51 protein-coding genes (1 of these 51 only partly in view) are annotated in these 57,671 nt (G+C 52.3%); 17 read left to right on the top strand and 34 right to left on the bottom strand.

Features of this window, described 5'->3' with window-relative positions:
* The 5 genes from F5984_RS24620 to F5984_RS24600 all read right to left on the bottom strand — a co-directional run.
* On the bottom strand, positions 1-2,238 hold the start of the coding sequence (locus tag F5984_RS24620; RefSeq protein ID WP_152126815.1) for an Ig-like domain-containing protein. It extends 3,039 nt beyond the left edge of the window; the window shows 2,238 of its 5,277 coding nt (coding positions 1-2,238); it begins with the start codon at positions 2,236-2,238; the stop codon falls past the left edge of the window.
* Positions 2,239-2,348: 110 nt separating this feature from the next.
* Positions 2,349-3,095 (bottom strand): complement C1q domain-containing protein, encoded by a 747-nt coding sequence (locus tag F5984_RS24615; RefSeq protein WP_152126814.1) that lies wholly within the window; start codon positions 3,093-3,095, stop codon positions 2,349-2,351.
* 40 nt (positions 3,096-3,135) lie between these two features.
* Positions 3,136-5,019 carry a hypothetical protein gene (locus F5984_RS24610; RefSeq protein WP_152126813.1) on the bottom strand — a complete coding sequence of 628 codons (1,884 nt, stop codon included), beginning with the start codon at positions 5,017-5,019 and terminating at the stop codon, positions 3,136-3,138.
* A gap of 237 nt (positions 5,020-5,256) precedes the next feature.
* Positions 5,257-6,015: a hypothetical protein gene (locus F5984_RS24605; protein ID WP_152126812.1), complete on the bottom strand. Its 759-nt coding sequence runs from the start codon at positions 6,013-6,015 to the stop codon at positions 5,257-5,259.
* A 44-nt stretch (positions 6,016-6,059) separates the two neighbouring features.
* Positions 6,060-8,087 (bottom strand): hypothetical protein, encoded by a 2,028-nt coding sequence (locus tag F5984_RS24600; protein ID WP_152126811.1) that lies wholly within the window; start codon positions 8,085-8,087, stop codon positions 6,060-6,062.
* Positions 8,088-8,436: 349 nt separating this feature from the next.
* On the opposite strand from F5984_RS24600, the gene F5984_RS24595 reads away from it, so the two are divergent.
* Positions 8,437-8,622 (top strand): hypothetical protein, encoded by a 186-nt coding sequence (locus F5984_RS24595; RefSeq protein WP_152126810.1) that lies wholly within the window; start codon positions 8,437-8,439, stop codon positions 8,620-8,622.
* 24 nt (positions 8,623-8,646) lie between these two features.
* Here the strand turns inward: F5984_RS24595 and F5984_RS24590 are convergent, their stop codons facing one another.
* The 3 genes from F5984_RS24590 to F5984_RS24580 all read right to left on the bottom strand — a co-directional run bounded on the left by F5984_RS24590 (position 8,647) and on the right by F5984_RS24580 (position 10,733).
* A complete protein-coding gene (locus F5984_RS24590) occupies positions 8,647-9,426 on the bottom strand; it encodes a hypothetical protein (RefSeq protein WP_152126809.1) in 780 nt (259 codons plus the stop codon).
* 73 nt (positions 9,427-9,499) lie between these two features.
* The gene (locus F5984_RS24585) at positions 9,500-9,967 is read right to left on the bottom strand and encodes a hypothetical protein (RefSeq protein ID WP_152126808.1); all 468 of its coding nucleotides are present in this window, start codon (positions 9,965-9,967) and stop codon (positions 9,500-9,502) included.
* 19 nt (positions 9,968-9,986) lie between these two features.
* Positions 9,987-10,733, bottom strand: a complete 747-nt coding sequence (locus tag F5984_RS24580) for a hypothetical protein (protein ID WP_152126807.1) — start codon at positions 10,731-10,733, stop codon at positions 9,987-9,989.
* A 752-nt stretch (positions 10,734-11,485) separates the two neighbouring features.
* On the opposite strand from F5984_RS24580, the gene F5984_RS24575 reads away from it, so the two are divergent.
* Positions 11,486-12,193 carry a LytR/AlgR family response regulator transcription factor gene (locus tag F5984_RS24575; protein ID WP_152126806.1) on the top strand — a complete coding sequence of 236 codons (708 nt, stop codon included), beginning with the start codon at positions 11,486-11,488 and terminating at the stop codon, positions 12,191-12,193.
* A 23-nt stretch (positions 12,194-12,216) separates the two neighbouring features.
* Positions 12,217-14,313, top strand: a complete 2,097-nt coding sequence (locus F5984_RS24570) for a sensor histidine kinase (RefSeq protein ID WP_152126805.1) — start codon at positions 12,217-12,219, stop codon at positions 14,311-14,313.
* Here F5984_RS24570 and F5984_RS24565 read toward each other — a convergent pair.
* The gene (locus tag F5984_RS24565) at positions 14,246-14,815 is read right to left on the bottom strand and encodes an RNA polymerase sigma factor (RefSeq protein WP_152126804.1); all 570 of its coding nucleotides are present in this window, start codon (positions 14,813-14,815) and stop codon (positions 14,246-14,248) included. The two genes, F5984_RS24570 and F5984_RS24565, sit on opposite strands and share 68 nt — an antisense overlap.
* Positions 14,816-15,029: 214 nt before the next feature.
* On the opposite strand from F5984_RS24565, the gene F5984_RS26960 reads away from it, so the two are divergent.
* Positions 15,030-15,164, top strand: a complete 135-nt coding sequence (locus F5984_RS26960) for a hypothetical protein (RefSeq protein WP_262884521.1) — start codon at positions 15,030-15,032, stop codon at positions 15,162-15,164.
* A 1,891-nt stretch (positions 15,165-17,055) separates the two neighbouring features.
* Here F5984_RS26960 and F5984_RS24560 read toward each other — a convergent pair.
* Entirely contained in the window at positions 17,056-18,027 is a 972-nt protein-coding gene (locus tag F5984_RS24560) for a site-specific integrase (RefSeq protein ID WP_152126803.1), read from the bottom strand.
* Between the two features lie 177 nt (positions 18,028-18,204).
* Here F5984_RS24560 and F5984_RS24555 point away from each other — a divergent pair, with 177 nt between their 5' ends.
* On the top strand, positions 18,205-18,558 hold the full coding sequence (locus F5984_RS24555) for a hypothetical protein (RefSeq protein ID WP_019990955.1): 354 nt from the start codon (positions 18,205-18,207) through the stop codon (positions 18,556-18,558).
* A gap of 18 nt (positions 18,559-18,576) precedes the next feature.
* Here the strand turns inward: F5984_RS24555 and F5984_RS24550 are convergent, their stop codons facing one another.
* The gene (locus F5984_RS24550) at positions 18,577-19,560 is read right to left on the bottom strand and encodes a replication initiation protein (RefSeq protein ID WP_019990954.1); all 984 of its coding nucleotides are present in this window, start codon (positions 19,558-19,560) and stop codon (positions 18,577-18,579) included.
* A gap of 638 nt (positions 19,561-20,198) precedes the next feature.
* On the opposite strand from F5984_RS24550, the gene F5984_RS24545 reads away from it, so the two are divergent.
* From F5984_RS24545 to F5984_RS24525, 5 genes are all read left to right on the top strand, one after another.
* Positions 20,199-21,080, top strand: a complete 882-nt coding sequence (locus F5984_RS24545; RefSeq protein WP_019990953.1) for a hypothetical protein — start codon at positions 20,199-20,201, stop codon at positions 21,078-21,080.
* A gap of 146 nt (positions 21,081-21,226) precedes the next feature.
* Positions 21,227-21,688 (top strand): hypothetical protein, encoded by a 462-nt coding sequence (locus tag F5984_RS24540; protein ID WP_019990952.1) that lies wholly within the window; start codon positions 21,227-21,229, stop codon positions 21,686-21,688.
* A 27-nt stretch (positions 21,689-21,715) separates the two neighbouring features.
* Complete coding sequence (locus F5984_RS24535; protein WP_019990951.1) at positions 21,716-22,972, top strand: sensor histidine kinase; 1,257 nt, start codon at positions 21,716-21,718, stop codon at positions 22,970-22,972.
* Positions 22,941-23,678 carry a LytR/AlgR family response regulator transcription factor gene (locus F5984_RS24530; RefSeq protein ID WP_152126802.1) on the top strand — a complete coding sequence of 246 codons (738 nt, stop codon included), beginning with the start codon at positions 22,941-22,943 and terminating at the stop codon, positions 23,676-23,678. The genes F5984_RS24535 and F5984_RS24530 overlap by 32 nt, the downstream gene beginning before the upstream one ends.
* Positions 23,679-23,902: 224 nt before the next feature.
* Entirely contained in the window at positions 23,903-26,989 is a 3,087-nt protein-coding gene (locus F5984_RS24525; RefSeq protein ID WP_152126801.1) for a lantibiotic dehydratase, read from the top strand.
* A 179-nt stretch (positions 26,990-27,168) separates the two neighbouring features.
* On the opposite strand, the gene F5984_RS24520 is transcribed toward F5984_RS24525, so the two are convergent.
* On the bottom strand, positions 27,169-28,758 hold the full coding sequence (locus tag F5984_RS24520) for a DUF6035 family protein (protein WP_152126800.1): 1,590 nt from the start codon (positions 28,756-28,758) through the stop codon (positions 27,169-27,171).
* 81 nt (positions 28,759-28,839) lie between these two features.
* Here F5984_RS24520 and F5984_RS24515 point away from each other — a divergent pair, with 81 nt between their 5' ends.
* Positions 28,840-29,703, top strand: a complete 864-nt coding sequence (locus F5984_RS24515; protein ID WP_152126799.1) for a DUF2726 domain-containing protein — start codon at positions 28,840-28,842, stop codon at positions 29,701-29,703.
* 26 nt (positions 29,704-29,729) lie between these two features.
* On the opposite strand, the gene F5984_RS24510 is transcribed toward F5984_RS24515, so the two are convergent.
* Both F5984_RS24510 and F5984_RS24505 read right to left on the bottom strand, forming a co-directional pair.
* Positions 29,730-29,996, bottom strand: a complete 267-nt coding sequence (locus F5984_RS24510; RefSeq protein ID WP_152126798.1) for a hypothetical protein — start codon at positions 29,994-29,996, stop codon at positions 29,730-29,732.
* A gap of 25 nt (positions 29,997-30,021) precedes the next feature.
* Positions 30,022-31,272, bottom strand: coding sequence for a hypothetical protein (locus F5984_RS24505; RefSeq protein WP_152126797.1), 1,251 nt, complete (start codon positions 31,270-31,272; stop codon positions 30,022-30,024).
* 177 nt (positions 31,273-31,449) lie between these two features.
* Between F5984_RS24505 and F5984_RS26830 the strand changes: the two genes are divergently transcribed.
* Genes F5984_RS26830 through F5984_RS24495 form a run of 3 tightly spaced genes read left to right on the top strand, consistent with a single transcriptional unit; the run spans position 31,450 to position 32,713 of the window.
* The gene (locus tag F5984_RS26830) at positions 31,450-31,713 is read left to right on the top strand and encodes a DUF305 domain-containing protein (protein ID WP_246169352.1); all 264 of its coding nucleotides are present in this window, start codon (positions 31,450-31,452) and stop codon (positions 31,711-31,713) included.
* Positions 31,710-32,072, top strand: coding sequence for a DUF305 domain-containing protein (locus tag F5984_RS26825; protein WP_246169351.1), 363 nt, complete (start codon positions 31,710-31,712; stop codon positions 32,070-32,072). The genes F5984_RS26830 and F5984_RS26825 overlap by 4 nt, the downstream gene beginning before the upstream one ends.
* A gap of 47 nt (positions 32,073-32,119) precedes the next feature.
* Positions 32,120-32,713 (top strand): DUF305 domain-containing protein, encoded by a 594-nt coding sequence (locus F5984_RS24495; RefSeq protein WP_246169350.1) that lies wholly within the window; start codon positions 32,120-32,122, stop codon positions 32,711-32,713.
* Between the two features lie 43 nt (positions 32,714-32,756).
* On the opposite strand, the gene F5984_RS24490 is transcribed toward F5984_RS24495, so the two are convergent.
* Both F5984_RS24490 and F5984_RS24485 read right to left on the bottom strand, forming a co-directional pair.
* Positions 32,757-33,914, bottom strand: coding sequence for a glycosyltransferase family 61 protein (locus tag F5984_RS24490; protein ID WP_152126795.1), 1,158 nt, complete (start codon positions 33,912-33,914; stop codon positions 32,757-32,759).
* 123 nt (positions 33,915-34,037) lie between these two features.
* Positions 34,038-36,335, bottom strand: a complete 2,298-nt coding sequence (locus F5984_RS24485; RefSeq protein ID WP_152126794.1) for a heavy metal translocating P-type ATPase — start codon at positions 36,333-36,335, stop codon at positions 34,038-34,040.
* 118 nt (positions 36,336-36,453) lie between these two features.
* On the opposite strand from F5984_RS24485, the gene F5984_RS24480 reads away from it, so the two are divergent.
* Positions 36,454-37,557, top strand: coding sequence for a hypothetical protein (locus F5984_RS24480; protein ID WP_019990937.1), 1,104 nt, complete (start codon positions 36,454-36,456; stop codon positions 37,555-37,557).
* A gap of 4 nt (positions 37,558-37,561) precedes the next feature.
* On the opposite strand, the gene F5984_RS24475 is transcribed toward F5984_RS24480, so the two are convergent.
* Positions 37,562-38,200, bottom strand: a complete 639-nt coding sequence (locus F5984_RS24475; RefSeq protein WP_245581710.1) for a helix-turn-helix domain-containing protein — start codon at positions 38,198-38,200, stop codon at positions 37,562-37,564.
* Between the two features lie 236 nt (positions 38,201-38,436).
* Here F5984_RS24475 and F5984_RS24470 point away from each other — a divergent pair, with 236 nt between their 5' ends.
* Positions 38,437-40,569, top strand: coding sequence for a heavy metal translocating P-type ATPase (locus F5984_RS24470; protein WP_027303341.1), 2,133 nt, complete (start codon positions 38,437-38,439; stop codon positions 40,567-40,569).
* Between the two features lie 9 nt (positions 40,570-40,578).
* On the opposite strand, the gene F5984_RS24465 is transcribed toward F5984_RS24470, so the two are convergent.
* The 17 genes from F5984_RS24465 to F5984_RS24385 all read right to left on the bottom strand — a co-directional run bounded on the left by F5984_RS24465 (position 40,579) and on the right by F5984_RS24385 (position 57,119).
* Entirely contained in the window at positions 40,579-41,121 is a 543-nt protein-coding gene (locus F5984_RS24465) for a Pycsar system effector family protein (RefSeq protein WP_019990933.1), read from the bottom strand.
* A gap of 14 nt (positions 41,122-41,135) precedes the next feature.
* Positions 41,136-42,134 (bottom strand): adenylate/guanylate cyclase domain-containing protein, encoded by a 999-nt coding sequence (locus F5984_RS24460; RefSeq protein WP_019990932.1) that lies wholly within the window; start codon positions 42,132-42,134, stop codon positions 41,136-41,138.
* Entirely contained in the window at positions 42,131-42,901 is a 771-nt protein-coding gene (locus tag F5984_RS24455) for an adenylate/guanylate cyclase domain-containing protein (protein ID WP_019990931.1), read from the bottom strand. Before F5984_RS24455 ends, F5984_RS24460 begins: the two co-directional genes overlap by 4 nt.
* A 247-nt stretch (positions 42,902-43,148) precedes the next feature.
* Positions 43,149-44,963 carry an efflux RND transporter periplasmic adaptor subunit gene (locus tag F5984_RS24450; RefSeq protein ID WP_083940631.1) on the bottom strand — a complete coding sequence of 605 codons (1,815 nt, stop codon included), beginning with the start codon at positions 44,961-44,963 and terminating at the stop codon, positions 43,149-43,151.
* Complete coding sequence (locus F5984_RS24445) at positions 44,953-46,377, bottom strand: efflux RND transporter periplasmic adaptor subunit (protein WP_027303339.1); 1,425 nt, start codon at positions 46,375-46,377, stop codon at positions 44,953-44,955. Before F5984_RS24445 ends, F5984_RS24450 begins: the two co-directional genes overlap by 11 nt.
* Positions 46,355-47,665, bottom strand: a complete 1,311-nt coding sequence (locus tag F5984_RS24440) for a TolC family protein (protein ID WP_019990928.1) — start codon at positions 47,663-47,665, stop codon at positions 46,355-46,357. Before F5984_RS24440 ends, F5984_RS24445 begins: the two co-directional genes overlap by 23 nt.
* Entirely contained in the window at positions 47,616-49,559 is a 1,944-nt protein-coding gene (locus F5984_RS24435) for an efflux RND transporter permease subunit (RefSeq protein WP_019990927.1), read from the bottom strand. The genes F5984_RS24440 and F5984_RS24435 overlap by 50 nt, the downstream gene beginning before the upstream one ends.
* 10 nt (positions 49,560-49,569) lie before the next feature.
* Positions 49,570-50,199, bottom strand: coding sequence for a class I SAM-dependent methyltransferase (locus F5984_RS24430; RefSeq protein ID WP_019990926.1), 630 nt, complete (start codon positions 50,197-50,199; stop codon positions 49,570-49,572).
* On the bottom strand, positions 50,180-51,523 hold the full coding sequence (locus tag F5984_RS24425) for an efflux RND transporter permease subunit (protein WP_019990925.1): 1,344 nt from the start codon (positions 51,521-51,523) through the stop codon (positions 50,180-50,182). Before F5984_RS24425 ends, F5984_RS24430 begins: the two co-directional genes overlap by 20 nt.
* A gap of 77 nt (positions 51,524-51,600) precedes the next feature.
* Positions 51,601-51,813 (bottom strand): heavy-metal-associated domain-containing protein, encoded by a 213-nt coding sequence (locus F5984_RS24420; RefSeq protein ID WP_019990924.1) that lies wholly within the window; start codon positions 51,811-51,813, stop codon positions 51,601-51,603.
* 91 nt (positions 51,814-51,904) lie between these two features.
* Positions 51,905-52,432: a Spy/CpxP family protein refolding chaperone gene (locus F5984_RS24415; protein WP_019990923.1), complete on the bottom strand. Its 528-nt coding sequence runs from the start codon at positions 52,430-52,432 to the stop codon at positions 51,905-51,907.
* Positions 52,433-52,470: 38 nt separating this feature from the next.
* On the bottom strand, positions 52,471-53,052 hold the full coding sequence (locus tag F5984_RS24410) for a helix-turn-helix domain-containing protein (protein ID WP_019990922.1): 582 nt from the start codon (positions 53,050-53,052) through the stop codon (positions 52,471-52,473).
* Between the two features lie 57 nt (positions 53,053-53,109).
* Positions 53,110-53,586, bottom strand: coding sequence for a DUF3347 domain-containing protein (locus F5984_RS24405; protein ID WP_019990921.1), 477 nt, complete (start codon positions 53,584-53,586; stop codon positions 53,110-53,112).
* 53 nt (positions 53,587-53,639) lie between these two features.
* A complete protein-coding gene (locus F5984_RS24400; RefSeq protein WP_019990920.1) occupies positions 53,640-55,118 on the bottom strand; it encodes a multicopper oxidase family protein in 1,479 nt (492 codons plus the stop codon).
* Positions 55,119-55,131: 13 nt separating this feature from the next.
* A complete protein-coding gene (locus tag F5984_RS24395; protein ID WP_019990919.1) occupies positions 55,132-55,575 on the bottom strand; it encodes a 5-fold beta-flower protein in 444 nt (147 codons plus the stop codon).
* A gap of 22 nt (positions 55,576-55,597) precedes the next feature.
* A complete protein-coding gene (locus F5984_RS24390; RefSeq protein WP_019990918.1) occupies positions 55,598-56,458 on the bottom strand; it encodes a DUF2911 domain-containing protein in 861 nt (286 codons plus the stop codon).
* Positions 56,459-56,672: 214 nt separating this feature from the next.
* Positions 56,673-57,119, bottom strand: coding sequence for an HYC_CC_PP family protein (locus tag F5984_RS24385; RefSeq protein ID WP_019990917.1), 447 nt, complete (start codon positions 57,117-57,119; stop codon positions 56,673-56,675).
* A gap of 175 nt (positions 57,120-57,294) precedes the next feature.
* Between F5984_RS24385 and F5984_RS24380 the strand changes: the two genes are divergently transcribed.
* A complete protein-coding gene (locus F5984_RS24380) occupies positions 57,295-57,651 on the top strand; it encodes a four-helix bundle copper-binding protein (RefSeq protein WP_019990916.1) in 357 nt (118 codons plus the stop codon).
* Positions 57,652-57,671: the final 20 nt, after the last annotated feature.

Here is a 57,671-nt window from a genome sequence, read left to right as displayed (position 1 = left end):
ACCTGTGTGCGGATTGACAATACGGAATATCTGCCCGTTGGCATTGTTACCGAGGTACAAACTTCCGTCGAGATCCATGTAGGCGGCTCCAAAACCACTATCTGTAGCACGAATCGCCGTGCCTGTTACGGCACCAACTACGGTGCGCGCCCCCGTCGTAGGGTTGAAACGCAACAGCTGGAATGTATTATCGACCGAATACATATTACCATCGACCGGGCTGAATGACCAGTCGGCTATACCCGAAGCAGTGGTCGTCAGGCTGGGCAATAGCGTCAGAAACGTGGGCGACGTTGGGTTTACATCCACCCGGTAGATCTGCGTAGTGCTGGTGGCATACAGATACAGTACCCCATCCGGCCCCACATCGCCCACATTGAAGTTGAGGGTCGTCGGCAGGCCGGGAATGGTCACGACCTGGGTACCCCAGCCGGCTCCAATCCGTACAATCTGATTCGTACCCAGTCGATAGCCCCAGATAAAGTTATCCAACGTGTTGTACCCTAGGGCGTTCATCTCGCGATTAGGGGCCGCTACAATGTCCTGCGCTACTACCGTACCAACACCCGATTGCAGGTTCACGCTGATGACATCGGTTGGAGAACCGCTTGGGTTCTGGAACAGATACGCGCTCGTGCCGCACACAAAGGAGGTCTGTTCCGCCAGCGTGACAAACGGGGTGGTGGCTATCGGACTCCGCCCCGCTGAGTTGCCTGCAACGGCCGACACACTATTACGGCCAGACGTAAAGGTCAGGCTTGTGCAGGTCCAGCTTCCGGTATTGGAAGCCGTCACGATGCACGGCCCGCCTGTTGCGCCGGGGCCACCTGTCACCGTTACGCTGCTACCTGGCGTGGCCGTACCCGTAATGGGCGGGGTCAGACTGCTTAACAGCGTATTGGGGGCCGGGCTGGTGATAGCCACGGTGGGCAGGGACGGGCATACACCGAACAGCAGCCCGTTAGACCACTGCACACAGCTACCGTCCACCACTGATAATGCCGTGCCGACCGACAGGGTAGGCAGGGGCGTCTGGGTGTTATCGAAGGTGACGTGATACACCTGATACGTTCCCGGAGCTAGGCCCGCCACCCCGTTACCGCCCGGTGCTGAAACGGCCTGAATCACGCCCGCCAAATCGACGGCCACGACCTGCGCCGTGATGTTGGACCCATTCGACTGACTTACCACATTGATGCTCAGGCTACCCGTGCGGCTGTCGCACAGGGCCGTCTGGCAGGCTGTGTTGCTGGTGATAAGGGTTGCAGACGTAGCCGAAACGTCGGCGCAGCCGGTGCCGTTGTTCACCACGGCGCGGTATTGCTGGCTATTTTGCGCATTGACGAAGTTGTACGACGCCTTACCCGCGCTGCCCGCAATGGGCTGCCAGGTGAGGCCGTTGTTCGTGCTGGATTCCCAGCGAACCACGTCTCCGGTTTGGCCGGTGAGTGTCAGGCTCCCTACGTTGCTCTGGTCGCAGAGGGGCAGACTGCCCGCAAAGCTCACCAGACCGCCCACCGTGGGCGTGGCGCAGGTGCTGGCCGTACCAAAGGTGTAGGCTGTGTAGGTGTTTGGCACTACGGGTGTAGTGGTCGTGATGGTGCCCGTGCCGCTAAGTGTACCCGTAGCCGTACCACCGAGGTTCACCCACTTACTACCGTCCCAGCCTGCAACAATCAGGCTGCTCAGGTTGCCGCCCGTCAGGGTGCTGAGGTTGCTGTTGGCGTCCCAGCTTAGGGTGAGGTTCACGGCACCGGGACCATTGATGTCCCAATATTCCACCGGACTAATGCCTGTTACGCCCGACCCCAAAGCCGAGGTGCTGAACGGCCCGCCCGTGGGTAGGGTACCGCTCGATGGATTAGTACTAAAATAAGCCACCGAATACGTCCCCGATATTGGGGGAGCCGACATGCCTGCTGGCCGTAGTACCGCGCCATTCCCCACGGGAAACGTAAAGGCAGTGTTACCTACTACCTCGGCGTAGCCGTTTACGTGGCTGGCATCTGAGGTGCCGCTGTGCGACGCGCCGGGTTGCCAGCTAATGTTGGCCGTGGGTTCGGGTCGGGGCGTCACCACGTAGCCCGATACGGCCGTTAGGTTGCCATAGACGCCCATGTGGCCGCCCGAATGCACCCCTACGTTACCGAACACCCCGCTGCCCGTTTGGGCTTGGGCTACCGGAACGAGCAGGAGCATAGGCAACGCCAGCCAAAGTATGTGTAGCAGTCGTTTCATGCGTTTAGATGAACTGTGAAAGAAGATATTGGCTGACAGAGCAGCGATAGACAGTCAAGTAAGCTGTGCAAGCCTGAGTTGATCAACCCTAACTCACATGGCCTAACCGATTAATCACTCATCTTGTAGATGCTAACCTTTGGTAAGTAATTGCTTGTGATGCCAAGGTTTGAAGAGGTAGACAACCGTAGTGATAAGATGTCGTTCGCACCGAATTTATATAGGCCAGTAAGGACAGCGGTAGTACCAACATAATCTTGTGAACGTGAACATGAAACCTCAACTAATGCACCATTTTTCACCAGAAAAGCACAGACATCATTTTGAGTAGCCGCAGTGCTCAGATTGGAAGGAAGAATTGAAAAGGTGATAAAATAAACTCCGGGAGAAGTTATTGTTATATCACCAGTCGAACTATTGTAATTGATTAAGTTGCTAAACGTAGTAGATAGCCCTTTAATCGTTCCCGTACTTGATAATGAGCCATTATAGCCTATATTTGTCTGGTAGGGAAATGTACCCTCAAGGCGTATGTAAGGAGCTACAGGTAGGGTTCCCGTTGCTGAAACCGAGCTAATAACCGTCGTCCGGTCCACCGTTACCACCTTACCGGCACCGTCAACCGCCAATAGCTTATCCGAAGCAGAAGTGGAGGTAGGGGTTGTTTCGATCACCATACTACCATCGGCCTTATTCACAATTACCTTCTTGCCATTTGTGGCTTCCACCTCCAGGTTGCTGTTGCTACCGATGGTGGTGTAATTGTTGCCGATTTTGACCTGAGCGCGGCTTGCTTCCGGCAACAGCAACAGACCGGCAAGCAGTAAAAAAACGTAAAAGAGTTGATTGATTTTCATTGGAATTGATCGCCCAGCCGGGCGGGTTAATGGTTGGTTTCTATTTCGTAATCACACTGGCCTGTACGGTACAATTCACCGGGCAGGCCCCGGCACTCGTCGTGAGCGTGACGGGCGCGGACGCTGCTGCCGTGCAACCGGCCCCGTTCTGCACCACCGCCCGGTACTGCTGCCCATTCTGGGCGTTGGTAAACGCCAGGCTCGTTGTAGTATTGGCGATGGGCGTAAAGCTGGTGCCGCCATCGGTTGAGGTTTCCCACCGCACTACGTTACCCGTTTGCCCGCTGAGGGTTATAGTGCCCCCGTTGGCAACGCTACAGAGCGTGCCACCCGTGAACGAGGCTGTACCGGCCACCGTGGGGTTGGAACAGGCATTGACCGAGAAGTTCGTGGTGGCCGACGCGCATCCCACGCTCGTACAAACCACCGCCGTAACGGTCTGCGGCCCAGCCGTAAAGGTTAGACTCGTACACGTATAGGAACCATCGTTAGCCGCTGTTGCCACGCACTGCTGACCACCCGGCCCCGTTAGCGTGACGCTCGTACCCGGTGTGGCTGTGCCCGTAATGGGCGGGGTAGTGGTGGTGACTACGGCACCGGGCGCGGGACCGCTGATGCGCACCGTGGGCGGTGCGCAAACGTTCAGCGTTAACTGATTGGAGAATTTGATGCAAACCCCCACACCCATCGCCGTGAGGCTGGTTCCCGGCGTTAGGGTGGGCAGGGGCGTTTGCGTGTTGTCGAACGTAACCTGATAAACCAGATAGCTGCCCGCTGCCACATTCGACAGCGTCCCGCTGCCCGCCGGTGATACGTACTGAATCACCCCCGACGCATCCGTCAGAATCACCTGATTGACCAGATTAGAACCGGTAGCCTCCGATGTCGTATTGATGGCCACCGTACCGGCCGGGCGGTCGCAGCCTGTGGCGGTGCAGGCCGTGCTACTGGTGGCAATGCTCACCGCCGTGGCCGACAGGCTCTGGCACCCGGCCCCGTTACTGACGATGGCCCGGTACTGCTGCCCGTTTTGGGCGTTGATGAACGTATAGAATGCGTTGCCCGCCGTGCCCGTGATGGCCTGCCACGTAGTGCCCCCATCGGTACTGGTTTCCCAGCCCGTTACGGTGCCGGTTTGGCCGGTGAGCGTGAGGCTACCGGCGTTGCTGCTGGCGCAGAGCACCTGCCCGCCCGGATAGCTAACGGCCCCCGCTACGGTGGGCGTAGCGCAGGTAACCGTACTCACCGACCCAAACGTATAGGCTGTATAAGTGTTCGGAATCACGGGCGTGGTGGTCGTAATGGTGCCCGTGCCGGAGAGGGTGCCCGTAGCCGTGCCGCCCAGATTCACCCAATTCGTGCCGTCCCAACCCACAATAACTAAGCTGCTGAGGGTGCCGCCCGTGAGCGTATTGAGGTTGCTGTTGGCATCCCAGCTTAGGGTGAGGTTCACCGCCGAGGGGCCGTTGATGTCCCAATACTCCACCGGACTCACCCCCGTCACGCCCGTCCCCAGACTGGCCGTGCTGAACGGCCCGCCCGTGGGCAACGTAGCCGCTCCGGGGTTGGTGCCGAAATAAGCCGCCGAGAACGTACCGCTGCCGGGGGCCGAGATACCGGCCGGGCGGAGCGTAGTGCCGTTACCGATGGGGAACGTAAAAGCCGTATTGCCCCAGGTTTCGGCGTAGCCGTTGACGTGGCTGCCGTTGGCTGCGCCAGCCGGGGCCGATGCCGGTGCCCAGGCCACGTTGGACGGCGGAGCCTGCCGGGGCGTACTGATGTAGCCGCTGTTGAAGGTCATGGAGTTATATACCCCGACCTTCCCACCCGGATGCACCTCCATATTGCCGTACAGGCTACTTTGGGCAAAGCCCGCCGTGGTTAGGAGCAGCCAGCACACGGTAAAGTGTAGCAGTCGTTTCATGGGATTGGATGAACAATCTTGTTATATTTTTTCGTACTGGCTCGAAAGCCTTGCTTTATAGTAGCCGTTGATGTGTTACCTCCTGTCTCCCAGAAGCTACCTCCAACGACCTTACTGACCTTTGATGCATTCTACCCGTCGACTCGACTCACTCGAAGCCTTTTGCCAGTTTATAGTTGATCCTATGGGTTATTAGAAATGCAGTCTCCAACAGAAGCCTATAACGAGGTATAGCCCTTAACGCAATTCAACAACCTGAAGATTAGAGCCAGTAACTGTCTGGGCCTGCGTACCAACGTTGACAAGCATGGCTGAGACACTATCGCCAGCAACCAGCTTCAAAACTGTAACAGCTGAGCTTGCCTGACGTTGTGGCTGTGTGTTCCTAAAGCAAGCTTCAAATCCACTGATTATGACATTATTCTTTTTGTAGTAAATACAGAAACTTTGGTTACCCCCGGTACCTACATCGTAGAAGTGAATGTTGGATATAACTTGGTAATACCCATCTCTTGGAACCTTAATGGTCGAACTGGTTGTATTGGCACTTCCAGGATAGGTGTCAAAATCTACATTATGAAATTTGACATCCTGAGTGCTACCAGTCGGATATACCTGTCCTGTAGTAGATAAAGAAGCTAGAAAGCGTACCAACGGCGTGGCTTCCGCTACCGCTTTCTTAACAACCCCATCAGCAGTAACTACCAATCCAACATCACCATTTACTCCCGTCTGTAGCCCTTCTATTTTGAGCGGGTCAGCAGAATCAGTTACGTGTAATTTGTTGGAAGGAGTGGCTGTGCCAATGCCCACACTTCCGGTAGCTTTGTCAACCACGGTCTTATTCCCATTGGCCGCTTCCACCTCCAGGTTGGAGTTCTGGCCAATAGTCTGGTGGTTGTTGCCAATTTTAACCTGCGCCAGGGTTACATCGGATAGGCCCAGCAGGGCCGTGAGTACAAGGAAGAAAGCGAGTGAAATTCGGTTCGTTTTCATTGGTTATTGGTTGCCCAAACGGGCGGGTTTATTGTTGGAGAACATCACTTCGTAATCACAGCCGCCGGGTAATCGCACGTAACTAGCCCTGAACCTCCACCACAGGCTCCCGCACTCGTGGTGAGCGTTATAGGTGCCGACACGGCATCGGCGCAGCTACCGCCCGCATTTACCACGGCCCGGTATTGCCCATTATTCTGCACGTTGCTGAAACTGAGCGTGGTGGTTGTATTGGCTACCGTACTCCAGGTGCTGCCCCCGTTGGTGCTGGTTTCCCAGCGCAAAACGTTGCCCGTTTGTCCGCTCAAGGTCAGCGTGCCGGTGTTCGCCGTGCTGCACAACGGCAACATGCCCGCAAAGCTCACCATGCCACCCACCGAGGGGTTGGGGCAGGTGGCCGGCACCACAAAGCTGCTGGTGGCGGTGTTGCTGGTGCCGGCTGAATTGCTCGCAATAGCCGTAATGGTATGCCCCAGGCCCGTCGTAAAGGTCAGGCTGGTGCAGGTCCAGCTTCCGTCGCTGGCGGCCGTTACTATACACGGCCCGCCTATGCTGTTGCCTCCACCATTGACGGTCACGCTCGCTCCTGCCGTTGCTGATCCCACAATGGGCGGACTAACGGAAGCCTGCGAACCATTGGCCGGGGTGAAAATGGCCACCACAGGCGGCTGCGCTACAACGGTCTTGCTGCCAAACGTATAGGCGGTGTAGGTATTGGGCGTAATGCCCGGCACCGATAGCGTACCGGTGCTGCTCAGCGTTCCGGTGGTGGTGGGGGTGCCGAGGTTCACCCACTTACTACCGTCCCAACCCACCATAATCAGGTCGTTCAGGTTGCCGCCCGTCAGGGTGCTAAGGTTGCTATTGGCATCCCACGTAAAGGTTAGGTCAACCGGGCTGCTGCCGTTCACATCCCAATACTCCACCGGACTCACCCCCGACACGCCCGCACCGAGGCTGCTGGTGCTGAAGGGCGCGCCGGTGGGGAGCGTAGCGGAGGTGGGATTGGTACTGAAATAAGCCGCCTGATACGTAGATGTAACAGACCCGGGAGCCGACATACCCACGGGACGTAGCGCGGTGCCATCGCCCACGGGGAACACAAAGGCCGTGTTACCCACCTTTTCCACGTAGCCGTTCACGTGGCTATCGTCCGACGCATCGAAATACGTGGTGCCGGGCATGAATACAATGTTGTCGTTCGGCGTGGGGCGGGGCGTGTTCACGTACCCGTCTATAAACGTTACGTCGCAATACACGGCCATTGTACCGCCGGGGTGGACCTCCACGTTCGTTGGCCCATGAATCACAATGCCGCAGGCCGTGCTGCCCGTTGGGGGCGTTATGGTGCTGCCCACCTTACCAAAGGTATAGGCCGTGTAGGTGTCGGGCACTACGGGTGTGGTGGTCGTGATGGTGCCGCTGCCGCCCAGCGTACCCGTGGCCACTCCACCCAGGCTCACCCACTGCGAGCCGTTCCAACCCACCATAATCAGGTCCGACAGATTAGTGCCAACCAGACTGCTGAGGGAACTGGCAGCATTCCAGCTCAAGGTCAGGTTCACGGCTGATGGGCCATTAATGTCCCAATATTCTGTATTGCTCACGGCCGACACGCCCGTACCGAGAGCCGCTGTACTAAATGGCCCGCCGGTAGGCAGGCTGGCTACCCCCGGATTAGTACCGAAATAAGCAGCCTGAAAGGTGCCACTCGTAGGCGCGCTGATCCCCGCCGGTCGTAGCGTTGTGCCATTGCCAATGGGGAAGGTAAACGCACCCGTGCCCACCACTTCGGCGTAACCGTTTACGTGGCTCGCGTCCGACGCGCCCGTGTAGCCGCTGCCGGGCCGGAAACTGATATTGTCGGCGGGTGAGGACCGGGGCGTAATCACGTAGCCGTTCACAAACGTGAGCGACTGGTAGATCGCGAGCTTGCCGCCATTGGGGTGAACCTGCACCGTGCCGAACACCGCGCTTTGGGTCTGCTGCGCCTGAACCAGCACGGCCGTAGCCGACAACAGGAGCCACAGCAAACTGCACAATCGGCGAAGCGAGTATAGACTTTTTTTCATGTAAAGTCGGTTTTAAAAAATGGTTCATAAGTCTCTGCTTCTCCGGACTGTTGCCGTTGCAGGGACCGAATCAGCAGGCAGGTCAGCCACCGTTTGGTTGTGGCAGCGTAGTGTTCTTTGGATAACGGATATCGAATGCCCCGCGCGCCTAATGCTAAAGTCCTTCGTTTCCGGTGCCCCATCCCACGCCGACCCACCAGCCGGGCACGGCAATGCCGACGAGCTGACCCAACATTTGTTTGGGGCGAGTTATAGACAGCGTACCTCATACAGAAATAATTGGTAAGTGGAGTAGTGTACAGCCTTGTTCGTAGATGTGTGTAAATCAAATCTCTGAGCGAGATGTAACTTGTATTCCTCGCCCGACCTGCCTGTGTATGGCTGCTACGTGGTGGGTAGCCTTTGGCAGTTTATGACGCTCGAAGACCGCCAGTATGCTATCAGCCCCGGCTACTCAGCCACCTCCGACGACCTCCTTGACATCTTTCGCATCCTCAAGGTACTCAAGCAGATTGTAGCCGAACGGGTGGGGTAGAGGTTTACACAGGTGGTGTTACGACTATTGCAATTTTTCAATAGCTACACTTGAGTTAGCCAACCCGCCAAATAACTCAAAAGTCCCCGCCGATTGAACATTGTTTACAAAAGTCACTGTGCTTTGAGCTGACAACCTGAACGAAACTACGCCCGAATAAGCACCACCGTTTGCTCCAGCCGGGGAATAACTACTAATACCTTGAAGCCCGGTGCCATTTATATACAAATAGGCTGTGGAAATGTTAGAGATATCAGCAGAACGGAATTGAGCTGAGAACGTAAAGTTGGCTCTGTACAAACCTGGGGGTAAAACCACCTGATTTCCCGAGACAGACGCTCCAGGGATCGTATTAAATTCCGGCGTCGACAAACCAAGCGTGTTTGAACTCTGAGGTACACTTACTGAGTATCCATTAATAGCAGCTTTAAGAGTGGGGACGTAAATGGGAACTGCACTGGCCTCCACAGTGACTACATCACCACTACTATTTACTCCCAAAGCTTTCGCGCCACTCGTGGCTCCTGTTGTTGAATTATTAAGATTAGTAAATCTCAAGCCAGATTTACCACTTGTTCCTGAGTTAACCTCTAAGTTGTTGCCAGGTGTTGTAGTACCTATGCCTACGTTTCCTGTTCCCTTATCCACAATCGTTTTATTCCCATTAGCCGCTTCTACTTCGAGGTTGCTGTTTTGGCCGATGGTCTTGGCGTTGGCTCCGATTTTTACCTGAGCCTGGGCCGCTCCGGGCAGCAAAAGCCAGCCGCCCAGCAGGAGCGTGAATACGTAAATCAGTTGTTTCATTGGTTTTGTGTGCCTGGTAGCAGGCTGATTTGTGCTTGTTTAAGAATTCTTATTTTAGCTTGTCGTAGTCTTTTTAGGCAGTTGTTTGAGGCAGATCGCAGAAAAAGAAATTAGTCCAGCGCGATTCGTCGCTGTAGAGCCTGCTATCACCGGTTCGCGGCTCATCCACGCGCCAGTAGCGCAGCAACGTCCCGCGCAGGCTGGGCCGCGCCATAGGCGAGCCGTTGGTCCAGAGCCACCACGCGTTCAGCAATTGTTGCCGAATACGCAGACTCACCAACATTCCGGCCTGTCCGCAGGCGCCAAGGGTGGTGGTACAAACTGCCCCCGCCCAAAAGCTCAGTTCTACCCGGTCTTCCAGCACATTGTTGTAGTACAGGCAGAGGTGATAGACCGTGCCCGGTGGCCCGCCCGGATCGCTGATCTGCAACCTAAAGGCGTACATTCCATCGGTGGGGAGCCGTATTTCGCCAAAGTCGGCGATATAGGTCACCTCGGCCCGGAGCCGCTGTAACGGGTGAATGTGTTGAGGGTATGACATGAGGCTGTTGATTGATAGGTTACAACATCTTTGTGATAGTCAGATTGGTCAAATCTGGAGTTATTGTGTACGTCTGAGGACATGCCGTACTGTTTGGGCCGCAAGATTGCGTGGCTAAGTAGAGTATATCCCCCGCATTTAGTGGTATCGTTACCGATCCCGACATAACAGCCTTACCCGGACCGTTGGCATAACTTGCACCACCCACGTCGTTTATTTTAATAGATGTATTATTGACAACCACATATGCAGTGATAGCGACGGTATTATTCTGAGTAGTGTAGTTGAATGAAATCACCCCTGATATCATGTAGATACCATTGGTGGCAATGGTATAGCTGTTGGTGTTTGTTGAGAAACCTCCATCATTGAGTGACATGGTGTTAATGGGTGTCTTTCGTAGAGAACCAAGCGATGTGGCATCGAAGTTAGCCGAAGTACCCCCTGAAGCCCGCACGGTTGGAATGCTGATGGTTGTTCCCTGTTTTTTCACCACTCCGTTACCGTCAATTAAAAGGGCCGTTTCCGAACCCGTTGCTGGTTGTAAGCCAACCAATTTTAGGGGATCGGCGGTAGCCGTTATGCTTACTGCGCCGGTGGCTTTATCAACTACAGTCTTGTTACCATTAGTCGCTTCGACTTCGAGGTTGCTTAATGAGCCAATAATGCCGGGGTTTGCCCCGATTTTCATCTGCGCGTGGGCGAGTGTACCACCAAGCCAAATCAGAGCAATCAGACTGGTCAGAAAGTAAATGTGCTTTTTCATAGATATACGATGCCCCTGACCCCTGTTGAGGGCTTTTTTGGATGGGCCAGATTTAGGTGAAAAACCAGTTAATAAAATGCGGACACTTCGATAACGCTTACGTATATACGTAAACATATTTATGAAAGTAGCTTTGGATAATCAGATTAGGGGGGCGTGGAGCGGTGGCCTCAGGGGCTGGCCAGAAACTGACCCAGACGGTACAAACTGATATTGACATAGCGGGCTGCTTAAGGTGTCAGCTTGCTATAAGTATGACACATTTGGATAGTTACAAAAACCATGACACTTTGTTTGTTTGTAGGTATCCAGCACGAGCCATTGATGCAAAAAGTCTATTTATTATCGCCAATTTGTGTTTTGATACCCTCAATTGAAGAGTCGGCCCATAGGGCTCGGACGGGCTCTTTTTTGAAGAATAAAATAGTATCTAACCTGTGCTCAATAAGCATTTTATTGCCCTAAACTCGATATTTACTATCCTAAACGATGAGTTTCATGATCTGTATTAGCGCCTAAGCACCTCTATACGACAAAAAATGGCAAGAAAAATGTAGCTATCTTTGGTCAGCAACCGCAGGTATCTGTTCGGTTTAGCTTCACCGTTCGGTTACTCTCCACCATTACATCCGTGCTAAAATAGTCTGGTTCATTATAAAGCCGTCATCGTCTAATGAAGCATATTGAGAAGTTTTTCTATGGATTTTATTCATTTTGACAATACAGTTGACACCTCTCATCCATTGTGCTAAATGATTAAGCAGTACCTGATTGTTGATGACAACGTCGACGACGCCCGGCAGCTTGTTTCGATGCTCGACGCCCTGGGCTTGTATCAATGCCTGGGTATAGTGCCCACTCTGGAAGAAGCCATTGAGCAAATCGGGAGCCAAATTCCTGATATGATCTTTCTGGATATCCGGCTGGAGCACACCTCTGGTTTAACCCTACTGAAGACCAATACGCAGCTCCCGCCCGTCATTATCGTCAGTGCTTATCCTGAATATGCCGTTGACAGTTACGAGATTGGCCGGGCGGTCGATTTTTTGCTCAAACCCTTTACCCTCGAACGGCTACACATGGCCATCAGCAGGGCTTTACAACGCACCCGTCACCCGCAGCATCTGATTGAGACGGATGTCGCCTACCTTAAAATGGGACGAAAAGTACAGCGGTTTGAGTACAGTAGTATTTTTTATGTTGAAGCGTTCGGTATTTATTCCAAAGTGTTTACCGGCGATTCTATCTACACGGTCAATGAGCGAATCTCAACGCTCGAAAATCTGCTTCCACCCCGTTTATTCATGCGCGTGCATAAATCCTACTTAATCAACACAAGCAAAATCACCAGTTTCGACCGCAGCACCATCTGGCTTGGTCGGATTCAGGTGCCTATTGGGGTATCATTCAGGCCACGTTTAGAAAAACTGCTTGGCCTGTTTGAGGGGCATGACGAATAACTACCTGTAATGAAAGCACTTCTATGCGCTTGATTCTACCGTTCATCCTGGTTTGGCTACCTTTTCTGAGTCAGGCTCAGGCCACCAACTCGTCACCGATAGTAAAATGGAAGCATGATATGGCTACTGCTGCGCATGATAGCATCCGGTTGCGCGTCTGCACCCAGATTGTGAGGCAGTATCAGATCGAAAATCAATACGATAGTCTGTATAGGTATGTGCAGCGGGGTCTGGGGTTTCACAAGGCAAGCCCTTCCGATTTTTACGTCTGCGAATTGTATTATTACCTCGGTCGCTACTACCGGCACAAAGGGCTTTATCGCCGGGGTATTGGTCCGCTACAACAGGCCATTAGTCATGCCGACCGGGCAGGCAGTGAGGCCAAATCGGCCCGGTATCAGTATGTGCTCGCCGTTATATTTTCTGATGCGGGCCAGTTGGAAAAAGCCGTAGAGCAGATAGGCAGCAACCTGAAATACCTGCTCACACACCAGAACGAGCCTATGCTTGCCGCCAACTATCTGCTAATTATTGAGTTGTACGGCAACATGGGTAATACGAGTCTACAGGCTCAGTATCAGCAAAAATACCTTTCACTCGTTAAAGATAGCTGGCCACCCGACCACAGGATGTATGCCCACATTATGAAAGGACAGATATTGGAAAAAAAGAATAGGTGGCAAGGTGCAGCCAATGAATATCGAGCCGGGTTACGTTGTGCTCAGCGAACCGGGGACTCGCTCAAGGTGATAGAAATGCTGCATTACCTTGGGGTAAACGGACGGCACCGGCGTCAATACTTATCCGCACTTAGTTTGTTCAACAACATGGAGGTAATGGCTCGCCGATTGCACGACCTGTCGTTTCAGGCAACGGCTAAGCGTGAACAGGCCATAACATATCTGCTGATGCAACAGCCCAAAACTGCGCTGCAGAAGGCCCGACAGGCCGCCAACTACTCGCGCCAGAACAAGCAAGAAGAAGAGTTGATAATCACTCTGCAAACGCTGGTTACTGCGCTCGAAGCCAACGGAGAGTTCCGCAATGCACTGATCGTTAGCCGTGAAGCTCAGCAAATTAAAGATCGGCGGTTTGCTGAACAAAGTGCCCAGAAAGTAGCGCAGATGCAGGCCGAGTTCGACAGCGAAACGAGTGAGCATACGATTCGGGTGCTCCAGAAGAACGCGCAGATTGCCCAACTTCAGGCAAGTCGGCAGCAACAGCAAATTCAATTGGCTCAACGAACACAGCTTGCAGCAGCTGTAGTGATCGGGCTGTTGGGTCTTCTATGTGGGGTTGTCATCTATTTTCTTCGAAAAACGCAACGTACTAACATCCAGTTAAATGAACACCAGCAACTGTTGCAGCAAACGGCCGATGCACTGGCAGAATCCAATGCCACTAAAGATAAGCTATTCTCGCTAATTAGCCACGATCTGCGTAGCCCCGTTGCCAGCATGAAGAATAGCATCCGTCAGTTACGGTCCTCAGACACAGAGTTCCATCTGAAACCCCTGATGAACCGTTTAGACCAACAGGTCGATAGTGTGCTGGACCTGTTAACAAACCTACTCGATTGGTCAATGGTACAGCTAAAAGGGTTTCAGCTTAATTTTGAATCGCTTGTTTTACAAGAGTTGGTGGCCGAAGTACTCAGTCAGACCAGCGAGTTAATCCAGCAGAAACAACTGACGGTTATTAATCAGGTCGATAAACATCAGCTTGTGGTCGCGGATCGGCATCAACTTATGGCTGTAATAAGGAATGTATTGACTAATGCCATTAAGTTTACGCCGACGGATGGGTTCATTCGTTTGCACACGGTAGCAAAATCGGCAATGGTTGAACTGCACATTCGGGACACAGGCGTGGGCATGACAGCTGAACAGATCAGTAACCTCTTCAAGAGCCCCGACGTACGCAGCGGTACGTCGGGAGAGAAAGGGGTTGGACTGGGGTTGCGGATCTGCCGGGAAATGATGGACCGCCAAGGTGGAACATTATGGGTAGAACAACTACCTAAAAGCGGCACACTGGTTCGTATTGGGATAGCTACACCTGTACAAACTGCACATAATTCTGTCGCAAACGACCACGTGCCCTCATCAGCCGCATTTTGACTGCACTTTCAGAGAGTTGATTTTGTTGTGCTATATCACGAATCGACAGCTGATCAAAATAATGTTGCCTGATAAACTTCCTTTCCTGACTGTTTAACGTTTCCATGGACTTGCTGAGCTGTTCAGGGCACGCAAAACTTTCTTCATTTTCAGCAGCTGCCAGATCCATTTGCAAAAATTCAGATTCTTCGACTACCTCAATCAGAATTTTGTCCTGCCGACGCAGATGGTCATAGCATAAATTCTGAGTTACGGAGTACACCCAAGTACTGAACCGAGCAGTACCGCTGAAGCTGTCAAGCCGGGCTAAGACTTTTAGAAAAAGGTCTTGGGATAGATCTTTTGCATCTTCTTGACGCTTTGTATAGCGGCTACACAAACTTATCACTTTACTCTGGTAGCGTATGTAAAGGGCGTCGAAATAGACGGCCTGACGCGTGTTCAAGTATAACTGAACAAGTTCTTCATCACGTAATGATTCTTTTGATAGAGGTATTCTCACGTATTGTTAGACTAACAGGCTATTTAGTTAATCTAGTCAAAATTAGTCCTACATATAAAGCATTACAATTAACAAACTATTAACTTAAATTTAAATGCCCCCAATACGTAAATCATTGATACGAATGAGCAATTCCTTAAAAAATGAGTATTTCGGAGTAAACTGGCTCAGCGTCACTTTAGGTGAATCCCAGTACTTTTTTGGTTGAAGAAGTATGGACCTGACCCCACTCTTGCCGCTTGGATTTCTGTTCTGCCACCATCAACTCACCGACGACTCATTGGCTATTGGTTTGTTAGCCATCGATGTCGTTAGCAGTTGTCCGCTTTGTCAGACACCCGCCAACTGAGAGCATAGTTTCTACCAATGCACCTTAGCCGACCTACCCATAAGTGGTAAACGCATCAAACTCCACATGTGGCTACGCAAGTTTTTCTACCCACTAGCCGACTGTGCTCGCAAAGTCTTTGCCCAGTCATGCCACTCCGTCTGCGAACCCTATGCCCGTAGACTCCTCAGAGCAGACTAACAGATCCAAACTATTGGGGTACAGGCCGGTGCTAAGCCAGAGGCTCATTTATATTATAGGACAGTTCGTCAGTGCTTCGACCGTCCTGCGGATCATCCGCAAAACCCCACCGCCGGTAGTAGAAACATACACGCCCAAGCGCTTGGGCGTGTATGTTTTTGCCTTCAAAAAAGGACGCAACTATGGTACGATTCTGATCGATCTGGATGAGCATAAACCCATTGATTTGTTACCAGATCGAGAGGGGAAAACGCTGGGGGATTGGCTTCGCGCTCATGGCAGCGGCCAACCGTCCAGGTATTGTGTTGGTAACACGTAATCAGTCTAGTATTTATGCTAGCGCCGTCACCACAGCCTGTCTTGAGACCACTCAATTGGCGGACCGGTGGCATTTACTCAAAAATTCGTCCGAAGCCGTCGAACGCTTTCTTGATAGCCAACGGCCAACTATTTGAGAAGCATTTCAACTTATTAGCCAGCCAGCGATGGCTCAGCTGACTAGCCCTTCTGTTGCGCTGTCAGAAATGGACTTACCAGAACCCGCTAGCTAGCAACTAACTGATCATCAACCGACAGGACAGCCAATCTCCACCGAAAAACGGTATAGGCTTTATTAATGAGTAAAAGAATTACAGCAGAAAGGCCAGGGTTTTCGAACCATTGCGACTCATTTAGATAGCTCCCGCAATACAGGCAAAAAGTATTGCAAACAAACTCATTTTGTCCCTAATGCCAGACGGAAGCAATCGAAGCTGCTTACTTATAAGCCCTATTTACGGCAGTGCTGGCAAGGGGGTGAAGCCTGTGTTAAAACGCTGTTTGACGAAATCAAAACCCAGGGTTATACTGGTGTCTATACCATCTTGGCCGTCTGCTTAGCTCATTACCCGCGTTTGGTACCTGCACCTACTTTGCCGCCAGCCAAAAGGAGCTTCGTTATTTAAGTCGTCAGCTGAGTCGACTGCTTGGCCAGCCAGAAGTGGATTTGCCACAAACAGATCGGCCCCTTCTGAAACACTTGCTTGGTGGTAATGGATCCATAGTCCATCGTTTGAGTTTACAATTTAAGAAACTGATGGAGACAAAACTAGCTAGTTGGTGTGCTGATGTCGAAAGGTTACTTATCTTGAGTGGTTTTGTGTGGGGCATCCGTCAAGATTTTGCTGCCATTGAAGCCTTCCTCTCAGAGTGGAGTGATAAGCAAACGGAGGAACAGGTGAACCGGCTGAAGACCATCAAGCGAACAATGTATGGCAAAGCAAACTTTAACCTATTACGGCTGCGGGTGTTGGGTCGAAATTGGACTGGTCCCCCAAAGTGACGCTCAGCTACTTTGACCGGAATACACATACACCTAGCCCCGTTGATCGCCCGGTTGGATTTGACCGACGATACGATCCGCTACTATGCCCATCCTCGATAACCGGAGTTTACAGTTTATTAGAATGTAGGGAGCTCCATGCTACCGCTAAATATACTCGAACAGCTTAGTGTGTGAATTAGCTTAGAAAGCAGAAAACATGCCCTGTTTTCACTGCTATAGTGTGATTATGCCACTTTTAGTGAGAAACTTTAGGTTCACTCTGAATATGGATAGGGCTCATTTTAGGTTGAAAGCCCAGTGTATAATAGACCTTTATAGTAATTAGATTGTAGCATTGGCTAAATAGATAAGTTCGAAAGACCCGTAAATTACTGAACTAATATAGTATTATAGCCCCAACTTCATAGCTGCATTATGTTTCACAATCTGTTGTACACGAGTATAACGATCAATCATCGTCCTCGTACGATGCTTTGTTTGCTGCATGATTTGGGAATCATCAGCACCGTTGAGTTTGGCGATAGTCACAAACGAAGCCCTCAGCGAGTGTGCTGAATAGGCTTCACCCAGATACATTTTTACCGCTCTCGCTACCTGCTTGTCCGACAACCGATCCGTCGTGACCTGCTCTCCCTTTCGTATCCGTACAAAAAGAGGCCCAGAGCTGCGTTCTAATACGTTGATGTAGTCCTGTAGGGAACGTACAGGACAGGTGTCGGGATCCGGACTGTAAAAGATTGCTTTCTGTTCAGTTCGCCCATACTGATTGGTTTTACTGCCCTGAAAACTAAGGATCGCTCCGTGGCGTGTAAACTGAACTCCTTCGATATCCAGAGCAACCAGTTCTGAACGGCGAAAAGCCCCCGCGAACCCAACCAGGAGCAGTGCCCGATCCCTCATTCCTGTCGGTGTTGGGGGAATAGGGCGTATCTGCTCTTTGTATTCCTGTATATCAAACGCGGGTGCTTGGGTCGGCTCAGTACCTATACTACGTTTGATTCCTTCTAAAACCAGTCGTACCGTTTCGTCGGCCGACGGGTCTGGATGCTTATGAAGGCGATGCCACTTTCGAATGGCCGCCAATCCACGGATGATTGTAGACCACTTATGTTCGGAAGCCTGATCGGATAGATATGTAGCTAAGGTTGCCGGGCTGATTGGAAGATCATCGATGCCTTGCTGGCGAAGCCACGCCTGTACCTTTTTGATGTCTGCGGAGTAGGCAATCCGCGTGTTAGTCGAGCCTTCAATACCTTTTCTAAAAAAAGCCGCCGTTTGCTGATTCAGTTGTTGTGCTGAACAAATGGTTACGGAATGGGCCTCACTGATAACATTAGGAGTAATGGCTGACTTTCTCATAGACGTGTAGAAGAATATGGAGCAAGGTACAGATTTTACTGTTATGTCCGATAAGAAAAGTTTATCGGACATAAAAGTTACCCAATACCTTGTATGTAAGAATTCGTGTGGTTATCTTGAGGCATGTAAACGCTACGTTCATTTTTCTCTTTAACGGAGGGCTTTACACCGAGCAACATGAATAAAGAACAGTTCACCCTTGAATACAAAGCACCCAACCGCTTTCCCAGCACCTGCTTCATTACCGTTTACCGGGACATTCCGTTGGTGATCGCTTCCGAGACGGGCGTGGGCATGAGCGTGACCAACGCAGCAGAGTTGATTGCTACCGAAGTAGTCAATCGCTGCAAACTCGATCCAGTGCGCTTGCTATTTGTCGAGCATTATCCAGAAAGTCAGCGGCCAAAGCCCTACGGCGAGTCATTCGACCTCGTCACATTTACCTGGGATGGCACCACGGCCCGTAACCCAGACTGGCGTAACCTGCCCAACGATGAGTTTGAGCAGATTTTACAAGCCATTAACGTGTAGTCTTCGCAGGTAAGCGGGTTAGTTGCTCTTCCGCTTCTTTGATTTAGGGCCTGACGGGTCTTTAAACAGTATACCAGCTATGTAGCGCGTGGGCGTCGTGGCCACCGTAACCGCTCCGTGAGTCACCATACTATCCAAACGCAGAAACTCATTGAGGTACTGCTCGCTACTAAGAATAGTTTTCTTCTGACTATCGGTAAATTGATAATTGTAAAGGAACTCCTCCGCCTTCTTCTGCTTATCAGCAAAGGATAGTTCGCTGGCTTTCTGCAAATCTTTGTTGACGAGCGCGTAGTACGTCGCTTTGGGACTGGTCTTACCCTTTCGGCGAATAATAAAATTGATCCATTTCACAGCCCGCCCCTCTTTTTGCTCGGTAATGACAATGTCGAGGTACGTCTTTCGGTTGATCTCTGAAATGGCATTGGAGAGTACCATCTGCTTGAAGTTGGAGTAACGAACATACTTTTGTGCATTGAGCAGCTCCCGCAGTTCGGTTACCTCGACGCGCCACAAGCCGGTATCGATAAAGCGGGTCAGTCGAGGAAAAAGGAGTTGGGAGTATTCACTACTAAGCGATACAGCCGCGCTCAGTTCATATTGTGAATAGCCTTTGCTCAGGTCGATAAAATAGGGCAGAACCATCGAGTTGACAACGATGTCAAAATACCCCTTATGCGACTCGTAGTGAATATACGGAATGGGGACGATGAACGTGTACTTGCCCCGATCCTGGTCAAATATCTTAATCTTACGAGAGGTAACCCGATCCAGGATTTTGAGGATGACGTTCGTCTGGGCGTGGGAGTTTTCGCCTACAAAAACATCCGAATAATGAATCCGAAATTGTCGATCCTCAACTCGGTAAGATTTCACATCAAACGTCTGCTCTCCCTTCAGGGCTTTCAGAATGTTCCAGTAAAGCCGACGTTCATGCAGCGAAAATTCGGAACGCCCCAGCAACAGAGTTAGGGGTTCGCGGATAACAATTTCATCATTCATGGGCCTAAGTAGAACGAAGAAAGCGAGAAAAGCAATTTTTGAAGACAATTCCTTGCCTGTGATCAATTGACGGAATTAGCTTCATTACTTATTTTTATTGCCTTATCATGGTTAAGTCATTGATTATTAAGTGCTTTAGCGTTAAAAATATATTTAAAAAATTAAACATTTATGTCGTTTTTTTCTTGCTTAACACTTTCACACTGGCAGGTATTTGGTGCTTGATTATGCCATTACTCTATTTCATTGCCCTTCTACTCTAATTCATTGCCCTTCCGACTCTAATCCATTGCCGATCTAACTTAGATCTATTGCCTTTACCCCCCAATGTTGACTTTTATTTATTGCCCTTTTACTCTAATCTATTGCCGAACTACTCTAATACATTGCCAATGTACCACTTATCCACACTACTAATTACTGATCCAGAGGAGTTTAGCAAAAGTTTATCCACAGCTACTATTATCAATCTCAGAACAATTTTAAAAATACAACTTTTGATTTTGAGCGAGGGCATCGAAAGCGGTTTGCTAAAAAAATCAATAAATAGTGCGGAGCCATCAAGAGAATTTGGCGAAATGAACAAATTAAGTTTACTTTAAAAGTAAACTTATGCGCCCTGTACTCTTTTGCTAACGATGGCTGCTCAGAAGATCTCCCGCAAACGTAAAACCTACGAACCCACCGACTACGCCCGCCTACTCCGGGGGCTTATTCAATTGATGAAAGTCGTGAACAAGCTCCAACCTGATCGCAACACCTGGGACATTGAAGGTGAGTGGAACGGTACAGGTGTCATCTATTTTGTCGATAGCCGCGACCAATCCCTCTTTGCTGAGTATGAGCATTTCGACTGCCGTACCATCAAGCTCGTAAATTTTGGCAAACCCGCAACCCGGCTGACGTTCTTCAAGAAGCACAAATACATTTTGCTAAAGAACAGTGACCTCACAAGGGAGGATAAAGAGCAACGGATAACCAACTATATCAACGAACTCACCGTGAAACGGGCTATCAAGCTCGACAAAATTAACAAACTGACAGGAGCCGCCCTCTCTGATGAGCGGGGCATGATTGGGATGATGGAACAGGAGATAAAGACATGGCAGGATGTTCTGCGTAATCTTGAACACTACGATTTTGCTGTTTCTAACTACCGGCGTGATTACCAATACGTAACACTCAATTACAAATACCGCACGTCGGAGCAGGAGTACGCCAATGCCCAGGAGCATCTACTAAACCCACAGCGCGACGGACAGGGTGTTATTACACAGCAACGCTACAACCTGATTTTTGTGGATACTCGGGAAATTAGTCGTGAGCATCCGCACCAGCACAAGGAGATTGAAAATTTTCTCAACAACTTTAGCTTGATCACCCAGACAGGCAAGCAGCAGTTATACGCCCGACCTAAACCACCCGAATCCCTTGATGAGGAGCTTAACAGTGTTGCTTCTTCACAGAAAATAGACGTTACACAGCCTAAACAGGATTTTCCAAAGTCATTATTTGATTAGTCATCAGAGCCTGATTTATAAGTTGCTAATACTCAATAATATCGAAAAAAAGATAATTAATTAAATAATTTGAGCAATATACACGGTTTGTTGTACGTTACTCTATTATGTGGGTATTGATAATAGAGTAAAACCCGCCGTGCTTTATGACTCTTGTTTCCTTGTTTTTTAAAGTAGCGTTGCCGGTGAGCGTACTGGCAACCACAAGCCTTACAACCAGTATTACGCACACGCCCAAAAACGACTCGACGCAACAACGACTTGCTCCACCTGATTCCACGCTGAAGGTCCCTATTGCAGTAGTCAACAAAGACAGGCTGCCGACCGTGGTGGTCGAAAAGGAAGTGGATATCCCTAAGGGCTACGCGTATGTGCAGCACAGTTTATCGTTGGTAAGTGCCTTCCCAATAGAAGGAGCTGAGCAGGCTACGGACTGGATTGCCGGTCCTAACAAGTCCTGGAGCATTTACGCGAAACTGGAAGTAAACTGCAAGCAGCCTGATCGTATTGCCATCAGAGCAACCGCAGCACCAGGCCGGAAAAATGAAGAGATCGGCGCACAGGCGGTCTTGTTAGTCGGCATTCGCAAGTTGGGTAACGCGAACTAATACCAACTGTTTTCTTACTATTTACCAGTGGTACCTTCGTTACGGAAGGGTGCCCGGAAAGCCATTGCCTTCCGGCGTCCAATTACCTGGCAGCGCGTGCTTTGGCACATTGTCTTTTGGAGTCTGAGTTATGTTCTCACGTTCAGTCAGTTTCGGCGGGCTTTTTCGAGTCAACCCAACGCGGGTTTGCTACACGTAGTCAATACGCATCATTTCCTGACGACCTTAGTATCGTTTGGCCTGTTGGGATACGTGTTGATTCCGCGTATTCTGTACAGACACCGCAGACTCTCGGAACGTTTGCTACTGACCACGGCTACACTCGGCGGCTACTACGGCATTATGTGTGTCAATACGTATGGGCTGCTGATGTTGGTGAACAGGTTCTACGCGCCTTTACCGGAATATCTGGCCCGGCGGGTTACCCTGTTTGCGCAGGCGCGTTGGTATGATTACGTCGTCGATCCGGCCATTATGTTCTTTGTTTTCGGGCAGTTTATATCCTACATCCTGATTCCATTGCTGATTAAAGCGATTCGGGATGGGTACGCCCGAAATCAGGCTCAACTGGCCATTGAAAAGGAACGGCAGCAACTGGAACTGAACAATCTCCTGCTGGAAAAAGAAAACGCTACCAAGGATTTGCAGTTTCTGCGACAACAGATCAATCCGCATTTCCTGCTCAATGCGTTTAACAACATCTATGCGCTGATTCACCGGCAAGATGGCAGGGCAGCCGAGACGCTGGCCAACCTTTCTACGCTGATGCGCTACACGCTGTACCGAACCAGCCAGGAGTTTGTGCCGCTACCCGATGAACTGCTATTTATTCAGGGGTACGTCGACATGGAACGGATTCGGCACTCACCGCCCGAAGCGGTCGATTGCTCCCTGCCGGAACCTACCGAAGCCATGCAATACTGGCTTATTCCACCTCTGTTACTGGTTACGTTCGTGGAGAATGCGTTTAAGCATGGATTGAACGCCGTTTATGAAGGCGGATGGGTACAAATACGCCTGACCACAGAGCTGGGGCAGAACGGTACCCTCATCCTCACGGTGGTAAATAACAAAGGCGAGACGCCGACTTCTCATACCGCCGATAGTGGCATTGGGCTGACGAATGTCAGACGCCGGTTAGCCTTGCTATACCCGGAACATCAGTATGAACTGATTATACAAGACCAGCCCGAGCGGTATTCCGTCCGGCTGACTATCCCGCTCAAAAGGAAGGGCGAAACTACTCCAACTTATGAATACGCACCTACGCTGTCTGCTAATTGATGATGAACCCCTGGCTCAAGAACTGCTCCTTGACCATATCGCGGAGGTTTCCAATTTGGAAATAGTTGGTGTAGCCAGCAACGCCTTACAGGCCATTGAGTTGTATCAGTCACTAAAACCAGACCTGTTACTGCTGGACATCAATTTGCCCCGAATGAACGGCTACGAACTCCTGCGTAGTCTTCCGGGCAAAGCTCCGTGGGTGATTGCAGTGTCTGGTTATCAGGAGTTTGCTTTTGAAGGTTTTGAAAACAATGTCGTCGATTTTCTGCTCAAGCCCGTTACGTTCAGCCGTTTTGTACGCGCCATCGCTAAAGTGCATGAGCGCATTCAGGCTCTGGACACAGGTGGAGCAACGGCCAGCCTGGCTACGACTGTCGGCGCAGTATCTGGTCAATTAGCTATCAAGGAAGGCAAAAACATGGTGAACGTGGCCTGTCAGGACATTATTCTTATCGAGGCCATGAGTGACTACGTAAAAATCACCTTACCCGACCGCACACTGGTCAGTCATCAGCGCGTCTCGGCACTGGAAAAACTGCTCCCTGCACCCCTGTTTGTTCGTGTCAACCGGTCGTTCATCGTGAATACGGCGAGGATTCGACAGACGGACGGGCAGCAAATCGAGATGCAGAGCGGACAGCGCGTACCGGTTGGCACTACGTACCGATCCGTAGTGAGCAGCATCATCCGGGGTGCCCTTTAATCATGCGAGTACCTGTTTTTTATATTGTTCACTGTTAATTTTTAACCCATGTCAACTTCAGTAAAACGCCTGAAAACAAAGGCAGTTGGAACCCGAATGCCCGTCTTAAAGCCCCGGCCCATCAAGTACCCAACCACAATTGATTTAACAATTATTTTCACCGTGTAATCCTTCAAGGCCTGCTGGTATGCTACCGGCGGGCCTTGTTGTCCTCAGGGCATTGTATGCGTTTCTCTTTAGTTACCCACCCATTTGCCCTCGTCCGTTCTCCGCTGCTGCCCATCAGCACATTGCTTAATCACCTTCCACGAATCGAAGCCGTTACCGATGAGGTATTGTGGAACTGGCTGAATCAGCCAACGGTGGCGCAGGCATTACTGGTTGCTTCTCCGTCGTTATACGATGTGTGGTTACGCTGGAGACAACAACGGGCTATACTGCCGTCAGAAGAAGCCCGGTTGGCGATGTGGCGGTATCTCTTACGGATGAGTGGCCGGAGTACGCCTTTCGGGATGTTTGCGGGTGTTAGTGTTGCCGCTACAGGCCCGCAAACGACCGGAACCATCAATAGCGACGTACACCGTTTATGCATTCGCCCGGATGCAGCCTGGCTATCCGTGTTGACAGAAAAACTGCTTACCCAACCTCAAACTCGCTCGGAACTTCGCTATAAGGTGAATAACAGCCTGTACCGATTGGGTAGTCAGTTACGCTATTCCGACTACACTCTACAGGCAGGGCAGCGGGCTTTTTATATCAATTCTGTGGCAGGTGATGATCTCATCGACGCTGTATTGCACTTTGTGGATGTTAGCTCTGGAGGAGCACGAGGACAGACTATCGTGGGTTTTCTCGTTGATACGCTCCACGAGGAGCCGGAAGCTGCCCAGGAACTGGTAAATGAACTCATTGACGAGCACATCCTGGTGAGCGAACTGGAATTACCAGTAACCGACCCCGACGCTTTAGGGGTGGTTCTGCACCACGTTGCCAACGTACCTGCACTTAATGCACTGACTGCTGAATTGACGCAGATTCAGGAACAGCTTCGGGTGGGCTGTTTAGCCACGTTGGGGGCGCATCAGACCGAGCAACGGATGCGGGCACTGGTTGGCGACGGTTATACCGAGAAAAGCGTGTACCACGTGGACCTTCTTCGACCCACGGAAATAGTGGAGCTAAGCCGGTCAGTATTACGGCAGATCGGTCAGGAACTGCTGCAACTGAGTCCACTGCGTAGCGACAATCAGCCCCCTGCCCTATTAGCTTTTGCCCGACGCTTACACGACCGATATGGAAATCAGGCAGTTCCTTTGCTCACCGTGCTCGACCACGAAACGGGTATCGGCTACGGTGATTCTGGCCCCCGCGCGGGTCAGTTGGCCCTACTGAGCGAGTTGAGCCAACAGCAGATCACTCGCCCTTCAAAAGCCGACCGACTGGACGGATTGCGGCTTGAGAAACTGACCCATTTTTTGGAAACAGGGCGGTTGATTCAGCCGATTACGGACGAAGACCTGAATAATGCTGCCCAAACAGAGCCAGATAAACCGTTGGCTCGTAGCTGGGCTGTGCTGGGCGAATTATATGGCGCCGACGGAGCGGCCATCGACGCGGGAAACTACCAATTTCTGGTAAAGAGTGTGTCAGGCCCTTCTGGTGCCAGCCTGATGGCCCGGTTTGGCGCGCATCACCCGCCGTTGATGCATCAACTCGAACAACTAACTGCCTGGGAGGCTCAGCAGTACCCCGATGCCTTGCTGGCCGAGATTGTCCATCTGCCGGCGGGGCGTGTGGGTAATGTGCTGTGTCGCCCCGCGCTGCGGCAATACGAAATTCCCTATGTCACACCATCAGCCCTTGACGAAGAACACACAATTGCCCTGAAAGACCTTTGGGTAAGAACCGTGAACGCAACGACAGTCGAACTCTGGTCGAAACAGCACAACCGTCGCGTAATACCACGTAACACCACCGCGCATAACTACCATCAATCGGACGACATTTACCGATTCTTAACCGACCTGAGCCATCAGGCCGAAGGGTTTTCGCTTCGCTGGTCGTGGGGCACGTTGGCCAATCAGCCCCGGTTGCCTCGTATCATTTACAAGCACCTGATCGTGGCCAGAGCCGAGTGGAACCTTATGAGACGGGCAAACTGGCTGTCGGCCGCAACGATGGCCCACGACATGCAACAGAAACTTTCTGTCCCCCAATTGATTACATTGGTGGAGGGTGATCATGAATTGCTACTCGATTTAAGCAGCCCACCCTGCCAACAAATACTTTTTACAGAACTAAGCAGGCGAGATAGTGTCCGGGTTGTCGAATGGCTTGGCAGTCCTGACCAGTGTTGGGTACACCGCGCCGGGCAGCAATATTCGAGTGAATTGGTCATACCGTTTGGAATAGCGCAGACTCCTTCCCTCCCCCAACATTCTCCATTCAAGACAAGTGGCAGCTTTATACAGCGTTCGTTTGGGCCGGGTAGTGAGTGGCTATACGTAAAAGTGTACGTCGGGGAACTGACAGCCAACGACGTGCTGACTCAGATCGTTGGGCCGTTGGTTCAGCAGGCCACAGCACAGGCGTGGATTGACCACTGGTTCTTTATACGGTATTACGATCCTGAGCCTCATCTGCGGCTCCGGTTTCATGGTTCAGCGGAAACCTATCATCTCCTTCTGACAGAACTTACCCAACGACTGATTCCTTGGCAGGAAGCTGGCCTTGTACATTCGATAAGTGTGGATACGTACCAACGAGAACTGGAGCGGTATGGCTATCAAAGCATGCCGCTCGTTGAGCGTATATTTTGGTGGGATAGTGCGTGGAATTTACAGTGGATTGAGCAAAGCGCTGCCCTTGATGAGGATGCATATTGGTGGGTAGCCTGTCAGCGAGCAGATCGGTTACTCGATGCTTTCGGTCTATCCGTTCGTGATAAACAGGCGTTGACGGAAGAACTTCAAGCCCGTTTTCTGCGCGAGAACAAACACAATGAACGGCTCCGCAAAGAATTGAACGCACAGTACAGGGCTTGGCAGGAGCGGTTATCAACTTTTGAACAGACAGAATTGGAGTCAGTGGACATGCTGTTGCCCGATGAATTAATTCAGCAGTTGCGAGTACAATATCAGGCAGATGCATTCGACCTTTCCGATTTGTTACGCGCCCTTCTGCACATGATGTTCAACCGGTTTTTTGTGAGCAACCAACGGATAAGTGAGGGTGTGATATACCACTTTTTGCTGCGGCAATACACGACTTTACAGGGTAAGGAACGTACCAACAAAGCGAAAGTGTGCTGAAATAATCTTTATTTTAGGTATTCAGAAGCAGAAGTCCCACAACCTGTACCTTATAGAGGTTGCCGCCGACAGCATTTTTCTGGATTATGGCCGATGTAAATACCAACGCCTATTACGCTCATGGCAGGAGGTAGGTTATAAGCCGAGGTCTTGGAACAAATAAAGTCGGTTAGATTTGCTTATTGTGCGAAAAGTTCAGGAAATAACTGCCTGAAAACGTCGTCATAGCTGTGGTCAGGCGGGACGTTCTTCTCCAGGAAAACGGTTATCTTCTTAGCCAATTTACCCCCCGATTGAATATCCTGACGGTCGAACTCGGCATTAGGATATTTTTCTAATACCCTGAAAAATAGGTATGAATAGTTGCCAAAGAAAGCTGTGTGGGCTACCTGAATAAGTTTAGTGAATTTCTGACCGACCACACAGTTTAATTTGAAGGATAAGAGGGCAAATACAGTTCCGTACACCTTCTTTAACCGGTGTGCTTTCTGCGGACTTTTCAGTTTTACCAAACAAGTTGCCAGACACAAGCACGTCAATAAATCATTGCGTTCCAAATGAGAACGCTTAGTGCGTTCCTGCTCAAAAGCGGTTTTGAGAAATGCCCGGTCCTGTTCTGTGGTTTGGTAGCCCTGCTCTTGCCAGAACAGTTCAAATAGATGATTGTACGTGTTCTCCGAAAATGCGGCAAACTCATTCAGTAAAGGGCTTCTTCGTTCGGGATAAGCGTGTATCTCGTTAAGTATTTGAAGAATCGAAGAGCGGGCGCGGGAGAAGCCTTCTTCAAGTTCTTCTTGGTAAGCCTGTCGGCGTTGCTCATACACTTGTTGACGTTGCTCAATTTCGTGTTGCCGCACCCATTCGGCTCGTTCCTCGTCCTCAATTTCTTGCTTAATCAAGTTGGTAGCTCCTTCTACATCAAACAGGAACACTTTGTAGGTCTTATCATCAAACGTTAAGTCGTGCAGGCCAACTAACCGTTCCTGCCATCGGTAAGCTATCTGCTGACCAGATCGGTAAGGCTCACGGTACAGGCATTTGAGGATAAGGTCCTGTTGGCATTTGGACTCACTGATAGCTTCCCCATCAAAAACAAACGCGTTCTGATTATTTCCGTAGAAAACGTCCTTTTCGGTGAATCGCTGTTTGTCGAATTCTTCGGAGAAGAATTTGAAAATCCAGATAATATACGTTTGGTTTTGTTGGTAGAAGTATTCCCGATCTGCAATGACGCTCAAAAACGTAGTTGAAAGCTGAATCTCAAACACGACTTGGCGCGACTGGTAAACCGCGCTTACATCGGGCTTACGCCAGGTCAATAGTCCAGAGGTATCCCGTCTAACCGTTTCGGTAGCCACTTCGGTTATACCTTTGCCTGTCAACCGATTGGACTCCAAAGAGGCTGCTACTAACTCCTTTGTTCGTTCGTGCAGCTTGCTTTCTTTCTGCCCATTGTATTTAATTGCCCGAATCTGTTGTTGGGTTAACTCCTGGCTGGTCTTTATGGGGCAATCGTCACTGTCCCACTGGTGGGCAAAGTGCATCCGCTTTAGCTTTGTCTCATTTTCGGCTTTACCCCGAATTTTGATAAGCTGATTGCAGTAGTAGCATTTGTATTTCGGGTCGCGTCGGTTGCGGATAGCATCTTCTAACTGTCTGCGTATCTCGAAAATAGCAGCTTCGTCTTGGTTGAAGAATGGCCCTGCGAAAACCTCCTCACCTGTTTCACAGTCTAATACTGACGGAATGGTAAATTGAAATCCTTTCATTCAAGCATCGAATCTAAAGAAAATGCTACATTCTTATACCGAAGGGAAACAGTTATCTTCACCGCCCAATTAATATAATAAATGCTCTACGACCGCGAAACCATATTCAAGCTTCTTCAGCAGCGTAATTGGATGGCTCTCATAGAGTTGTTTAAAAATAATAAGATTTATGACCAACTTCGGCAGGACGATATTACAAGGAGTATTCTTGAATCGCAGTTCATCCGGGAACTAATCGACGGAAGTAGCTTTGACAAAGACCCTGATTATCTCTTTTATTTAGAGCAGTTCCATATACTTCACACAGGGCCTAATTTTCACTTTGTTCTGCCCTCCGTAGATGTGGAACGCCTTGCAGAAAAAATTATACTTGGATATCGCTCGACTCAAGTTCAGTCGGCTTTGCTCTATGCCAGGAAATATCCGCATCTGTCTATCAGTACTGAATTGCTTCAGGAGTTTGAACGGACACAGCCCAAAGTAGTCGAACACAGTCAGCAACGAACGATTCACGTGACTGTAAACCGCGAAGTCGAAGCTGTAAACCATACAATTAGCTTATTCAAATCAAAGCAGGAGTACGAGTTCTACCGGGCAGTTCGGGAGGTATACAGCACGTACCTCGTCTTCCCCAATGTAGCGGTTTCGGCACTGGTTGATCTTGAGCAGATCAAACACTTTTTGGAACCGCATGAGCGAAATTACTTTTTCAAAGCCTTAGTAGATTGCGTTGTCTTCGACGCAGAAAATGCGTTTAAGCCATTCAAGATGCTGGAGATTGACAGCGAATATCATGATAGTGAAAAGCAGCAAGCTAAGGATCAAATAAAAGATAAAATCATGGCTAAGGCAGGCCAACGTTTGCTTCGTATTCGTGTGAAAGCAAGAATGTCAGAGCAAGACCTAACCCGCTTAATTCGTGAAGTTACTCGTGAACAGCCCTGATACTTGAAGCTATTACGTCTCTCAAACTAAAGTGCTTCCCCGTGCTTCAGACGTAGCGAGTTGGTCATTTCTAAAACACGATCTTGATATTGCTGTTGTTGGGTCGAATCCTTCAGCTTCCAATCGAACCGCCAATCGTGTAAATCATAGATACCTAAAGGCTCGGCTCCTTGTTTGGCTACATCTTCTAAATCCTCTACGGCGTTGAGGTAATTGCTGGCGGAACGGGTACAATATTCCCCGTTGAAGATGTATAGGCTATAATAGCGAGTGGCAAACTTTGTTCGGTTCATAACGGCTTCAAATTAGCTGTTGCATTCAAACAGACCGTGCAATTTTCTCCAATACCCGGTGGCTATCCCCAAATCGACATAATGCGTCACAGTGGGTGCGTAACTCAGACATCAAGATATAACGGATCGGCGTATTAGTCTGTCTGATGGAAGGGCGTGTTAACTGCATCTCAACTTCTTTGCGTCGGCTGTCGGGAACTACCAGATAGAGCGTTGTTGCATGGTCGGGTAGGGAGCAGGTTAGGTCGGTCAAGCGCAATATACCGGAGTAGATCGACGTGCTTTTCTCCACCTCGAAGGCGCAAATAATCCGACCCGTACCTTTCTCCAGCCATACAATATCAATCAGGCCAATGGTTTGAGCCGTTTCGGGCGCAACGGGCAGTGCGGGTAGGCTGGGCAGGCTCAGAAACGAAAAGGAATGGCCATTATATTGCCGGGACATATCATTCCGGGCAGCCGCGACATCGTAGCCTAATGCCCGCCCAATGGTCAGCAAATGATACTGCATCTCGCTGTGCGTTTGTTCCTCCTGCTGTTCATTGACAACTTCTTTATGACGCTTAGATAATTGCTTTTCGAGTTTTTCGCGCTCAACAAGGGGTTGATCGGCCAGGCCTGGCACCAGTAGATTACCTGCCCCAATCTCGAACAACAAACCCGCCAACGCCCCTAAGTCATTCGATAAAACGTGTCGGTATTCAGCATTCACTGCCAGCATCTTATCCCGAATGGCTAAGTACTCCAACCATGAACCCAACTTGCGCTTTTCATTAAAAAGTCGGTTGTAACCATTAATAATGGCCGTATTGAAGGGTGGCACCCAGGTCGGATGCAGGAAGTAGAGGATACTGGCTACGGCAGGGCCTAAGCCCTTAATCTTATACGCATCAAGCCGATTTATTTCGCTCACAACCGTTTCGGGCTTCGTAGCCTTCAGGCAGCATTCTAAAAACTGACCGAAATACCGCTTATGGTCCTGATTCTCATAAATATCTGGGATACGGAGCTTTGGCTTCCAGTAAAATGGGTGGGATGCTCCCTCAAAAACCTGCTTCTGCTCGGTGATGCAACTCAGCACAAATTCGAGTGAACTGCCCTTGAAGTCGTTGGGAAAAGAACCTTCTTTGATGTCGCTGATAACCTGTAACACGCCACGCCGGATAGAACGGAAAGCTTTCAGGCGATCTTCGTTGTGCAGAAACCAGCTTTGATACGTAAGGTCCGGGTTTCGTTTATAGTCGTCAATCAGGTCAATTAAAGAAGTAGCGGGCATAGGTATTGTCAATGAATACACCAATGAATGGCTAAGTTGAGGAATATACAGTGATTTGCCAAGCAATGAAAGTACTTATATAACCCCAGAAATTCTGTAATCTACAAGGGGAATCTTGTAATAACCCTCTTGGGGAACCGCCCGTTAATCATAGACGCAATAAGCGTACTCAACTATATGGAAAATTCACTTCAACGGGCAACTTCTGTCTTATTCCTGGCAGGGGTCATGCTGGGCTGCGACAACAAAGAGGGCTTACAGCCACAGGCTCATTATGCCAACGTGTATCAACAAATTAACCATCGTATGATGACAGAGATGGACAAAATGAAGGATACCAACGACCCTGACAACGATTTCTCGATGATGATGCGGATGCACCATCAGGGGGCCATTGATATGTCGAACGAAGAACTTAAATCTGGCGATAACAGGCTATGAAAGCGATGGCGCAGCAGGTGATCACCACTCAGACTTCGGAAATCAGCCAGTTCAATCAATTTCTTCAAAGTCATACGCCTGTTCCAATTACGGCTGGTGCGACTTACAACGCGGAAGAAATGGAGTCGATGATGAAGATGATGCGGGCGCAGGATATCCGTATCCTGACAGGTGACTCGGATGTAGACTACGCCCAGCTTTTGATCGATCATCATCAAAGTGCCATAGAAATGGCTATGTCGGAGCTTAAATATGGTGACGATGCCCAAATCCGTCAGATGGCAACGAAGATCATCGAGGATCAAAAAAAGGAAATTGGAATGCTACAGGACTGGCTGAAAACCAATAAAAATTATTAATCGCTAACCTGCCAGTGTTCGCACTGGCTTAATTGATGTTCTCCTTTATGAAAATCAATCCGTTTTATGGGGTGGCACTCAGTGTAGCCCTGTATATAGCTCAACCGGCTGTTGCACAAACCGGGCAGACATCGGTCAACAACGCCATGATGAAGTCCATGCAGTCAGGCATGAACAAGATGATGGGCATGAAAATGACTGGCGACCCCGACCACGATTTTGCTTCGATGATGCGGATGCATCACCAGTCAGCCGTGGAAATGGCTGATTTACAACTCCGTCAGGGTAAAAACGCACGCGTGAAGACACTGGCTCAAAAAATAAAAGCCAGCAATCAGGCGGAGATTAAACAGTTCGACCAGTTTCTAAACCGGCACAAACCGCAATCTACGGGTTCTAAGTTTGGTCAACAGGGTATGGCCGCTATGCATAGCGGCCGCCACTCAATGAACGGTAACGTGGATCACGATTTTGCCAGCATGATGGGACAACACCATCAGCAGGCAGTCGAAATGGCTCAGGCATACCTGAAAGAGGGGAAAGTTGCTTCGATGAAAACGCTGGCCAACAATATCATCCGGCAACAAACCAAAGAAATCACAGAATTAAAAAGGCTGGAGACGCAATTAGCAGCTCGTTAACAAGAGGGGTGTTTGGTCTTACTTTTGGGCCAAACACCCTTTTTTATTGTACCCTCTCAGTTGGCTGTAACTGGGAATTAAGCCAATGAGGTAAGATTCGTTCAACGGTGGGAATTGAGACGATAATGTCATCTATCTGTGACCGGGCGATGGCTTGCCGACGCACTGCACCATGTAATGATACGGAGTAGTGCAGTTGTCTGAGTTGAGCCAAATACAGAAAGAAATCGGGCGCGTAGTTGACCGAACAAAGCTCATGCAGGTACGTTCCGGGTTGACACCAGGTAATGTTGGAAAATGAAGCACCGTGTGGTCCGATGATAAACGAAGCCCCGTGGTACAGGCTAAGTTGTTCGGCAAGGGAGCGAGGGCGGTCTTCCACAAACGAAAAGCCGTAGGGTTCCAGTAACCGCATCAGAGCCTCTTCATTGACGATTCTGCGCCGACCCGCACGACTAATGTACAGCCGATGGGCAGGATGGGCTACCTGATTGGGCAGCAGCGGAGTCAGGCGTTGCCGCGCAGCCACTACATCGTTCAGGTTGGGGTAAAACCAATCGCCACCATTGCCCAGCAGATACGTGTTGGCCTGTAGCTCATACTCACGGGAGTCGAATATACGATCCGGGGTGAACCCAAGCAACGTTAGTAACTCCGATTCGTAAGCCGTGTGGAACAGCGGGTACGTAATGGCTACCTCGGTAAAGCCGCCGGGCAGCGTTTTTTCAATGCGGCACAGTTTGGCGAAAATGAGGTAGATGTAATCATAATATCCACCAAAAGCCGTCATGTCCGGGTAGTGGCTAAACGGAGCGACCACTGTCTCGACGTGAACCACCGTTCGCCTATGTGGCCGCAAGCTGTCCTTTACAACATGGTGGGTCCAGTAATCAGTACATAACACCGCCCCCCGGTGCCACACCGCCCCGCTGCGTAACACCCGCGTGGCCGCAGGCGTTGTGGGCAGGTGCCACACGTAGGTGGGCAATGTAACGGCTTCTTTGGCGTCAAAAACGGTTCGCTCCGCTATACCGCTGTCCCTGATAGTAGGTAGCAACACCCCTTGCTCCGGCGTATGGTCAACGACATAAGGAGTCAGCAGCGCGTCAGTTTCGTGTTTGTAATGTAATGGCTGACCAGCCAGTCGTGCACCCAAACGCAGTAGCCGTTTGGCCGTATTTTTTAACCATGTAATAAACATTGAGATGGGTTAGTTGGGGAAATCGCTCAACTACGGCTCCGCTATTTAGACTAAACCATCGGCAAAAAGCACCCCCAATCCGTTGTAAGATTGGGAGCGCATAGTTGCAAAACTTTTGGTCGCTTACAGTCCCGCGTTCCTCAATCGCAAACTGTTGGTCACAACAGATACCGAACTGAGTGCCATCGCGGCTCCGGCCAGCATCGGATTGAGCAAAAAGCCGTTGATGGGATACAGCACACCGGCGGCAATAGGAATGCCGATGAGGTTATAGATGAACGCCCAGAATAGATTTTGCCGGATGGTCTGTACCGTTTTCCTGGAAAGTTGCAGGGCTTTGGGGACGCTGTTCAAATCGGAGGTAATCAACGTCATTTTTGCTACGTCCATCGCAATGTCGGAGCCGCGCCCCATTGCGATGCTCACGTCGGCCTGCGCCAGGGCCTGCGAATCGTTGATGCCATCACCAATCATGGCCACCACCTTTCCCTGCGCCTGTAGCTCTTTGACAAATTCGGCTTTATCGGCGGGCAGTGCCTCAGCGCGGAAGTCGCTCAGGCCAACCGCTTTGGCCACGGCCCCGGCTGTCTGTGCGTTGTCGCCGGTCATCATGTACACGGCAATCCCCCGTTTTCTGAGCGTATGAATGGCTTTGCGGGAGGTTTGTTTCACCGGGTCGGCAATGGCAATCACGGCCAGCACCCGTTGCTCATCCGCAAAATAGACAACGGTTTTAGCTTCGTCCTGCCAGCGGGTGACCATGCCGTTTACCTTAACCAGTTCATTTGCCAGACCCTTCTCCACCAGTAGTCGCCGGTTGCCAACCAGATACGTTTGCCCGTTGGAGCGGCCCGACACGCCCCGGCCCGTTAAGCTCTCGAAGCGGTCGAGAACCGTGCCGACAATGCCGTTGGCCCGCAGTCGCTCAATCACCGCATCGGCCAGCGGGTGTTCAGACTGGGCTTCCAGGGCATAGAGCACGGGCACAAGGCCGGGAATTTCTGCTTCGCTTATCTGCCAGGCCAGATCCGTTACGGTCGGTCTGCCTTCGGTGATAGTGCCGGTTTTGTCCAGCACTACCGCGTTCACCCGATACCCCCGTTCCAGACTCTCCGCGTCTTTGATAAGGATGTTGTTATCAGCTCCTTTACCGACGCCGACCATGATGGCCGTGGGTGTAGCCAGGCCCAGCGCACAGGGGCAGGCAATGACCAGTACCGTTACGGACGTTAGCAGGGCGTGGGTGAAGGCGTTCTCACCCGCTCCGGCGTACCGGCCAAACAGCATCCAGGCCGCAAACGTTAGCAGGGCAATGCCAATCACGACTGGTACGAAGATGCCCGCAATTTTATCAACAAGTTTCTGCACGGGGGCTTTGCTGCCCTGCGCCTGCTGCACCATGCGGATGATCTGCGCCAGCACGGTATCCCCCCCTACTTTCTCAGCCCGGAATCGGAAGGAGCCTTTCTGATTGATCGTACCGGCAAAGATTTTCTCACCCGCCCGCTTCTCTACCGGTACCGGTTCGCCCGAAATCATGCTTTCGTCCACGAAGGACGTACCTGAATCGACTACGCCATCGACAGGAATCTTCTCGCCCGGACGTACCACGATCAGTTGACCCACCTGCACCTGCGCCACGGGAATCTCCCGTTCGGTAGCACCGTCCACAATACGGACGGTCTTGGGTTGCAGCCCCATCAACTTTTTCAGGGCCGAGGTCGTGTTCGATTTAGCCCGTTCTTCAAGCAGCTTACCCAGTGAAATAAAGGCAATGACGACGGCTGCGGCTTCAAAGTACACGTGCGGGTGCAGGCCGCGCTGGTGCCAGAAGTTGGGGTACAGCGTGTTGAACGTACTGAAAAAAAAAGCAATCCCCGTTGAAAGCGCGACCAGCGTATCCATATTCGCTTTGCCGTGACGGGCCTGCTTCCAGGCATTGACGAAGTAAGACCGGCCCAGCCAGAACACGACCGGTGCCGATAACACCATCATAATGTAGTTGGCGTAGGGGGCCGCTCCGGCGTTCCGGTTCATGAAGAACATGCCCAGCACCACCACCGGCAGCGACAGAATACCTGCCCAGATGGTCCGGTTTTTCAGGGATTCGTACTGCCGCTGCCGGGCTTCCTGCTGCACGGCCTGCGGGTCTTCTACGTCAACAACCAGATCGTAGCCAATGGATTGCAGCACCTGCTGCATACCCTGTGGCGTAATGACCTTCGGGTCATAGGCGACCGTGGCTGACTGATTGGCATAGTTGACCCCCACCTCCGCTACGCCGGGCGTATTTTTCAGCATCGATTCGACGCTCACGGCGCAGGCCGCACAGGTCATTTCGAGCACGGGAAAGGTGTGCCTGGTTAATGAACCGCCCCGCGTTAGATGAGGGCGAGATAGCGTATCGAGATTCGTTTCCATTGTTGTGGTCGCGCATTAGCTACCACAAAAGTAGAAGGTCGAACTGGCCGCCGTGTTACACAATTCTTCCTCCAAACTGTAGAATTTAGTAGCTTTAATTATCAACGTAAACACTCGTATGCTCCTCATCGAAGAAGGCCAGCAATCGCATCTGCCCAAAAAATATCGACCCGTCAATAATCTGTGCGCCGTCATCTATGATCAGTTCACCAGCATCCTGACCCAAAAGCACTTTCTGGAACACATTAATGTCGAAATCGCTATTGATCCCGCAAACCAGCAATTCGTCGAGGACTTACAAAATGGGTCCATGCACGCCCTCGATTTTATGAAGGCAAATGGGCAACACATTGAATTAGCCGAAATCCTCACCAAGCACATCACCCTATCGGTACTGAGCGACTTCGCCAACTTCATGTATGAATCGCTGAGCTGCGCTCAACGGGGAAAGATGACCGTTGCCTATGCGTTGCTCCGTAAGCCGCTTACGGATGAACTGGTCATCTTCGAGCGGCTCCTGACTAATCCGGCCGAATTCATTCAATTATACTTCCACGTCGGCAATCCAAAGGGCTACGATCCGAGCGAACCGAATCTGAACCGACAACAAATCATTCAGGAAGTGTTCAGAATGGCCAATCCGGGGCCTTTGTTCGTGCCTGACCTTGTGTATGGGTTACGGTATGATAAGCACAATCCGGCTGGGATTAACGGCATCAGTAATCAGGCCCTGCACATCGTTACCAACCATCCTGCCTACCGTACCGAAGAAGCCGAACTGAATTTCGTGTTCTCCAACTATCACGACTATCGGCGGTACTGGCGTCATTACTATTACTTTGTGCCTTACCTACTGATTTACGCGGCCCACGTGGTCGACGAGTTGGTCTTCAGTTGGATGCCCGGTTACGAGCACCTGAAGGCAGTTCGGGCTTTTCAACGTTTCGTGGGTACGTTGTTCTGGTCCAAATGGATGCAGGGCGGTGGCCGACGAACAAAAGCATCACAACAACTATTGATGCAGGCTATTTCGGAGAGCTTAAGTGGTATCTGCGATCAATGCGGCAAAGACCACACTATCGACGAGGCCGATCTGACTTTGTTCTTCAACGAGCAGCTATTGCTATGCCCGCATTGCCTTTGCAACCACATGGCTTCAGAGGCAACCATTGAGCGGATTATGGACCTCGTGACTATTCTTCATGGCGGGGCGGAAGCCTGAACCGCTACGTTGTAGATTGGGCAGGGCTTGACTGTAGTTCCTGTTTTTGCCGACGTAGCTGCCGGAAGTGTGAGGGGGTCAGGCCGGTCTGCTGCCGAAACTGGTTGGAGAGGTGCTGTACACTGCTATATCCGGTGCGGTAGGCAATCTCTGTCAGTGTCTCACCGGAGTAAACCAACCACTCTTTCACTTTATTTAGTCGGCACCGAATGATATACTTCTCCAACGTAATGCCTTCTTCTTTAGCAAATTGGCTGCTGATCGTCGCGTAATCTGCTTTCAAAGCTTCCTGAAGTTGCACCGACAACCGTCCGCCGGTATTGCCGCTTTTGATTTCACTCAAATCGCTCTGAGCAAAATAGGCAGCTACCAGATCTTTGACCTGCTGCGGCAAAGGTACCGACGTTTCGAGCACACCAAAACCCAGCGAAGCCAGCAGCTTGCTGATCTGCTTTTCTTTATCGGCCGTTAACGGCCCTTGTACCGATACGTACCCTAATCGGACGTCGAGCACCGAAAAACCTGCTTTTGTCAATTCGCTCCGAACCTCTTCCACGCAGCGTTGGCATACCATGCCTTTCACGCGAAAAGGAACCGCTGAATACGCTTTGGCAGGTGGCAAAACAGTTTCTGTGTCAAACACGGATGTGTGCGTTTATAGCGTATTTGGATGCTGTTGCAGGCGCTGGGCGATAAATACCTGACCCTGGCCGCCACTTATTGAATAACAAACAAAATTACACTTGCAGACCGGCAGGCGGCTTGCAAAATTCGGCCGTACTGTTGCAGAATTTTTGTAGAACGCTCCATTTCACCGAGTTGGCTGTTAAGCTCAAAAAGCCTTTCTACTTTAAGCGTTTAACTAAACAGCCAACGGGTATGGAACACCATCACCACCACCCCGACCACCATAAGCCGGAACCACCCGCCGAGAAGCAGCGAAGCGTCGCCCGGGCACTACAGCATATCGGCCATGATGGGCATAGCGGCCCAGTGAATCATCGGGCGTATCAGGGAAGCACAGGCATGAAACAGAAACATGGTCACGCCGGGCATGATCACGGGGCTATGATTGCCGACTTCCTGCGCCGGTTCTGGATTTGTCTGGTGCTATCGGTGCCGGTCGTGGCGCTGTCGATGATGTTTCAGGACGTAGCGGGTTATCAACTGGACTTTCCCTACCGGGAGCCGCTCGTGGTCGTGCTGGCGACCATCATCTACGTGTACGGAGGATGGCCATTCCTGACGGGCATGGTAGGCGAGTTACGAACCCGTCAGCCCGGTCCATCCAGACCGGGCATGATGACGCTCGTCGCCGTGGCCATCACGGCGGCTTATGTCTATAGTGTGGCCGTGTCGGTAGGCTGGCTGCACGGAATGGACTTCTTTTGGGAACTGGCTACATTAATCGACATCATGCTGCTGGGCCACTACCTGGAGATGAAGTCGGTGGCGGGTGCATCGCGGTCGCTCGAACTGATCGTGCAGATGCTGCCGGCCGAAGCGCACAAGGTAGAGGGTGGCACCGTGAAGGACGTGAAGGTGGATGTCCTCTCGGTCGGCGATGTGGTACTAATTCGTCCCGGTGAGCGCATTCCGACGGACGGTGAGGTGATCGAAGGCGGCAGCGCGGTAAACGAAAGTATGCTAACGGGCGAGAGTGTGCCGGTCGAGAAAAAACAGCGGGACAGTGTGATCGCAGGGGCCGTTAACGGTGAAGGGTCGCTGACGGTTCGGGTAACGCATAAGGGTGAGGATAGCTACCTCAATAAAGTCGTTCGCATGGTGGAAGAGGCTCAGAATGCCAAATCACAAACGCAGACGCTGGCCGACCGGGCTGCTGGCTGGTTAACCCTAATCTCACTCACAGTGGGTGTACTAACGCTCATCGTCTGGTTAGCAGTCGGTAAAGAACCGTCGTTTGCCATCGAACGGATGGTAACGGTGATGGTTACGGCCTGCCCCCACGCACTGGGTGTGGCTATTCCGCTGGTGGTGGCTATCTCAACGGCCATTTCCGCGCAGAAGGGGCTGCTCATCCGAAACCGCACTGCTTTTGAGGAATCTCGAAAAATCACCGCAATGGTGTTTGATAAAACCGGTACGCTAACCGAGGGTGAGTTTGGCGTTACGCGCATGAGCGTGCTCCAGCCCGGTCTGGATAAAACGGCTCTGCTCAGCACGGCAGCAGCCCTCGAACAGCAGTCTCAGCACCCCATTGCCCAGGGCATTGTCCGGGAAGCCAATAAACGCGGGCTTCACCTGCCGGAGGTCAGCGATTTCCAGTCAATTACGGGCAAAGGCGTATCGGCCACCGTCGATGGGGCAACGGTACGTATCGTCAGCCCGCGCTACTTACAGGAAAAAGGTATCCAACTACCCCAGGATGCTTACGGCAGTGAAGCCGAGACCGTAGTTTTTGTGCTGATCAACGAGCAGTTGGCGGGCTACGTTGCGCTGGCCGACAGGATTCGGGAAGATTCCAGAGAAGCGGCTCGGCGATTGCAGCAGGCGGGTATCAAGGTCTACATGGCCACCGGCGATAACCAGAAGGTAGCAGATGCGGTAGCGAAAAAGTTAGGGTTAGACGGCGTCTATGCCGAAGTTTTGCCCGACCAGAAAGTGAACATAGTGAAGGACTTGCAACGGCAAGGCCAGTTTGTGGCTATGACCGGCGACGGGGTAAATGATGCCCCCGCGCTGGCTCAGGCCAACGTGGGTATTGCCGTCGGGTCTAGTACCGATGTCGCTGCCGAGACCGCCGACATCATCCTCGTCAACAGCAAGCCCACCGACATCACCAATTTAGTTGAATTTGGCCGGGCTACTTACCGTAAAATGATTCAAAACCTGTTTTGGGCAACAGGGTATAATGTAATCGCTATTCCTCTGGCAGCCGGGGTGCTATATCCCAATTTTGTTCTCAGCCCGGCCATCGGCGCGGTACTGATGAGTGCCAGCACGGTGATCGTGGCGTTGAACGCGCAGTTGCTGAAGCGGAGTATGAAGTAATTGTGTAGCTCACAGCTTCAACCAATCGAAAATTAAATGGGAGCCATAGAGCAAGTTCAACAGAATAGTAATAATTGAGATGCGTACCGCAGTTTTAAACCAACGATGTTTGTTTAAAGCAATTCCTGAGTTTACAAGTATCTGATTGATAACGTTCAGGTCCATTGGGGAGGGCTGGTAAGGAACGGGTTGCTGGGTCAGTTCACCATACAGTTCGATAAACTGAGAGGTGGAAAGCTTAGATACATCCCCAAAAAACAGTATGTTGATGCTCGTCTTCGCACGGGGCCAGTCTTGAACACTTATTTTTGAGGATTTCAGGATGGTGGAAAGCTGAGGAGTAAATGATATGATGGCGAGTAGGCTTGATGTCGCCAGCAGCAGAACGTTGACAGTAACAATTTCGTGAGGCAGGATATGCCAGGCTTGTAGTAGCCCGAAGATAGCGGCTCCGTTGAATGCAGTTAATGTAGCATTCTTTGTTTCAGCGTATTTCAACCAATCATTCACGTTGGCGAAAATAATTTTCAAGTCGTCACTCATGTAATTCATAATTGCAATACTGATTATACCCAAACAAGACTTGCACCGTACACTTTACCGCTAAAATTCGGAATCTTGACTTGCTGAGGTGTCCACCAGCCTTTAATAATGTCGTTTGCTCCGGTATTATGAGCTTTATACCCATTATAAACAGATTCTGTGATAAGAATAGACTTTGTCGTGGTTTTTATTTCCAATATTCCGAAACTTTCCAATTCGCCAGGAAGATGATTTAGTTTACTGTATGCATCTGACCACCATAGATTTCTAACAAACTCATCCGTTGTAAATTCCTTCTCAACCTTTTCCGGAATCGGCTTTGGGGATTGGAGTAACTTGCCAAGTGTTGGGGAGGTATAGCCGTAGCCCAACAAACCTCTTCCCAAAAAAGACTGAATGGCTTTATAGGCAACTTTGACCTTGGATTCCTTGATGTCCTTGTTTGCCAAATCCGTTAATTTCGAGGCAATGTTTGCCGGTTGCCCCAGCCAGACCAAGTTACGTGTTGAGTTACGTTCTTCCCCTCTGCGATACAGTCCTGTTTTTAGAACAAGCATCTGCCCGTAATCAATACCGATGCCGCATTTGAACGTGATCGTAGGGAATTGCCGGTTAATATCCTGAGCGACCATATTCATGGTAATTGCACAGTGAACCGCCGAAGTGAAACAGGCTTCTTTAGGAAAAACAACCATGATTCGGTCGCCAATAATATTCCTCACTCTTCCGCCATGATACTCGGCAGCCTTCATCATTCCTTTCGTGAAGGCAACATAGAGCCGCCCTAAGAATTCCGGATGGTGTTTGTGCGTGAGGCTAATCTGTGTCGAATTACGTATGTCGATGTATAGAACGCAAGTTTCGATCTGCTTGGCGCGCTTGGTCTCTCCATATTCGAACGTTAAATCATCGTCATCAAAACTGGGGACACTTTTCGTGTTTGAGACAGTAAACTGAAACCCTGTATTGATTATGTCTGCAACATCGCTGGATATTTCAATGACAGCATCTTTTGCGCTCATAAATGTTGAATGTGCTTAATGTGATTGAAGTCAACTCCTTTTAAACTTGAAATAATTGGTTGGCTGCCCGTACATATCCAATTACGATGGTTGTAAACCGGCAGCTTTCCTATCTCTATAAGATGCTCTATGCTCTGGTCAACTAATGATCCACTGTAATACGTAATTGAGTTGTCACACGAAATCGATTCAAGTCTGTAGAGTTCGGTGACCGGCTTACCAATGATTGTGTACTCAGGATATTGTGTACTCTTATTGCGGTAGTATCGAATCTTACCAGCGTGTAAAGCGATTTTGGAAAAAAACTTCGTATTGGTTGTCAGAACAATAGTTTTTAATGAACACGCTAACGCTTTGATAATAGCATTACTTGTAGTGGGCTTAAGGAATGGAGGCCCGAAAATTGCAATAATACCATCGCCCATGATTCGGTCAATTTCACCTCCATGTTCGTAGATGATTGGAATTAATCGTTCATAGTAAGCATCTAAAAAAGTAGATAAATCCTCCGAAGAAAGTTGTGCGTACCGGGTTGAGAACGAGCAGATATCAATGAACAGCAAAGCAACATCTGCGTCGGAACCCATATCAAAATAGGTCTCAAACTCTGGCCCTAATCGGTTCGAAATAGTAAGAAACGCTTTTTCTAAACGGTCTGGATTAAGCGATTCCTTGAGTAGAAAGGATGACACATCACCTAACTTAGCAATCTCGCTTTGTGGCTTGTACCGCTTATGAAGTGCCTGAACATGAGCAAGGTTTGGCATAGGCTACGTGGATTAACTGACAATCTTTGTAACAAACTTTTGCGATAAAAAAGTTACAGCCATTATACATATTTACTCCGACATGCTGAACACTACCTTTTTCAAAGCACCCCCGGACTGAAAGTGGGCGTTTTATGTTAAGTATTTCTACCGAATTGCACAGACGCATGTAGCTCTAAAATGAGCACGGCGGAAACCATTTTCAAGGGTTGCCGCCGTGCTCATACCAAGTGAACCCAACTATAATTTAGCGAATCTCCTCCTTGGTTTCTCCACAGGTCAGCATCTGATCGCCAAAATAGGGGTTGCGAATCGGTTTTTTGTCGCTGAGCCAGTAACTGCCCTTGTTGTTCAGGGCCATCGGGCAGTACTGCCGGTAGATGGGTTTGTCCGTTACGCCGAATGCCTTGACGCTACGGTATAGCGCGTCTTCAAACCCGGCGTAGGCAGTACGTTGTTTGTCGAGATCGTTTGCGCTACGCAGGGTTTTCAAAGCTCCATTCATGGCGTTCAGGTACGTCATCCAGTCCGTGTGGGCTTTTCCTTTCAGTAATAGCATATCCACGCCGGTGAGAGCTTTTTCAACGCCAGTGGCTGCGGCTTTGGCCCCAGACGGGTTAGACGCTACCAACGCTTCGGTCAGTTTCAGCGACGCTTCATACACACCCGTTAGCTGCTTCTTAAACGCATCCGGTGCACCATGCGATTGGGGCGTAGCCGATGCTTCCGCTCTCGGGGCCGGTGTCGGATTGGCTTCCGTGTTTGCGGTAGATTTAACCCCTTCGCTTAAATCAGCCGTGATGGGGTTAATGCCTTTCTTTAAAATCAGCTCGCTGTAGAGCAGGTACGCCCCGGACATGGCCACCGACTCGTCGCCCGTCAGCCCGCTCGTGATGGCAACCTGCTGGTCGGTTTCAGTGCCGGTTTGTACCCGGCGCGGCTGAAATGTACCGGGGCCCTTCTGCACGAACACCACGGCTCCCCCGCCCGCCCGCACGACGGCATCGACGGGTAGCATCAGCCCCCGCTGTACGCCGTGCCGGAGCAGTACCCGCGCCTGCTGACCGGGCTGGAACCGCCCACCGGGATTCGGAAGTACAGCCCGCATCACCAGCACCTGGCTTCCGGCCCGGTACTCGGGGTTGATAAACGCTACCCGCGCGGATAGCCGCTGCCCCTCGCTGCCCACCACGTCCACCGGCACCTGATCGCCAACCTTCACGTACCGGGCTTCACCGGCGTATAGTTCAGCTTCAACCCAAAGCTGGCTTAGGTTCACCAGCCGGTACAGCAAGGTTCCTTCGCCCACGTACTGGCCCTCACTGGCGGCAATTTCGGTAACGGTACCGCCTGCCGGGGCTACAAACGGGATGCGCGGCTGCACCGTTTTGGTGCGGGCCAACTGCACGATTTGTTCGGGAGTCATGCCGTAGAGCCGTAGCTTCTGTTCGGCAGCCCTTCGGAAGTCGTCGTAACGGGGTTCCTTCAACTCCTCCGCCTGCCGAAGGGCCAGTAGGTACTCCTGCTGTTGCGTCAGCAAAGGCTCGCTGTAGATTTCGTACAGAACCTGCCCTTTGCGGACTGCCTGACCGGTCTCCTTAACGTATAAGCGTTCGATGCGCCCGGCTACCCGGCTGCTGATGACGTCGGTGAGCTGCTCGTTGGCGGCTAAGCGGGCGTTCAGCACGGTGCTGTTGCCGATGCTACCCGACGCTACTGGCTGCACCACCACGTTGGCAAGCTGCATCTGGCTTTCGCTCAACATGATTTCGCTGGCTGCCTCACCGGTTTTTACCACCGGCACCAGGTCCATGCCACAGATAGGACACGTACCCGGTTTATCCTGCACAATTTGTGGGTGCATCGGGCAGGTATAGGTCGTTTGCCCACCCTCGCCTGTTTCGTGATTATGGCCGCTATGATCGTGGTCGCTCCTGGCTACGGCAGTTGAATCGGCCTGTTGGGTGGTCTCGCTCCCCCTTTGCCGACAAGCTGCCCCAAGCAGCATCAGCCCGGTTAACGCTCCGTATAGCCATCGGTTAAGTATGACGTTATTTCTCATTAGACACGTTGACAAAGCTTTCGCTATCAATTAAAAACTGTGCGTTGCGGGCCACCGTCTGCCCGGCATCAAGGCCGCTGGCAATGGCTACGTAGCCATCCGTCCGGGGGCCGGTTTCAACCCGCACGGGCCGGAACGTATTGGGCGTATCGCCCTGTATAAACACCACCTGCTGATTGCCGAGGTCGAGCACCGCCGTGGCCGGGAGCCACAACGCATCGATCCGTCGGCCCCGGATGGTAGCGCGGGCCAGTTGCCCCACGCGCAGGTTACTGCTACCGGGCAGGTACGCCCGAATGGTGACGAACGGGCTACCGCCTTCAATGAACGGTACCACGAAATTCACCCGTGCCTGTCGGGGCGGTTGCCCGGTCTGGTCAAACGAGACGGTCAGCGCATCGCCGGGTTTGATGCCGGCTGCATCGCGGGCGTAGAGCCGGAACTCGGCCCACAACCGACCAGGATTTACGACCCGAAACAGAGTTTGGCCGGTCTGTACGTATTGCCCCTCCCGAATGAGTAGTGAACCACCGATGGCCCCGCCCCCGGTTGGGGGAGCGGGCTGGCTGAACGTGATTTCGTCGGTGGCGGACGGGGTCATCCCGCCCCCTCCACCCCCCATGCCGCTACTGCCCATACCAGCCCCTCCGCCACCGCCCATACCTCCGGCAGCAGGCGTTGGTGCGGCAGGCGTAATCGTGTTTTCCTCCACGACGTACCCGTCGTAAGGGCTGTACACGGCCAGCGAATAGCTGGGCTTTCGGCTACGTTGCAGGTCGGCAAGCTGCGCGTCGGTTACGCCCAGCAGCCGGAGTTTTTGCTTCGCCGAGGCAATCAGGGCGGTATTACCCGCATCGGCGTCGAGCAGGTAAAGTAGTTCGCGCTGGGCCGTCACGATGTCGGGGCTGTAAAGTTCCAGCAGCTTCTGTCCCTTGCGGATTGGCTGATATTGGTAGCGCACGTACAGCTTCTCGATCCGTCCGCCGAAGCGGGCCGGAATGGAGTAGAGCCGACGCGTATCGTAGGTAACGAGGCCGTTGGCTTCGGCCTGCGTGGGCAGACTGCGCGCTTCGGGCTGCACGGTGGCCATGTTGGCGACCACAACCGAATTAGTCGGTTGCAGCAGGGCTTTGAGTTCTTCGCTCACCGTAAGGCTGTCCCCCCCCGTGCTGGCCTTTTTCACCAGATCCATGCCGCAGATGGGGCACGTACCCGGCTCCTTCTGTACGATTTGCGGGTGCATCGGGCAGGTGTACGTTTCCTCGGTAGAAGTGTGGCCGTGCCCTTCGTGGCCCGCAACGTTTGGATTGGCAGGGGCCTGGGATTCTTTATTTTCTGTCCCCCGGTTGCAGCCTATCAGCAGCGTAATGGCCAGCAACCCGCCGAGAGCTTTATTTCTCCAGTTCGCGTTCATATTGGACGATCATGCGGTAATACTCCTGTAAGCGCGTCAGGTAATCCATCTGGGTCATGTTGAGCGTCTCCCAGGCGTCGATCACCACGGGCAGGTCGGCCTTGTTCTGCTCGTAGGCAATGAGCTGGGTGTCGTAATTCTTCCGAAGCGTCGGAATGACCCGCCGTTCGTAGTTTTCTAACTGAGTACGCATGTTTTGAAGGTCGGTGAGCATCTGAGCTACCATGCCCTGCGTTTCGATGAGCATCCCCTCCCGTTCGTAGCGCATAGCCGCGATGTCCTGCTGCATCCCTTTGATTTCCGCCTTGTACATCCGCGAGGCCCACGGCACAATCGGAATCGAGATCATGCCCATCAGCGTAAACTGCGTGGGCATCATGCTCTTCACACCGGCGAAAGGCTGCATGTGGTCGAAGCGGACGCGGAAGTCAGGCCGGGCCTGCGCCCGCTGCGCTTCAATGCCCGCCTGCATACTCAGGATTTGCCGGTCCATGCGCAGAATGTCGCTGCGCCGACTGCCGATTTCTTCTGTCGTGGGCAGGCCGGTCGTGGGTGGGGCCGGGCGGTACGTGGTATCGATCTGCAACGGGTCGCCTGTGGGCCGGTTCATCAGCGTGTTCAGCCCAATGCGCCGACGGGCAATCTCGGCCTCGGTCATCGTAACCATATTGTCCAGCTCATACAGGCGGCCTTCGGCCTTGTAGATGTTGCCTAAGCTGCCCTGTTGATATGGATAGCGGATGTCGGCCAGCTTCTTCATTGTTTGCAGAATGCGCCGGTTCTCGGCCAGCACGCCCCGCCGTTTTTCCAGCACCAGCCAGTCGAAATAGAGTCCTTTGGCATCCTGCCGGAGTCGGTTGAGCGTGACGCCCCGCCCGGCTTCCTCCACGGCCGCTTTTGATTCCTGATACACCCGCGTAGCCCGCTGTTTGACCGGGTTGGGAATGTCTTGTTCGACCGATACCATGCCGTAACCCCGGTCGCGGTCGTCCATGACCATCTGCGCCGGGTAGGGAGCCATGAACGTACCTATGCCCACCATCGGAGCCATCCAGCTCCGCGCGCCCTCAGCGTAGGCGCGGGCCGCAGCCGCCCGGCTCCCGAACGGCTTCAGCAGGGGGTTGTTCTGATCAATCCGAATCAGTACCGTATCCAGCGACAGCACCGGAACCGGCCCGGTCGGCGCGGGCGATTGCCCCCAGGCCGCGCCCAGCAGGCCGACCGCCAGGAGCCCCCCGTTAATGAGACGCTTCCAGTACGTCGAGCTTACCGAATTTCTTGAGTTCATATTCTTTCGTCATCAGAAAAATCAGGGGCGTCACCAGCAGAATGTGTGTCGATGAAGTCAGTACACCCCCGATCATGGGTAAGACAATGGGCAGCATCACGTCGGAGCCAACGCCCGATGCCCACAGCACGGGTACCAGCCCGAAGAGAGCCACCGAGACGGTCATGATCTTAGGCCGGAGCCGTTTGGCCGCCCCGTGAATGACCGACTCGCGCAGTTCGTCGAGGGAGATGGTCTCGCGGGAATTGCCCCGCCGGGCCACCAGTTGCTTCATAGCATCGTTGAGGTAGATGACCATCACCACGCCCGTTTCCACGGCGATGCCGAAGAGCGCAATGAAGCCCACGGCCACCGCTACCGACAGATTCACGCCGTAGAAATAGACCATGTAGGCCCCGCCGATGAGCGCGAACGGAATGGTAATCAGGCTCAGAAAGGCTTCCCGCGCCGAACCGAAGGCCAGATAGAGCGAAAGGAAAATGACGACCAGCACGATGGGCGCAATCAGCAGCAGAGTCCGCTGCCCCCGGATGAGATTTTCGTACTGCCCGCTCCATTCCAGATAGTAGCCATTGGGCAGCTTGAGGTCGCGTCCTACCTTGTCGATGGCTTCCTGCACGGTACTGCCCAGATCGCGGTCCCGCACGTTGAACATCACCGCGCCCCGGAGCAGGGCGTTGTCGGAAGTAATCATGGGCGGGCCGTCTTCAAAGCGTACCGTCGCCACCGCCGAGAGGGGAATCGTACCGAACCCCGCCGTGGCAATGGGAATACGCCGGATGCGCTCGACCGAGTTGCGATAATCCTGTGCCAGCCGCACGTTGATCGAAAACCGCCTGCGCCCTTCGATGGTCTGGCCGATAGGTGAGCCGCCGATGGCTGATTCAACCACGCCGTTGACGTCGTCTACGGTCAGCCCATAACGACCCAGCGCGTCGCGGTTCACGTCCACGGTCAGGTACTTGCCGCCCGTAACCGGCTCCACATAAAGGTCTTTCACGCCCGGTACGCCTTCCAGTGCGGCCTTCACCTGCTCCGATACGGCGTAGATGCTGTCCAAGCTCTGCCCGTGTACCTTGATGCCCACGTCGGTACGAATGCCCGTGGCCAGCATGTTGATGCGGTTGATGATGGGCTGCGTCCAGCCGTTGACCACGCCCGGAATCTGCAACTTGGCGTCGAGTTCGTTGATGAGGTCTTTTTTGGTCAGCCCCGCCCGCCATTCCGACTTGGGTTTGAGCATGATGATGGTCTCGATCATGCTGATTGGTGAGTTGTCGGTGGCCGTCGAAGCCCGGCCCGCCTTGCCCAGCACCTTGTCCACTTCCGGCACCGACTTGATGAGCTTGTCCTGCACCTGCAAAATGCGCTTGGCTTCGGCGTTCGACACGTCGGGCAACGTAACGGGCATGAACAAAATACTTTGTTCGTCGAGGGGCGGCATGAACTCGGAGCCCAGACTCAACAGCATGGGTACGCTGACGGCCAGGGCCAGAATATTGATGCCGATGGTTGTCTTGCGCCAGCGCATTACCCAATGAATGAGTGGCTCGTAGATGCGTTCCAGAACGCGGGTTATGGGGTTGGCGTGGTCGTCTTTGAAGCGGCCCTTCATGAAAAAGGAGATCAGCACCGGGGCCAGCGTGACCACCAGCAAGGCATCCACCAGCAGGATGAACGTCTTGGTCCAGGCCAGGGGGTGAAACAGTTTGCCTTCCTGCCCCGTCAGCAGGAACACGGGCAGAAACGACGTAATGATGATGACCGTCGAGTAAAACACGCCCCGCGAGACCTGAAGACTCGACCGCTCGATGATCGCCAGCCGCTCTTCGTCGGGGATGTCGACGTAGTTTTTATGGCCAAAGCCAAAGAAGCGTTTTAGATTCTTCCACATGAGTTCGCTTTCAGTTTTGCCCTTCTCGCTGAAACGAGCAGAAGAGGAAGTTCTGGCTCGTCTGGAAAGGGGTGATATGGTTTTCAGTTAGGCACCGGAGTTTGCGGAAGCCCCGCGTTAGTTCATCGGTCAGCGCCTGTTCGCTGTAGCGACGCACAGGCAGACCGCTGCACTTTTCGGGGCCATTTTCCGAAAAGGTGCCGATGGTAACGTACCCACCCGGTACTACGCTCGCCCGGGCCGTCGCTACGTAGCGGTTAATTTGCCCACGAGTCGTCAGAAAATGAAAAGCCGCCCGGTCGTGCCAGAAATCGAAGGGTTGAACCGGTGTGTAGGCGGTAATGTCGCTTACAATCCATTCCACCCGGTCGGCCCGGTTGCCCAGCCGCTCTTTGGCCCGTATCAGAGCCGCTTCACTCATATCCAGGACGCTGATGTGCTCGTAGCCCTCATCCAGCAGGAAATCCACCAGGGTGCTGTCCCCGCCACCGATATCAATGATACGCGCCGATTTGGGCAGTTGAGCCTGTTGAATAAAAGCCAGCGACGTAGCGGGAATAGCCTGCGTCCAGCTTAGCTGGTCAGCCTGCTTTGTACGGTAAATGGCTTCCCAATGGTTCTTAGGTACGTTCGCTTCCATACTCTTCAACGGGTTTAGAGGTGACCGAGGAAACTTTCGATTCATGCTGTCCGGCGGTCAGTTCCGCCTGCCGCACGGCCAGGTTCTTATAGGCATTCTCGGCCATGATGATGCCGTTGTCGACGATGACACCAATAGCCAGCGCAATGCCCGTCAGGGACATGATATTGGACGAGATATCGAAGGCGTTGAGCAGAATGAAACTGGTGGCAATGGTGATCGGAATCTGAATGATGATGCTGATGGCCGACCGCCAGTGCAGCAGAAACAGGATTACGACCAACGACACGACAATCATTTCCTCGATGAGTGTATGAGTGATGGACGCGACCGACTCCTGAATCAACCCGCTGCGGTCATAAACGATGTTGAACTTTACCCCGTCGGGCAGTCCACGGGCGACCTCTTCCATCTTCTTTTTGACGTTGCCGATGACCTCGTCGGCGTTTTCACCGTAGCGCATCACCACGATGCCGCCCACAGCCTCGCCCTCGCCGTTGAGGTCGAAGATGCCCAGCCGGGTCTCGCCCGTCATCTGCACCGTCGCTACGTCGGCCACGCGCACGGGTACGCTGCTGACGGTCCTAAGCGGTATGTTCTGAATCTGCTCCACGGATTGCAGATACCCCGTCGTTTTGATAATGTAGCCGATGCCGCTCAACTCGAACTTGCGCCCCCCGGCTTCGTTGTTGTTGGCCCGGATCGCGCCAATGACCTGCGGCACCGACAAACCGTAGTAGGTTAGTTTATTGGGGTCGAGCGTGACCTGGTACTGTTTTTGAAAGCCGCCAAAGGACGCGATTTCGGCCACGCCGGGTACGTTCTGAAGGCCGAACTTGACGTACCAGTCCTGCACGGCCCGCTGCTCGCCGAGGTCCATGCCCGGTGCGTCAAGCGTGTACCAGAGAATATGTCCTACGCCCGTTCCGTCGGGGCCGAGCGTCGGCGAAACACCATCGGGCAGCAGCCGGGCCGCGTAGTTCAGGCGTTCCAATACCCGCTCTCTGGCCCAGTAAACCTCCGTGTCGTCGTTGAAGATGACGTAGACGAAGCTCATGCCAAACATCGACGTACCGCGCACGTACTTGACCTGCGGCAGGCCCTGTAGGTTCGTTACCAGCGGGTACGTAATCTGGTCTTCGATAAGCTGCGGGGAGCGGCCCATCCACTCGGTGAAGACGATCACCTGATTCTCCGAGAGGTCGGGAATCGCGTCGATTTTACTGGTTCTGACCGAGTAGGCTCCCCAGCCAAACAGACCGGCGGCAATGAGCAGCACCAGAAACCGGTTCCGAAGCGAAAATTTGATTAAGCCTTCTATCATCTGCCAGGTTGTTTTGGTGAAGGCGGCAACAAAAAAGCCGCCCGGTGTGGCGGCTTTCGGCAGAACGTAGTGTCCACTCAGGACAGTGGTTCGGCCTTGAAACCCGCCTGCTGAACGGCCTGTTGCACGGTTTCGGGCGTGGCCTCCTCCGTCGTTACCGTCAGCACTTTATCGGGGTTTTGCGTGTCCACCTGCCAGTTGCCGTCCCCAACCGTCTGGTTTAAAAAAGGCGTCACCGTTGCCACACAGCCCCCACACTTGATGTTGGTTTTGAGTTTAATTGTTTCCATGACTGTTTACAGGTTTGTCTGAATTACCCTGCAAAAGTCGCTACCGGGCCGGGTCGGTGCATTACACAATTCCGGCCCTCTGTTGCAATTTTTACTTCGTATAGCCCCGAAGCCGATTGTACTGGTTTACCTGTTCTACCGCCAATATTTGTTTGGCTTTCAGGTGTGCGTCGAGGTGGGTCAGCCGAAGCTGCCCCTGAAGCTGTGCCAGCTTCTCGACCGTCGTTTGTACCGCTTCCGGCGTAGCCTCATTGGCCGAAAACAGCCGGTTCAGGGCGGTTTCCTGCTCGACAATCTGTTTGCCGAGGACCACGGCCCGCTCGTGCATGACGTTGTAGGCCATTTGCATTTGGGCTTTTTGGGTGGCGGTTAGTGCCAATTCCTTTTCCAGTTCCAGTACGTGCATCGGTCCCGGATACCCGTTTAGTTCAGCCGCTTTGGCCAGGCCCATGCCCCGTCCGTTGAGGTAGCCGCTAATGTCTGCTTCCGACAGGGTTTTAATGGTCCGGCCCGCTTCGGCCTGATAGGGTGATGTGTGGGCATTGTGCTGGGCCACTACGTTGAAACCGGTTACGCTCAGCCAGATGGGAAGCGAAAGCCGAATGAATAAGGATACCATTTTATAATCGTTTAACGTGGTTGTCAATCATATAACAGTCAAATCCAGTCGATGGAATTGCGATCATTGGTATTCCGGCTGCGGTAGGCAGCCGGTGTCAATCCTGTGATTTGTTTGAACTGATTGGTCAGGTAAGCCACGCTACTATACCCTAACTGACGGGCAATGTCGCTAATTGATATTTCGTCGTAGCTGAGCAGTTCTTTGGCCCGCTCGACCCGCTGCATAATCCAAAACTTTTCAATGGTCAGATTCTCAGTTGTAGAAAACAAATGGCTCAAATGGGCGTAATCCATTCCTACGTTTTCAGACAGGTAATCTGAGAGCGTTGTCCGAAGCTCGGCTACCCGTCCGCCGTGAATCAGGTCGATGATCAGCGTCTTAACCTGATTTACCACCCGGGTTGTTTTATCAGTTAGCAACGCAAAGCCATGCTCCTGAAGCATAGGGCCGATAGTGGTCAGATCTATGGGCAGGCGAGCGTCGCCCCGGTCGTCAATCACGGCCCGGCCCAGTTCAATCTGGGATACGGTATAACCAAGTCTTTCCAACTCCCGGCGCACTACCCAGATGCAGCGGTCGCAGACCATATTTTTAATATAAATTTCCTGTTGAGCCATCGCTGATAGAAGTTCCCCGGAAGCAGTTCTGTCGGCTGCTTCCGGGGTGATTTAGGGTTAGATCTCTTCTTTCACCGACCCGCACTTCAGCATCTTATCGCCGTAATAGGGGTTACGTACCTCACGCTTGTCGCTGAGCCATGACGCGCCCTTGCCCTCAGCGGCCATCGGGCAGAACTGCACGAACGTTTTGGCGGGTTTAGTCGCTTTGGCCAGCGCAATCATGCTGGTCGATAAGCCTTCAAACGCTGCACGCTGCGTATCAACGTCGTCGGTCTTGCTGATGGCAGCGGCTTTGCTTTTGGCGGTAGCCAGTGCCTTTTTCTCGCTGGCAGCGAGTTTGGCGGCATCGACTTTACCCAGTGCGGCTACTAAGGTACTGGCCCCGGTTTTGGCTTTGGCCCCGTTAGTTGCCACCAGCGCATCTTTGACGCCGTAGTAGGCCGTCAGGGCCGGGGTAGTGTTCTGGGCCGCAGCGGTCAGCGAAACGGTCAGCGCAGTCATGGCTGCAAGCAGGAAACGAGCGGTTTTCATGGAAATATGACTTGTTGGTTTTAGTGAAAAATTGACAAATTCAGAAGCGCAGATTAGCTCACGCTGTAGTTGAGCATCATGCCGTCGTCTTCGTGTTCGAGGTTATGGCAGTGGAAAACAAACAGGCCGGGCGTGTTGAACTGCGTCAGAATCCGCACCCGCTCGCCGGGCATGACCAGGACCGTATCTTTCAGGCCCTTCTCGGTGGCGGTGAGGGCATTACGGCCTCCAGTGCGGCTCAGCACCTGAAAGAATGTACCGTGCAGGTGCATGGGGTGCGGCTCGTCGCCCGCGCTATTGTCGAACTCCCAGATTTCGGTGGCACCCAACTTTACCTGCTCATCCACCCGGTTCATGCTGTACACCTTTCCGTTGATGGTGTGCATCCCCTTCATGGCCCCCATGTTCATGCCGCTCATGGCTACCCCAATATTGAACGTGCGTGTTTGTGTAGCGGCACCGGCTGATAGCGTGGGAGCAGTACCCAGCGAAGCAGGCAGTCGAAACGGCTCGGCTTCTGTGCGGTTAACGACAAACCGAAGGATGTTGAAGCCCTGACGGCCCTGCGCGGAGGCACCACCGAATGGATTGCTCCGCAGAAAGACCTCCGTGCCGACCGTTGCTTTGGAGAAATCGACCAGCAGGTCGGCCCGCTCACCGGGAGCCAACAGCAGGGAGGTCACCGATTCGGGAGCCGCCAGCAGCCCCCCGTCGGTCCCGATAAGCCAGAATGGGCTATCGTTGCTCAGAGCCAGGTTGTACAGACGACCATTGGAGCCGTTGACGATTCGTAATCGGTAAAACCGGGTAGCGACGTTATGGAGGGCACCGGCCACGCCATTGACCGTCACGGTTTCCCCCATATACCCCATCATCACGTCGTTCATGGTGGGGGCGTAGGTGGGCGTACCGGTCGCATCTAAGCGTTTGTCCTGAATGACCAGCGGCAGTTCGTAGGCCCCTGAGGGTAGGCCAAGGGCTTTCTCGGCGGGTGTTTCGACGATAAACAAGCCCGCCAGCCCCTGATGCACCTGTTTGGCGGTTTTCTCGTGGGGGTGTGGGTGATACCACGCCATCGTAGCGGCCTGATTGAGCCGAAACGAATAGGTGAACGATTGTCCGGCGGCTACCATCTGCGTAGGATGACCATCCATTGCGGCCGGCACCAGCAGGCCATGCCAGTGGATGTTGGTTTTCTCGGTCAGATTATTCTGAAAGCGCAGACTGACGTCGGTACCGCTGCTTACCCGAATGGTAGGTCCCAGCACCCCTTCGCGGTAGCCCAGTACCCGACCAGCTTTTCCCTTAAGCATTGATTCGGTGGCGGCACGGGCCGACAGCGTGGTGGTGCCGTTTACGGTTTCGGGAAAGCGCAGGGGCGTGTCGAACGGTAGCTCGTTGATTGTTGGAGCCGTTTCGGCGGCATCCATGCCACTCATGTCGTGCGTGTTGCAGCCCGTCAGCAGGGCCTGACCACTCAACGTAGCGACCGTACCCAGCCCGAGGGTTCGGAGAAAGTGTTGCCGATTCATCAGAATAAAAAAGTTAGTGCTTGTGGGTGTGGCCGCTCTGAAAGCAGTGCAGTGCACAGGCCGTTCCCTTCAAGTTGTCGTGAACATTGCCAATCTTCTCCCCTTTAGCGTTGATAATGTCGCAGGTAGGCCCGTCCACATCGTTGACGGTAAACAAGAGTTGCCCCGTGGCATCGTAGTAGGTCTTACCATCTTTCCCCATACGCCCCATTTTTTTGCCAGTCCTGGCATCGACCAGATTGCCCTGACCGTCCACAAAGGCGAGCTTCTGCCCGTTGGCGTCTTTGATAATCTGATCTTTAGTGACCATACCGATGGTTTTACCACCGGCATCCCGGACTAACCCCTTGGCATCGATGGTCATGGGTTGCTTGTAGTTCGACTGCGCCACCAGCAGCATAGGCGTCAGCACCAGCAGGAAGAGTAGTGTCGTTCGCACGATGTTATTCTTGTGCATGAGATGGGTTGTTTTAAAGGGTTTAAAGTTTCTTTTCCCATTCGGCAATGAGCCGGTTGTTGAGCGTGACGTAGTCGTTGAACTTCTCTTTTCGGGCCGCTTCTGCCGACAGGCGAGCCGCATTGATAGCTTGTTTGTAGTCGCCAGCACGGGCCAGCAGCTTGGCCTGAAGGTGGAGGTAATTGAACGCGGGGTTCAAGGCCACAGCACGAGAAGCCCAGGCCAATGCCTGCTTCGTATCCTTTTCCTGATCGAAGTAATAAAGAGCCGCCTGGTAATACAGACCGGGCTTATCCTCCTTTTTGACATTGATACGGTTTAAAATTTCAGCCGTAATCCGGTCGTCTGCATTGCTGACTAAGGGGAAGCGTACCGACGTATTGGCCCAGAGTAGATACAGGTTGGCCTGGTTGCGGACGATGTCGCCTACCTCAATGGTGAACGACTCATAGAAGCGCTGCGAGGAGTCGGCTTTAACCACAAACCGCATGACATCATTTTTGGGGTCGTAGCCATCCAGCCCGTGCCCGCCTACATGGCTGTTAAGCACAACCGTCCACTCCATTCGGCCGGGAATGGTAAACAGGGAGTAGCTCCCGGCTGGCAGGGGTTTGCCCGCCAGCGTGACCGGGTCGGTCAGCGTCAGGATAGTCGCGTCGGATGCTCCCGTGCGCCACAGTTCACCATAAGGTACCAGTCCGCCGAAGATCACGCGCCCCCTCGCAGCGGGGCGGGAATAAGCAATGGTCAGGTCGGTAAAGCCGATTCGCTGCTTCACCGTAGCTGGAGGGCTGGGTTCCGGAAGATTCAGTTGCGCCTGAACAAACCGTGGGGAGATTAGCAGGGCCAGCAGGCAAAAGCCTACAAGAAGGGGTGTACGCATAAGAGTACAGTGCGCCTGAATGACCGCAGGCACTCGGTGTTAACAGGAGTTGATCGGGGAAGCAGGAGAACAGGGCTGGGACAAACTTGCCCACTATTGGCCCGAAAGCTGAAAGGATGTGCTGAACCAGAAATGGGCATACAGCAACACCAACGGCTCATCCTCGACCGTTACAAAGAGGGGTCAAGGATAAGTCGATTAGGAAAAAGGAGGCCTAAATCAGCCAGGTACAAAGGGAAATCTGCCGGAAACGCCCCGTTCGATGAAGCGGGGTTTCGGCCGCCGGCAGCGGAGGTTCAGCGTTGGGAACCACCAGGAGTGCTGCCAGCAGGAAATGAAAAGCAGAATTAGGTATAAATTCTGCTGTTACCGGAGCCGGGAGAGGGTGGTAATCGGCCACGAAGCTGCTTACATCGAGGTGTTCATAACTCAATGTCGTCTTGCAGCAGGCCTGCTTCTTCACGACCGGGCCACTGGGTGTCGTAGTCGACCCGTCTTCTGACTGACAGGGTTTAGGACACACCTTGGCAACTGTCAGCAGCGACTTCGAATGACCGCGCATCTGGCACCAGTGCTCCACCATACCAAAGCCCGTGCTGGTAAGCAGGACCAACAGGGCCAGCCAGCAACAGACGATACGGGTATAGAGGGGTGCTCTCATCAGGATACACGATTACGGGAACAAAGGTAGTGGCTTTCGTGAATAGATACTTTACAGGATTATTCGGGTGTATTACAAAATTTATGGAATAAGGTCAAATCCTGATTCTATGGCCTCGTCCTTTTAACCTATTGCAGACTACTCAGTTAAATCGAAAACCAACTTTTCTCAACGAATGGCAACGACCTTAGCACCTCAACAGTATCAGGCTTGTATTGAAGCCTGTCAGGACTGCGCGGTTTCCTGTGATGCCTGCGCCAACGCCTGCCTCCACGAGCAGGACGTACAGATGATGGCCCGCTGCATCGAACTGGACCGCGACTGTGCCAAACTATGTTACACAGCAGTTTCGTTTATGGCTTCGGGCAGTGGGTTTGCCCAGCAGGTCTGTGAACTGTGCGCCCAAATCTGCGAAGCCTGCGCCGAGGAGTGTGAAAAACACGCCGACCACATGGACCACTGCCGGCAGTGCGCCGAAGCGTGTCGGCGGTGCGCCGAGGCCTGCCGAGCTATGATGGGAATGTCGGCTTGACACGCAGGTATGAGTAAGGA

The sequence above is a fragment of the Rudanella paleaurantiibacter genome, assembly GCF_009184635.1.
GTDB classification, from domain to species: domain Bacteria; phylum Bacteroidota; class Bacteroidia; order Cytophagales; family Spirosomataceae; genus Rudanella; species Rudanella paleaurantiibacter.
This window is presented reverse-complemented; position numbering and strand designations above follow the sequence as displayed.

Bases quoted from the DNA above. Each gene is read 5' to 3' on its own strand.
- F5984_RS24615 (WP_152126814.1), bottom strand. From the start codon at position 3,095: ATGAAAATCAATCAACTCTTTTACGTTTTTTTACTGCTTGCCGGTCTG.
- F5984_RS24610 (WP_152126813.1), bottom strand. From the start codon at position 5,019: ATGAAACGACTGCTACACTTTACCGTGTGCTGGCTGCTCCTAACCACG.
- F5984_RS24605 (WP_152126812.1), bottom strand. From the start codon at position 6,015: ATGAAAACGAACCGAATTTCACTCGCTTTCTTCCTTGTACTCACGGCC.
- F5984_RS24600 (WP_152126811.1), bottom strand. From the start codon at position 8,087: ATGAAAAAAAGTCTATACTCGCTTCGCCGATTGTGCAGTTTGCTGTGG.
- F5984_RS24590 (WP_152126809.1), bottom strand. From the start codon at position 9,426: ATGAAACAACTGATTTACGTATTCACGCTCCTGCTGGGCGGCTGGCTT.
- F5984_RS24585 (WP_152126808.1), bottom strand. From the start codon at position 9,967: ATGTCATACCCTCAACACATTCACCCGTTACAGCGGCTCCGGGCCGAG.
- F5984_RS24580 (WP_152126807.1), bottom strand. From the start codon at position 10,733: ATGAAAAAGCACATTTACTTTCTGACCAGTCTGATTGCTCTGATTTGG.
- F5984_RS24575 (WP_152126806.1), top strand. From the start codon at position 11,486: ATGATTAAGCAGTACCTGATTGTTGATGACAACGTCGACGACGCCCGG.
- F5984_RS24570 (WP_152126805.1), top strand. From the start codon at position 12,217: ATGCGCTTGATTCTACCGTTCATCCTGGTTTGGCTACCTTTTCTGAGT.
- F5984_RS26960 (WP_262884521.1), top strand. From the start codon at position 15,030: ATGGACCTGACCCCACTCTTGCCGCTTGGATTTCTGTTCTGCCACCAT.
- F5984_RS24560 (WP_152126803.1), bottom strand. From the start codon at position 18,027: ATGAGAAAGTCAGCCATTACTCCTAATGTTATCAGTGAGGCCCATTCC.
- F5984_RS24555 (WP_019990955.1), top strand. From the start codon at position 18,205: ATGAATAAAGAACAGTTCACCCTTGAATACAAAGCACCCAACCGCTTT.
- F5984_RS24550 (WP_019990954.1), bottom strand. From the start codon at position 19,560: ATGAATGATGAAATTGTTATCCGCGAACCCCTAACTCTGTTGCTGGGG.
- F5984_RS24545 (WP_019990953.1), top strand. From the start codon at position 20,199: ATGGCTGCTCAGAAGATCTCCCGCAAACGTAAAACCTACGAACCCACC.
- F5984_RS24540 (WP_019990952.1), top strand. From the start codon at position 21,227: ATGACTCTTGTTTCCTTGTTTTTTAAAGTAGCGTTGCCGGTGAGCGTA.
- F5984_RS24530 (WP_152126802.1), top strand. From the start codon at position 22,941: ATGAATACGCACCTACGCTGTCTGCTAATTGATGATGAACCCCTGGCT.
- F5984_RS24525 (WP_152126801.1), top strand. From the start codon at position 23,903: ATGCGTTTCTCTTTAGTTACCCACCCATTTGCCCTCGTCCGTTCTCCG.
- F5984_RS24520 (WP_152126800.1), bottom strand. From the start codon at position 28,758: ATGAAAGGATTTCAATTTACCATTCCGTCAGTATTAGACTGTGAAACA.
- F5984_RS24515 (WP_152126799.1), top strand. From the start codon at position 28,840: ATGCTCTACGACCGCGAAACCATATTCAAGCTTCTTCAGCAGCGTAAT.
- F5984_RS24510 (WP_152126798.1), bottom strand. From the start codon at position 29,996: ATGAACCGAACAAAGTTTGCCACTCGCTATTATAGCCTATACATCTTC.
- F5984_RS24505 (WP_152126797.1), bottom strand. From the start codon at position 31,272: ATGCCCGCTACTTCTTTAATTGACCTGATTGACGACTATAAACGAAAC.
- F5984_RS26830 (WP_246169352.1), top strand. From the start codon at position 31,450: ATGGAAAATTCACTTCAACGGGCAACTTCTGTCTTATTCCTGGCAGGG.
- F5984_RS26825 (WP_246169351.1), top strand. From the start codon at position 31,710: ATGAAAGCGATGGCGCAGCAGGTGATCACCACTCAGACTTCGGAAATC.
- F5984_RS24495 (WP_246169350.1), top strand. From the start codon at position 32,120: ATGAAAATCAATCCGTTTTATGGGGTGGCACTCAGTGTAGCCCTGTAT.
- F5984_RS24490 (WP_152126795.1), bottom strand. From the start codon at position 33,914: ATGTTTATTACATGGTTAAAAAATACGGCCAAACGGCTACTGCGTTTG.
- F5984_RS24485 (WP_152126794.1), bottom strand. From the start codon at position 36,335: ATGGAAACGAATCTCGATACGCTATCTCGCCCTCATCTAACGCGGGGC.
- F5984_RS24480 (WP_019990937.1), top strand. From the start codon at position 36,454: ATGCTCCTCATCGAAGAAGGCCAGCAATCGCATCTGCCCAAAAAATAT.
- F5984_RS24470 (WP_027303341.1), top strand. From the start codon at position 38,437: ATGGAACACCATCACCACCACCCCGACCACCATAAGCCGGAACCACCC.
- F5984_RS24465 (WP_019990933.1), bottom strand. From the start codon at position 41,121: ATGAATTACATGAGTGACGACTTGAAAATTATTTTCGCCAACGTGAAT.
- F5984_RS24460 (WP_019990932.1), bottom strand. From the start codon at position 42,134: ATGAGCGCAAAAGATGCTGTCATTGAAATATCCAGCGATGTTGCAGAC.
- F5984_RS24455 (WP_019990931.1), bottom strand. From the start codon at position 42,901: ATGCCAAACCTTGCTCATGTTCAGGCACTTCATAAGCGGTACAAGCCA.
- F5984_RS24450 (WP_083940631.1), bottom strand. From the start codon at position 44,963: ATGAGAAATAACGTCATACTTAACCGATGGCTATACGGAGCGTTAACC.
- F5984_RS24445 (WP_027303339.1), bottom strand. From the start codon at position 46,377: ATGAACGCGAACTGGAGAAATAAAGCTCTCGGCGGGTTGCTGGCCATT.
- F5984_RS24440 (WP_019990928.1), bottom strand. From the start codon at position 47,665: ATGAACTCAAGAAATTCGGTAAGCTCGACGTACTGGAAGCGTCTCATT.
- F5984_RS24435 (WP_019990927.1), bottom strand. From the start codon at position 49,559: ATGTGGAAGAATCTAAAACGCTTCTTTGGCTTTGGCCATAAAAACTAC.
- F5984_RS24430 (WP_019990926.1), bottom strand. From the start codon at position 50,199: ATGGAAGCGAACGTACCTAAGAACCATTGGGAAGCCATTTACCGTACA.
- F5984_RS24425 (WP_019990925.1), bottom strand. From the start codon at position 51,523: ATGATAGAAGGCTTAATCAAATTTTCGCTTCGGAACCGGTTTCTGGTG.
- F5984_RS24420 (WP_019990924.1), bottom strand. From the start codon at position 51,813: ATGGAAACAATTAAACTCAAAACCAACATCAAGTGTGGGGGCTGTGTG.
- F5984_RS24415 (WP_019990923.1), bottom strand. From the start codon at position 52,432: ATGGTATCCTTATTCATTCGGCTTTCGCTTCCCATCTGGCTGAGCGTA.
- F5984_RS24410 (WP_019990922.1), bottom strand. From the start codon at position 53,052: ATGGCTCAACAGGAAATTTATATTAAAAATATGGTCTGCGACCGCTGC.
- F5984_RS24405 (WP_019990921.1), bottom strand. From the start codon at position 53,586: ATGAAAACCGCTCGTTTCCTGCTTGCAGCCATGACTGCGCTGACCGTT.
- F5984_RS24400 (WP_019990920.1), bottom strand. From the start codon at position 55,118: ATGAATCGGCAACACTTTCTCCGAACCCTCGGGCTGGGTACGGTCGCT.
- F5984_RS24395 (WP_019990919.1), bottom strand. From the start codon at position 55,575: ATGCACAAGAATAACATCGTGCGAACGACACTACTCTTCCTGCTGGTG.
- F5984_RS24390 (WP_019990918.1), bottom strand. From the start codon at position 56,458: ATGCGTACACCCCTTCTTGTAGGCTTTTGCCTGCTGGCCCTGCTAATC.
- F5984_RS24385 (WP_019990917.1), bottom strand. From the start codon at position 57,119: ATGAGAGCACCCCTCTATACCCGTATCGTCTGTTGCTGGCTGGCCCTG.
- F5984_RS24380 (WP_019990916.1), top strand. From the start codon at position 57,295: ATGGCAACGACCTTAGCACCTCAACAGTATCAGGCTTGTATTGAAGCC.